This is a genomic window from Planctomonas sp. JC2975, from assembly GCF_012985205.1.
Lineage (GTDB): Bacteria > Actinomycetota > Actinomycetes > Actinomycetales > Microbacteriaceae > Humibacter.
Map to the genome: position 1 here is coordinate 631336 of NZ_JABEKS010000001.1, position 56209 is coordinate 687544.

The window sequence follows — 56209 nt, forward strand, 5'->3', positions numbered from 1 at the left end:
TGCGCTTGAGCTCGAAGAAGCCGTCGTACGACGATGCGGCGACCACACCATCCCAGAGTGTGAGCGCCTTCTCGCCACGCGGAGTCGGCGAGATGACCGGACCGAAGAAGGCTGCGCCGTTCACCGCGATGACCGGCGTGCCGACATCTTGCCCGACTCTCTCGATGCCGTCGGCGTGGCTGGCACGCAGCTGGGCGTCGTACTGGTCGGAGTCCGCGTACTGCGCGTAGTCCGCCGGCAGACCGACCTCGGCGAGCGCCTCGGCGACGACGGCCTCGGCGTCCTTGCGGTGGCCAGGATGGATGCGCGTCCCCAGTGCGTCGTACAACGGTTTGACAGCCTGTTGTCCCTCCAGCTCCCCCACCGCCGTGACGAGGCGGGCGTAGCGGAGCGTGCGCGGCAGCATCCGGCGGTACGAATCCGACACGTCCTTGTCCTCGTTGAGCACGAAGAGGCTCATGATGTGCCAGGTCACGTTCAGGTCGCGGTGCGGGGCGACCTCGTCCACCCAGCGGGAGGTCATCCAGGCCCATGGGCAGGAGGGGTCGAACCAGAAGTCAACGTCGGTCATGACGTCCATCTAAGCGATGACGCCCCGGATCCGCGGACGCCGCATCCGTCCAGCCGGTGACGCGGCCGACGCGGTCAGCCGATCTGGGCGACCGCCCTGGCGATCACCAGTGCGAGCATCACGAATCCGGCGAACGACTCGAGCGCCATCAATGCCTTGGCCCTGGTGGACAACGGCATCGTGTCGGTCGGGCTGAACGCCATCGAGTTGGTGAGCGAGAAATAGAGGTAGTCGACGAAGGCCGGCACCCAGTCGCTGTCGATCGACGACCCCGCGCGCACCTCCACGACGTTGTCGTGATCCTCGTCCTGCGGAAACCGGAAGTCCGCGCGCTTGAGTTCCGCGCGCTTGACCGTGGTCCGTGCAACGGGACCACCGCGGTCGATGCACCAGTAGAGCAGGGCGAAGGCGATGACGTTGGTGACCCACACTTGAAGCGACGCCAGGAGGAGAGAGCCGCCTTCGTTCGACTTGTGCACCAGTTGAACGATGAGCAGCACGAGCGTGAGCTGGTTGGCGACCAGGATGATCAGGGCCAGCGCCACCTCCGACAGGCGTGAGAACCGGGTCTCCTTCGTGTAACGGCGGGGGTTCAGCACGATCAGCGGAATCAGCAGCACCAGCCCGATCCCCACGACGACGTACCGCTGGATGGCGAACAGGTTGCTGGGCAAGAACGTGTACAACGCCAGTGCGATCAGGATGGCGACGACCACGGGCCACCGGTGCTCCGGCCGCGCCGTGCGCTCACCCCGTTCGACCACGAACGAAGTCTAGGAGGACGCGTGCGTCGCGCGATTAGGCTTGACGATCGGGCATCGTCCACGATACGAGCCCGACATCGGGCCGGCCGCAACAGCCGCACGGAAGGATCTCGGCGCTTCTGCGCCGATCGACATCAGGAGAGACATGCCAGGAGAGAACCTCACGCGCATCGAGGCGGCCGAACGCCGCGCCATCGTCGACACGCACACCTATGACGTTGTGCTCGACCTCACGGTCGGTGACGAGACCTTCCTCAGCACCACGACAGTGACGTTCGCGGCGACCGAGGGCGCGTCGACGTTCATCGATGCGATCACTGCGTCGGTGGAGTCCGTCGTACTCAACGGGAAGTCGCTCGACGTGGCGGCCGTGAGCGACGGGGTGCGCATCCAGCTGTCGAACCTCGAGGCCGAGAACGAGCTGATCGTCGTGTCGCACCCCCGCTACACGAACACCGGCGAGGGCCTGCACAGGTTCGTCGACCCGGTGGACGGCGAGGTGTACCTCTACACCCAGTTCGAGGTTCCGGAGTCGCGGCGCATGTTCGCGGTGTTCGAGCAGCCCGACCTCAAGGCCAGGTTCACGTTCACGGTGACCACGCCCGCGAAGTGGGCCGTCGTCAGCAACTCGCCCGTGGCATCCGTCGAGGAGTCCGGGGATGCCAAGACCACCGTCTTCGAGGAGACCCCGGTCATCTCCTCGTACATCACGGCTCTCATCGCGGGCCCGTACACAAGCTGGCACTCCGAGCTGACCAGCAGCGACGGGCGCACCATTCCGCTCGGCGTCTACTCACGTGCATCGCTGGCCGAGTTCATGGATGCCGACTACATCTTCGACAAGACCCGCGAGGGCTTCGCGTTCTACGAGGACCGGTTCGACGTCCCTTACCCGTTCGCGAAGTACGACCAGCTCTTCGTGCCCGAGTTCAATGCGGGCGCCATGGAGAATGCCGGCGCGATCACGTTCACCGAGACGTACGTCTTCCGGTCGAAGGTGACGGATGCCATCAAGGAGCGCCGAGTCGTCACGATCCTGCACGAGCTCGCGCACATGTGGTTCGGCGACCTCGTGACCATGAAGTGGTGGAACGACCTCTGGCTCAACGAGTCGTTCGCGGAGTACGCGTCGACGCTCGCCACCGCAGAGGCGACCGAGTGGTCCGAGGCCTGGACGACCTTCGCCGCCATGGAGAAGAGCTGGGCGTACCGGCAGGATCAGCTGCCGTCGACCCACCCGATCGTCGCGACCATCAACGACCTCGAGGACGTTCAGGTCAATTTCGACGGCATCACCTACGCGAAGGGCGCCTCGGTGCTCAAGCAGTTGGTGGCCTGGGTCGGCCAGGACGACTTCCTCTCCGGCGTCTCCAACTACTTCAAGAAGCACGCGCACTCGAACACCGAGCTGCGCGACCTCCTCGTCGAGCTCGAGTCGACAAGCGGCCGCGACCTCACGTCGTGGTCGAAGCTGTGGCTCGAAACCGCGGGTGTGAACACGCTCCGACCCGCGATCCAGACGGATGCCGACGGCATCGTCACCGAGTTCGCCATACTGCAGAGCGCGCACCCCGACTACCCGACGCTGCGTCCGCACCGCCTAGCGATCGGTCTGTACAACCTGCGAGGAGCGGGAACGGATCAGCAGCGGCTGGTGCGCGACGGACGTCTCGAGCTGGACGTGGACGGCGAGCGCACCGAGGTGCCGGAGCTCGTCGGCAAGAAGCGTCCCGACCTGATCCTGATCAACGACGACGACCTCGCGTACGCGAAGATCCGCCTGGACGACGCCTCGCTCGCGCTCGCCATCGAGCACCTCTCCGACATCGAGTCGCCGCTCGCCCGCTCGCTCGTCTGGGGGTCCGTGTGGGATGCCACGCGCGACGCAGAGACTCCGGCGAGCGACTACGTGCGCCTGGTGCTCGGCAACATCGGCTCGGAGACCGAGTCCACCACGCTGCGTACCACCCTCAACCAATTGGTTCTGAGTGTGCACTCGTACGTCGCACCCGAGCGGAGCGCGGCATCCGGTGAAGAAGCGGCGGATGCCCTGTGGCAGCTCGCCTCGTCCGCCGCAGCCGGCAGCGACGCACAGTTCCAGTTCGTGAAGTTCTTCGCGGCGCTGGCCTCGACGCCTGACCAGCTGTCGAAGGTCGCTGGGCTCCGGGACGGATCCGTCGTGCTCGACGATCTCGCGATCGACACCGACCTGGCGTGGGAGCTTCTCACCTCCCTCGTCGCCGGAGGCGCGGCGGGTGCCGCCGAGATCGACGCCGCGCTGGCCGCCGACAACACCGCGAACGGTGCTCAGGCCGCTGCGCAGGCACGAGCCGCCATCCCGACGGCGGAAGGCAAGGCCGCAGCGTGGGCGAGCGTCTTCGACTCGGACGACCTGCCGAACACGATCGTGCGGATGACGGGAGTCGGCTTCGATCGCGTGCACGACACGTCGCTCCTCGAGCCGTACGTGGCTCGATACTTCGAGGCACTGCAGTCGGTGTGGGCCTCCCGCACCTACAAGATCGCCGAGTACCTCGTGGAGGGCATGTATCCGTATCCCCTGGCGAACCGGGAGCTCGCGGACGCGACCCGTGCGTGGCTGGACGCGAACGCGGAGCCGGCAGCGCTCCGTCGCCTGGTGACGGAGAACCTCGCATCCGTCGAACGCGCACTGGCCGCGCAGGAGCGTGACGCGCAGAGCTGATCCGACGGACCGCGAGCTCCCTGAGCGAAGCGGAGCCGGGTCGAAGGATCGCATGATTCCTTCGACCCGGCTCGCTCACTCAGGGAGCTCGATGCGTGTTCGCCGTGTACGACCATCGGTTGATGGCACGAATCGCCGCTGAGACGGACCCCACTCATCCTCTGGGTGGATGCCCGCCCGACGCCTTGTCCAGAAGACTGGGACCATGATCGAAATCGAAGGCCTCAGCAAGAGGTACGGGCCCAAGCTGGCCGTCGACGATGTGAGCTTCACGGTGCGTCCCGGCATCGTCACCGGATTCCTCGGACCCAACGGCGCGGGCAAGTCCACGACCATGCGCATGATCATGGGCCTGGACCGTCCGACCACAGGGCGGGCCCTCGTGGCCGGTAAGCCGTATGCGCAGCACCGGGCGCCGCTGCATGAGGTCGGCGCGCTGCTGGAGGCGAAGGCCGTGCACACCGGCCGCTCCGCTTACAACCACCTGCTCGCCCTCGCGGCGACCCATGGTATCCCGAAGTCCCGCGTGCGCGATGTGATCGCCATGACCGGGCTGGACTCCGTGGCGAACAAGCGCGTCGGCGGATTCTCGCTCGGCATGGGCCAGCGCCTCGGCATCGCCGCTGCGCTGCTCGGCGACCCGCACACGCTCATCCTCGACGAGCCGGTCAACGGCCTCGACCCCGAGGGCGTGCGGTGGGTGCGCGAGTTCTGCCGCTACCTCGCATCCGAAGGCCGCACCGTCTTCATCTCGTCGCACCTGATGAGCGAGATGGCGCAGACGGCCGACCACCTCATCGTGCTCGGGCGTGGACGCGTGCTCGCCGATGCGCCGATCGCCGACGTGATCGCCGGCGCCGCGCGCCGTGTCGTGCGCGTGCGCACCCCGCAGGTCTCCGCGCTGACAGCGGCACTCGCCGGCCCGGACATCACCGTCACCTCGTTCGACGACGGGGCGCTGGAGGTCACCGGTCTCAACGCTGCGCAGATCGGCGACGCCGCAGCGGCGTCCGGCGTCCCGCTCCACGAACTCACACCCATCGACGCCTCTCTCGAAGAGGCGTACCTCGAACTCACGCAGGACGAGGTCGAATACCACTCGGAGATGACCCGATGACCGCCGCGATCGGCACCCTGAACACGCCAGCTCCCGCCGCGAGCCCCCTGGACGGGATCCGCCTGCGCTTCGGCGGCGTCCTGCGATCCGAATGGATCAAGCTGCGCAGCCTCCGCTCGACGGTGTGGTGCCTCGGCATCGTCATCGTGCTCGCGGTCGGCGTGGCCGGAGCATCCGCCGCGCTCCTCCATCTCGAGAACCCGTCGACGATGAGTTCGGACATCGCCAACGGATACCTCGTCTCAGCGGCGACCGTCGGTCTCGCCTTCACCCAGCTCGCGGTCGCCGTGCTCGGAGTGCTCGTGATCAGCGGCGAGTATGCGACGGGAATGATCCGTTCGACGTACACCGCCGACCCGCGCCGTCTCGGCGCGTACTTCGGCAAGTTCATCGTGCTCGCGGTCGTCGTCTTCGTCGTCGGCATCGTCACGGAGGGCGTCTCGGCCATCCTGGCAACGGTGATCTTCCACGCTCGCGGCCTCGAGGCCGACCTGACGGCGCCGAGCGTCCTGCTCCCGCTGCTGGGCGGCGCCCTCTACCTGACGCTGATCGCCGTGCTCGCCTTCGCGATCGGATCCGTGCTGCGCAGCTCGGCGGGCGGAATCGCGACCATCCTCGGCATGCTGCTGGTGCTGCCGGTCGTCGCCGGCCTCATCGCCGGCCTCACCCAGGCGAAGTGGGTGGCGAACGTCGCATCATTCCTGCCTGCCAGCGCAGGCGACACGCTCTACGCGTACACACCGCCGAACTCCACGCACGTTGAGGTGTCCAACGGGATCATCTCGCTGGAAGCCTGGCAGGGCGGGCTCGTGCTGCTGGCGTGGGTCGTCGTCGTCACCATCCTGGGAGCGATCCTCACCAAGCGTCGCGACGTGTAGAGACGATCAATCGGCCAGGGGGCTGCCGGGTGCGACACCACCCGGCAACGGATGCCCGCGGGCGGCGAGTAGGGCGCCGACCGCGGGCATCCGTATTGTCGCTTCCGGCCGTCTCTCGGCAGAGCTCCGAAGCCACGCTCCGGCCCCGAAAACCGACACCTGACCGTCGTTCAGAATGCCTCAGGCCCGCTCAGTACACTCGGACACGATGATTTTCACCTCGCTGCTGCCCACCGCGAACGACGTCACGAACCCGACCTTCTGGACCAGAGTGCTCGCCAGTCTCACGGACTGGGGATGGAGACTGCTGCAGGTCGCGGTCATCGTCGTGATCTCGTTCTTGATCGCTTGGCTCCTCCGCTTCGTGATCCGACGGGTCGTGCGACGCATCGTCTCAGGGGTGAAGAACAAGCAGAACGTCGACGACACTCAGGCGCTCACGGCGTCTCCCATCGCCGCCGTCCGCGTCGTACAGCGCACCCGCACCCTGGGAACCGTCCTCAGCAACATCGTCAACGTGGTCGTGGCGATCGTCGCGATCATCCTCAGCGTCAACGCTCTGAATCCGAACATTCTCGGCTCGTTCGCGCTGCTCACCGCCGCACTCGGCGCCGGTCTCGGCTTCGGCGCGCAGAACATCGTCAAGGACGTCCTGAACGGCCTGTTCATGGTCATGGAGGATCAGCTCGGCGTGGGCGATGTCGTCGACCTCGGTCCCGCGACGGGCATCGTCGAGGTGGTCGGCATCCGGGTGACGCAGATCCGCGACGTCAACGGCACGCTGTGGTTCGTGCGCAATGGCGAGATCCTTCGCGTCGGCAACATGTCCCAGGGCTGGGCACGGGTCATCACGGATCTCGCCGTGCCGTACGACAGCGACGTGGACGCGATCGAAGACCGCATGGTGAAGGTCGCAACGGAACTCGCGACGTCTCCACGGTGGCGGTCCCGCATCGTCGAGAAGCCGGAGCTGTGGGGCATCGAGTCCATCACTCCGGATGCCGTCGTGCTGCGCGTCGTGCTGAAGACCCGCACCACGGCGAAGGATGATGTCGCCCGCGAACTTCGCAAGCGCCTCAAGGACGCGCTCGACGAGATGGGCGTCAAGCTCCCGTCGCTGACCAACGTCGTGCTCACGGGATTCGACGGGGCAGCGAGCATCTCCGGAGCGCATCCACCGCGGACGCGCCCTAATCCGGTCGTGACCACCGAGGAACCGAAACCGAAGCGGCGACGCGGCAAGGCGGCCGGCCAGGCGTCGGCTTCGACCACGACAACGGCTCGGACAGCCGCGACGCGCGGCGGGGCTGAAGGGGCAGCGGAGCCGCAGCCATCCGAGTCGCAGACATCGGAACGGACCGCGACGGCCCGGCATCCGCAGGCCATCACCAGGCCGCAGCCGGCGCAAGGACACGACCCCGGCCCAGCGCCCCGCAATCCATCCCCCGGCGAACGCGGCCTGGAGAACGACCACCACGACGAAGGGCGACCGTGAGCCTGACGAACACCCCTGATGAGACGCCCGTCGGCTCGACAAACGACCAGAGCCCGCTGTCCGAGACATCCCACGGGGCCCCTGCAACGACCGGCGCACCGCTGACGCTGCGCATGTCCGCCGGCGGCGAGTCCGTCCAAGGCAACTTCTACGAGCAGGTCGGCGGACACGATGCGTTCCGCCGCCTGGTCGAGGCGTTCTACCGCGAAGTCGCCGAGGACGAGGTGCTGCGGCCGATGTATCCGGAACAGGACCTCGGTCCGGCTTCCGACCGTCTTCTCATGTTCCTCGAGCAGTACTGGGGCGGCCCGACGACGTACGGCGAGCTGCGCGGACATCCACGACTGCGCATGCGGCACGCCCCGTTCAAGGTGAACCCCGAGGCCCGCGACCGCTGGCTCGCGCACATGCGGTCCGCGCTCGACGGGCTCGCACTTCCACCGCTGCAGGACGCGACGCTCTGGTCGTACCTGGAGCGCGCGGCCCACGCGATGGTGAACACGTTCGAGGACTGAGGTCACCAGGACGGTCCGGTAGCGGCGATACTTGGTCATACGCCCAACTCGAGGCCGACGGGCACCCGACCCGACCGGCCAGGCGACCGAGCAGTGACGCAATCCGATCAAAGGAGACACCGGATGCCCCCCACCACCCCCGCGCCCGCTTCCCATCCCGGGGACAGGGCCGATGGCCCATCGCCCGCGACCGCGGAGGTCGACGCGATCATCGTGGGCGCAGGACTCGCCGGCCTCGTGACGGCCTCCGAGCTGCTCGAGCGCGGCAAGCGCGTGCTCGTACTCGAGCAGGAACCGCCGCAGTCGCTCGGCGGGCAGGCCTTCTGGTCCTTCGGCGGTCTCTTCCTCATCGACTCGCCCGAGCAGCGGCGCATGGGAGTGCACGACTCCCTCGAGCTGGCGAGACAGGACTGGTTCGGCACCGCGGGCTTCGATCGCGAGGAAGACGCCTGGCCCCGCAAGTGGGCAGAGGCCTACCTGGAGTTCGCCGCGGGCGAGAAGCGGGAATGGCTGCGTTCCAAGGGCGTGAAACTCTTCCCCGTGGTCGGATGGGCCGAGCGCGGCAGCGGAACCGCCGGCGGCCACGGCAACTCCGTTCCACGCTTCCACATCACCTGGGGAACCGGCCCTGGCATCCTGAAGCCGTTCATCGACCGCGTGCACCGGGGCGTCAACGAGGGCGTCGCGACGATCGCGCACCGCCGCCGGGTCGACGAACTCGTCGTCGAGGACGGCCGCGTCGTCGGCGTGCGCGGCAGCGTGCTGAAGCCGGACGATGTCGAGCGCGGCGTCGCGAGCAACCGGGAGGTGGTCGGCGAGTTCGAGTACCGCGCACCAGCAGTCGTCGTGACCTCCGGCGGTATCGGCGGCAATCACGATCTGGTCCGCGAGAACTGGCCGGCGCGCCTTGGCATTCCCCCGGAGCGGATGCTCGCCGGTGTCCCTGCGCACGTCGACGGTCGCATGATCCCGATCGCACAAGAAGCCGGTGCACGCGTCATCAATGCGGACCGTATGTGGCATTACACCGAGGGGATCCAGAACTGGAATCCCGTGTGGCAGAACCACGGCATCCGCATCCTGCCCGGGCCGTCATCTCTGTGGTTCGACGCAGAGGGCAACCGGCTGCCTGCCCCGCTCTTCCCAGGGTTCGACACGCTCGGCACGCTGGAGCACATTCAGCAGACCGGCCACGACTACACGTGGTTCGTGCTGACGCAGAAGATCCTCGAGAAGGAGTTCACGCTCTCGGGCAGCGAGCAGAATCCCGATCTCACCGGCAAGGACCTGCGTCTGCTGCTGCAGCGCGTGCGCTCGGGAGCACCGGGTCCCGTCGAGGCGTTCAAGCAGCACGGAGCAGATTTCGTGGTCGCGTCCTCCCTGCCGGAGCTCTTCACAGGCATGCACGCCATCGCCGACGCGCCGTTCGACGAGAAGGCCATCGAACGCGCCGTGCTCGAGCACGACCGCGAGCTCGACAACGGCTTCTCGAAGGATGCGCAGCTCACCGCGATCACCTCGGCCAGGCGCTACCGCGGAGACAAGCTGATCCGGGTGGCCTCGCCGCACAAGTTCCTCGATCCCAAGGCCGGACCGCTCATCGCCGTGAAGCTGCACATCCTCACCCGCAAGACGCTGGGTGGCATCGAGACCGACCTGCAAGGTCGCGCACAGAACGCACAGGGCACGTCCGTGCCCGGCCTGTACGCCGCCGGCGAGGTGAGCGGCTTCGGCGGCGGCGGTGTCCACGGCTACCGGTCGCTGGAGGGCACGTTCCTCGGCGGATGCCTGTTCTCCGGCAGACAGGCCGCTCGCGGCGTGCTCACCGACCTCGGTTGAACGCGGCGCGGGGCGCCGAGAGCGGCGTCCCGCGTCAGCCGCGCAGCGACCACGCGGGACGCTTCACCAGCACGTGCCCCCTGCGCAGCGTCAGACGCGTCCAGGGCCCCGTCTCGTACACGCCGACCCGCTCGTCGCGGTCGACGAGGAATCCGAGCGAATGGGCCGCGAATGCGGCTCCGGCCGCGACGTATTCCAGCGACGGTATGGGTCTGCCCCACACCTCGCCGCGCACGCGCTGCACGATCTGCTCCCCGGCCTGCGCCGGTATCGCCTCCGCGACGTCGGCGATGCCCTCGGCGGCCGTGTCGAACAGCACCGCTCCCGAGGTCTCGCCGACGCGGCGCCATCCTCCCCTCGGCGGGGTGATGCCCGTCCACGTCACCGTGCTGACCTCCAGCGGAAGGCGGATCGAGAGCGGCTCGCTCTCCCCCTCGCCGTCCACGTTCTCGTCCGGCTGCGCGGCGTTCGCGGCCTGGACCAGGCGGTTGAGCAGCGACCTGGTGGGCACGACGGCATCGAATGCCGCCTCGCGGGTCGTTGCGAACGTGCGCAGGCCGAGCACCGTCGGGATGTGGTCGAGGAGGCTGCGCGGATACAGGATCGCGGTGTACACGGCGAGCACGCCGGACCCGGCGATCATCCGAATCGAACCGTCCTCGACCCTGCCGGCGCGGCCCAGGTACACCTGGAGGTCCTTGACGGTGAGGGTGTCGGTGAGGGAGAAGAACTGACTCATGTCCTGTCTAAACTAACGGAATGCGACAGGTCGCACGGTCGCATCGCGGCCGCCGGCGGCCGCCGAACCTCAGACGCGAGAGGCACCATGACACAACCCCTCGACGGCCTGCTCACCGCCCTCGAACTCACCGACACCGGTGCCCGCACCGACGAGGACATCTTCACCGGGCCGAGCCAATGGATGCCGCACGGGCGCGTGTTCGGCGGTCAGGTCCTCGCCCAATCCGTCGTCGCAGCGATGCGCACGACGCCGTCGGAGCGCCCCATACACTCGATGCACGGATACTTCCTGCGCCCGGGCGATGTGAACCAGCCGATCACGTTCTCGGTTGATCGCATCCACGACGGCCGTTCGTTCTCGACGCGGCGCACGCAGGCGTATCAGAACGGCTTGCCCATCCTGTCCATGATCGCGTCGTTCCAGGTGCCGGACGAGGGGATCGACCACCAAGTCGACATGCCGACGGACATCCCCGGACCCGAGGAAATCCCGAGCGACTCCGACCTGCTCGCCGACGTCGACCATCCGGTCAGCCGCCACTGGCGGGACGACCGCCCCTTCGACCTCCGGCACGTGACCAGTCCCGTGTACCTCACGGTCGAGGGCGAGCACGTCGCCCACCAGGCGGTCTGGTTCAAGGCGCTCGGGAAGCTGCCCGACGACCCCGACCTGCACCGTGCTGCACTGGCGTATGCGAGCGACTACTCCATCCTCGAACCCGTGCTGCGCAGACATGGCGTGACCTGGTCGACTCCTGGGCTGAAGATCGCAAGCCTCGACCATGCCATGTGGTGGCACCGGTTCAGCCGCGTCGACGAATGGCTGCTCTACGTGCAGGAGTCCCCGAGCGCCACGAGCGGGCGAGGGCTCTCGCTCGGCCGCATCTACAACCGGGACGGAATGCTTGTGGCCAACGTGGCCCAGGAGGGCATGGTCCGCCTCCCCCGCGGTTAGCCACCGCGCGCGATCGAGCGCAGCACCCCGCCGGTCTGAAGATGCTTCCACCGTCGACTCAGCTTCGACCAAAGTATTCCGGCCATCGTGGATATGTGCGCGTGCTCGATCCGCACGCGCGAGAGGAACGCATCGTGACGCACCAGCCCAGCACCTCATCCACCGTCACCCGACGTGCGGCCCTCGTCGGCGGAGCGGCGCTGAGCGCTGCGACGCTCGCGGCCTGCACCGACCAGGGCGGTGGGGCCAGCACGGGCGGGAACGAAACGGTATCCGGTTCCACCACGATCAAGCTCGCCGACGTTCCCGTCGGCGGAGCCGTGTCCGCGAAGATCGGCGATCAGCCCGTTCTCGTGTCCCAGCCGACCAAGGGGTCCGTCGCGGCCTTCTCCGCAATCTGCACGCACGCCGGCTGCGTGGTCCAACCGGGCAACGGAGAGCTGGACTGCCCGTGCCACGGATCGCGGTTCAACCAGACGACGGGCGCCGTCATCCAGGGGCCGGCAGCGCAGCCGCTCGCCAAGCTGACGGCATCCGTCGACGGCGCGATCATCACCGTGAAGGGCTGACCGGCTGGTCGACTGGCCGCAGACCTCCCACGGGCACGGCGTGTCGTCAGCGTCGTGCGCCCGTCTGGCGACGGCCGACGCCTTACCGCTGACCATCCGCTCTGCCGCAGCGTGTTCGTACGCGGGGAGTCAGGTCCTGGCCTTCGAACCGCTTTGCCGCGCTACCGGATGCTCAGCGGCGATGGAACTCGATCGGTGCTTCCTCGAAAGGCGCCCAGGCGGCACGCTCGCGTTCGTTGATGCGACGCGGGCGACCGGATGCCGCATCCACCAGCACGAGCGTCGTCGCGGCCCTGGCGTACAGAGTGGCCGGCTCCATGCCGACCGGTGACCGCACCTCGTAGCAGAGCTCGAGGCTGGCGCCACCCATTCGACCGACCCACAGCTGCACGTCGATCGGTTGCCGCAGGTACGGGATGGGCGCGAGGTATTCGATCTCCTGACGCGCGATGAGGCTCAGCGTGTCCGCGCCCGGGCGTCCGTCCAACACGGCCGTGCTCGCGCTGAGCGCCTCGCCGGAGTCGACATCGCCGGGTACGGCTGGTCGCGCGTCATCGCCGCTCGACCACAGCGCGATGATGCGCGCCTCCTCGAGGAGTCGCAGCATCTCGGCGTTGTTGACGTGGCCGTAGGCATCCAGGTCGCTCCAGCGGAGCCGGATCGGAACGTTCAGTCGCATGAAGTCACTCGCAGGTAGTCGGACCGATCCCTCGACGAATGCGAGTCAGCTCGCATAACGCTCGCCTCAGTCGCGCGTGTTCGGGATCGACCCATCGGCCCAACTCCATCGGCTCGGCGATCCGAGCTCGCTCGCATCACTCCCGCCTCAGTCACGGGTGAGCTTGCGGTAGGCGGAGCGGTGGGGCTTCGCTGCGTCGGGGCCGAGGCGCTGCACCTTGTTCTCCTCGTACGCCTCGAAGTTGCCCTCGAACCAGTACCAGTCGGCCGGGTTCTCGTCTGTGCCCTCGTATGCCAGGATGTGCGTCGCGATTCGGTCGAGGAACCACCGGTCGTGTGTGATGACCACGGCGCAGCCGGGGAACTCGAGCAGCGCGTTCTCCAGGCTGGACAGGGTCTCGACGTCGAGATCGTTCGTCGGCTCGTCGAGGAGCAACAGATTGCCGCCCTGCTTCAGGGTCAGCGCCAGGTTCAGGCGGTTCCGCTCACCACCGGAGAGCACGCCTGCCTTCTTCTGCTGGTCGGGACCCTTGAACCCGAACGTCGACACGTAGGCCCGGCTCGGGACCTCGGTCTTTCCGACCTGGATGTAGTCGAGCCCGTCGGACACGACCTCCCACAGTGTCTTGTTCGGGTCGATGCCGCCGCGCGACTGGTCGACATACGAGATCTCCACGGTCTCGCCGACCTTGAGCTCTCCACCATCCAGCGGTTCCAGTCCGACAATCGTCTTGAACAGGGTGGTCTTGCCGACGCCGTTCGGACCGATGACGCCGACGATGCCGTTGCGCGGCAGCGTGAAGCTGAGGCCGTCGATGAGCTTGCGGTCGCCGAATCCCTTCTGCAGGCTCTTCGCGTCGATCACGATCTGGCCAAGGCGCGGCCCCGGCGGAATCTGGATCTCCTCGAAGTCGAGCTTGCGCGTGCGCTCCGCCTCGGCAGCCATCTCCTCGTACCGGGCGAGGCGCGCCTTGGACTTCGCCTGACGGCCCTTCGCGTTGCTGCGGACCCACTCGAGCTCCTCGCTGAGGCGCTTCGACAGCTTCGCGTCCTTCTTGCCCTGCACCTGGAGACGCTCGCGCTTCTTCTCGAGGTAGGTCGAGTAGTTGCCTTCGTACGGATACAGGTGGCCACGGTCGACCTCGGCGATCCACTCTGCAACGTGGTCGAGGAAGTACCTGTCGTGCGTCACCGCGAGCACGGCGCCGTGATACTGCTTCAAGTGCTGCTCGAGCCAGAGCACGCTCTCCGCGTCGAGGTGGTTCGTCGGCTCGTCGAGCAGAAGCAGGTCGGGCTTCTGAAGGAGGAGCTTGCACAGCGCCACGCGGCGCTTCTCTCCACCCGACAACACCGACACGGGGGTGTCCGACGGCGGGCAGCGCAAGGCGTCCATCGCCTGCTCGAGCTGCGAGTCGAGGTCCCATGCGTCAGCCGCGTCGATCTGCTCCTGCAGCGTGCCCATCTCGGCCAGGAGCGCGTCGAAGTCGGCGTCCGGATCCGCCATCGCGGCCGAGATCTCGTTGAACCTGTCGACCTTGGCCTTGATCTCACCGACGCCCTGCTGAACGTTCTCGAGCACGGTCTTGCCTTCGTCGAGCTCGGGCTCCTGCATCAGGATGCCGACGCTGTATCCGGGGCTGAGCTTCGCCTCGCCGTTCGACGGCTGGTCCAGCCCTGCCATGATCTTCAGGATCGTGGACTTACCGGCACCGTTCGGGCCGACCACACCGATCTTCGCTCCCGGCAGGAACGCCATGGTGACGTCGTCGAGGATGAGCTTGTCACCCACCGCCTTTCGGGCGCGGACCATCGAGTAGATATATTCGGCCATGCGCTCCAGTCTATGGGCGCGAGCGACCCCGCTTCGCCGCGCGGATGCCGGGCTCCGGGAGCCGACACGGGCCGTCCACCGACCACGGCGGAAGGAGAAGCGGCAGCACGGCTACTGAATCGGAACGGTGTCGCCGATAAGGCACTTGCCCGTCGAAAGCGCGGGCGCGACGACGCTGTGATAGCCCCCGATGTCCGTGCCGAATTGCCCGATGAGGCACCCGCCGTTGATGAGCACGGAGAACTGAACCGACCCGGGCGCCAGGTTGACCGTCGTCTTGTCGGCAGTCATCTGCATGTCCGACTTGGCGAACCCGGCCGCGGCGAGCGCATCGACGAATTGCTGGGCGCTCGGGTTCTGGTTCCCGGCGATCGTACGGTTGTTGACGTAGTCGAAGAAGTCCAGGTTCTTCGTGGCAGAGGCCTTCGGATCCAGGGTCGGCAGAACGTCGGGGACCCCCGACTTCGTTGCCGTGGGGCTGGGTGTCCCGGTCGTCGATGCGGTGGCCGGGTTCTCCGACGGCGCCGTGCATCCTGCGAGGACGGCAACGAGCGCGGCGGCGACCGCCATACCCATGACGCCCGTCCGCACGAAACGCGGGCCCCCGTGAACGACCACGGATCGACTCCTTTTCTGCGCTCTCGTGAGTCGCCACGATGGCGCCAGAGCAGTCTAGGGTGCGCAGTCTTCGGCTTCCCTTGCAGTCAGCCGTGATTGCGGATACCGCGACGCCGTATCCGTCAGCCAAGGGGCCCCGCGGCCGAGACCGCGGTCGACACCACTCAGAACGGCGGCTCGACGGATGCGAACACGAGGTCGTCCGAATCCTCGGGGTCGACGAGCTGGTCATCCTCCGGAACGGCGAGGGCATCGGCCCCTGCTCCGGTATCACTGACCGAGGCGCCCGGTCCGCCTCCCGAGGCTCCTGGCAGCGCCCAGCCGTCGGCATCCACGAGCGGCGCGTCGCCGGACGCCTCGGACGTCGCAGATGCCGCGGTCTCTGCCAGCGACAGCGACCGCTCGCCGCCCGCCGGCTGCGGCCTCGAGAACGTGGTCGTTCCGAACAGGAGGTCGTGCCCGATCGACTCGGCGATCAGGTCGACGGCGGTCCCGTGGCGTCCGTCGCGTTCCCAGTCGGACACACGCAGGCGCCCATGGACGACCACGCGATCACCCTTGGCGACGGACTCCGCGGCGTTCTCGGCGAGACGTCGGAACGCGACCACCGTGTACCAGTTGGTCTCGCCGTTCTCCCATGAACCTCCCTCGCGGTTGTACTTGCGCTGGGTGGAGCCGAGCCGGAACGTCAAACGTGCCAGCCCGTTGCCCACGGATGTGAGCGACGGAATCGTTCCCACGAGTCCCGTCGCGGTGATGGTGTCGGGCATCAGCCATACCTCCTTGTGCTTGGTGTTCGGCGCCTGCGTGCGGCGAACCTGCAGACACTGTGACGAATCGGATCCCAACGCATCGGACGCCGCCACTGATCAGTGGACTGTTCATCCAGGGGCGGCATGTGGAGGACGAGTGCGTCGTGCGAACGGGCGATGCGACACCTGCGGCCGCCACGGGCGCTGGGGCGTTTCACTACGATTCACGGCATGACATACGTTGCCGCCGACGACCGATACGACTCGATGATCTACCGCCGCACCGGACGCAGCGGGCTCGACCTGCCCGCTGTTTCTCTGGGCTTCTGGCACAACTTCGGGGACGGGCGGCCTATCGACACGCAGCGTGCGATCGTCCGTCGCGCGTTCGACCTCGGCGTCACGCACTTCGACCTGGCGAACAACTACGGGCCTCCCGCGGGCTCTGCCGAGCGAAACGTCGGCCGCATCCTTGCTGAGGACTTCCGTCAATACCGGGACGAGTTGATCGTCTCGACGAAGGCGGGCTATCACATGCACTCCGGCCCCTACGGGGAGTGGGGCTCGCGCAAGTACATGCTGTCGTCGCTCGACGCGTCGCTGGGCCGCCTCGGCCTCGACTATGTCGACATCTACTACTCGCACCGCCCGGACCCGAACACTCCGATCGAAGAGACCATGGGCGCGCTCGCGACAGCGGTGCGTCAGGGCAAGGCGCTCTACGTCGGTGTCTCGAACTACAGTCCGGAGCAGACTCGGGCTGCTGCCGCGGCCCTGGCGACGGAGGGTGTGCCGCTCCTCATCCATCAGCCGAGCTACTCGATGTTCAACCGGCACGTGGAAGACGGCCTGCTCACGACCCTCGACGAGCTGGGCATCGGCTCGATCGTGTTCTCCCCGCTGCAGCAGGGACTGCTCACGGACCGCTACCTCGGGGGATCCGTCCCCAGCGACTCACGCGCGGCGACGAGCGTCTTCCTGCACGCCGAGAACATCACTCAGGACTATCTCGACAAGGCCCGTGCGCTCAACGAGATCGCCTCCCAGCGGGGTCAGTCGCTTGCGCAACTCGCGCTGACCTGGGTGCTGCGGCATCCGCAGGTCACCAGCGCCCTGATCGGGGCCTCCAACGTGGCGCAGCTCGAGCAGAACATCGCAGCAGTGCACGCCGCGCCGCTCTCCGCGGACGAGCTCGCCGCCATCGAGCCGCTCGCGGTCGACGGCACCGGCCGGGCCTGATCCGTCTGGTCGGGCCGCTCGACTCGATGCGAGCGGTCCGACCATTTTGCGCAGGTGCGCCGGCTCGGGTGAGTCCGGCACGCCTCCGCGGGGTTCGCGCCTTTCGTGGCTAATCTCCGCTGTATGCAGTGGTGGACTGACTTCTGGGGATGGCTCACGTCGGGGGACGCGCAGCCGGTGGTTTTCGCCGCCGTCGTGCTCCTCGTCGCCATCATCGTCTCTGGGCTGTTGTCGGCGTGGATCGCGCGTGGTGCGATCCACGGCCTGCTCTCGCGTGAGGAACGCGAGCAGAAGGCCGCAGCCGTCGCAGCCCTCGTGGATGCCGCAGTGGAGGCATCCGTCTGGAATTCGCTCACGCCTGGCGAGCAAGTGCTCTCCGATCGCTCCGTCGGGCAGGCAGACATCCTCGTGCGGCTGCTGCCCGTGAAGGGCGCGGCGGTCGCGGCCGACTGGGCATCGCACCAGCTCGTGGACCTGAAGCGCAACTCCGCGACCTATGGCTACAGCCTGGAGCCGGCGATCGTGGAATTCCGCGACCGCCTCGTGGAGTGGCAGAACAAGCCGCGTCGTTCGCGTCGGCTCTTCCTCGAGGACCTCGAGCGGTGGCGCTTCGACCGTTCGACGTCCGACGAGTCCGCCTACGCGGACCAGGATGCGTGGGTCGCCCAGCGCCATCACGAACGTCACGCGTCGCAGACGGACACCCAGCCGGTGCCCGCCGCAACGGACCGCGCGAGCACTCCGGCAGCATCCGGCTCCGTTGCGAGCGCCACTGCGCCATCGGCGAGCGAGACCAACGATCCCGCCTTCACCGATGACACCGCGGCGCTCGACGACTACAGCGCCGTCGGCTCGTACGCGCAGCGCACGTCGACGAGCCTGCAGGGAGACTGATCGCCCGACCGCGATCGAGGGCGAGGGGGCCGACGCCGAGCGTCGACCCCCTCGCCATGTCCGCCGGAAGCGCCGGAGCGAGATCGGTCTACGCGCGCCACCAGGTGTCGAACGACGTCGCGGGAACGCGGCGCTTGTGCTCCGTCGCGCGGTACTTCGCCTCGATCGCTTCGGCGACCTCGTCCGAGACGTCGAACCCTTCGAGGTACGCGTCGATGTCGCGGTAGCTGATGCCGAGGTTGTCCTCGTCGGTCTGGCCGGGGGTGTCGTCGAGCAGATCGGCCGTCGGCGACTTCTCGTAGAGCCGGGCCGGAGCGCCGAGGTACTCGAGCAGCTGCCTGCCCTGGCTCTTGGTCAGTCCGGTGATCGGGGTGAGATCCACTCCGCCGTCCCCGTATTTGGTGAAGAAGCCCGTCACCGCTTCGGCCGCGTGGTCGGTGCCGACGACGAGGAGTTGACGCTGTCCGGCGAGAGCGTATTGGGCGACCATGCGCATCCGCGCCTTGACGTTGCCTTTCGTGAAGTCGCGGATCGGCTCCCCCAGCGCGTCCCCGAACTCATCGGCGACGCCGTCCACGCCACCCTGCACGTTGAACGCGACGACCCGCTGCGGACGGATGAAGTCGAGCGCGAGCTGCGCGTCCGCCTCATCGGCCTGCACCACATACGGCAGCCTGACGGCGATGAACTCCGCGTCGACTCCCTCGGCCAGAAGGCGTTCCGTTGCGAGCTGGCAGAGCCGGCCGGTGAGCGACGAATCCTGTCCTCCGCTGATGCCCAGCACGAATCCGCGGGCGTGGGATGCCACGGCGTAGTCCACGAGGAAGGCGACGCGCGCCTCCACCTCGGCCGCCGGGTCGATGCTCGGTTCGACGTGCAGTTCGCGGATGATCTCCGCCTGAAGTTCGCGCATGAGTTGAACCCTATGCCCGGCGTGTTTCCGGTGTGCAACGCGCGAGCGCACCTCCATGGGACCGCGTTCGAGGCAGCCAAGATCTCGTTCGTGGTCGGTCGGAGGTCGGAGCGCGAGTCCCGCGTCACCGGTGCGCCCGTTGCTCCGTCCATTCGCTGCGCAGCATGGCGTAGACACCGGTGTCTTCCCACTTGCCCTTCACGAGCATGTTCTGCACGAAGTGCGCCTCTTCACGCATCCCGAGGCGACCGCAGACCCGTACGGACGCCGTGTTCTCCGGCGTGAGTTCCGCGACCACCCGGTGGGCCTCCACCGTGTCGAAGGCGAACCCGAGCATGGTTTCCGCTGCCTCCGTGGCATATCCGTGTCCGTGGTTGTCCGGATGGAACACCCAGCCGATCTCGGCCGTCTCGTGCTCGATGCTGGTGACCGCGAAGTAGATCTCACCGAGCAAACGCCGACTCTCGCGCTCTTCGACCGCGAGCTGGAGGAAGTCCTCATCCTCTGCAAGACGCGTCCTGGTCGACCAGTCCGCGATCTTCTCGGCGACTTCGTCGCGTGTGCGCGGCTCGTACAGGAGGTAACGGCACACGTCGTCGCGCGATTCGTGCGAGTGGACGGCATCCACGTCGCGCACGGTCATCATGCGGAGCGTCAGGCGTTCGGTCTGCAGAGGGCGGTCGAACTCGACAGGGATCACCCCTGTACTCCATCACAGGATGATGTCGCACGGTGAAGTCACCCGGTGAAACCGCATGGTGAAACCCGCACGGTCACGGCCACCCACGAAAGGTCACACGTAGAAGCCGTCGCGCAGGTTGATGCCGTACTCGACCCACGCCTTCAGGGCGGCGAGCATGCCGGTCCATCCCTCGCAGTTGCCGAAGGCGCTCTTCGCGCCGGACTGCGTGGGCCGCCAGGCGGACTCGGTGATCGTGACGAGAGTGCGGGTGCCGTCATCGACGGGTTCGAACTCGAACGTCGTCGTCGTGCGGCCCTGCGGATCCACCGTCTCGGAGCCGCCCCAGGCGATCACGATGCGCCTCGGCGGGTCCGCTTCGAGCACCTCCACCGGGAACGCGCCGGGGAAGTCGCTGAAGTCCCACGTCACGGTGGTACCGGCCTCGAGCCTGCCCCGTGCTCCTCCTGTCGTGAAGTAGTGGGAGAGCTGCTCCGGATCGGCGACGGCCTCGTACGTCTGAGCCACGGGCCTTCGAACGTATCCGGAGACCAGGAAGCGGAGTTCCTCCAGAGGACCGGTCGTCACTTCGAGCGTGGGTCGAGGGGCGGCCTGTGCACCAGCACGATCGTCCGCCGATTCTGTCGTCTGTCCATTCTCGCTCATGTGATAGTTTTACAACATGTCATCGTCGGACGGCAACCCCCCAGTCGCGCCTCCGGCTGACCACGAGCGCGCGGACGCCGACGACGCCGTTTTCAAGGCCTTGGCCTCGCCGACTCGACGGCGGATGCTTGACGTGCTGAAGGCATCCGATCGCTCGACAGGTGAATTGTGCGCGGCATTCCCGGAACTCGACCGCACCACGGTGCTGCAGCACCTCCGAGTGCTCGAGCGGGCCGAACTCGTGACGGGACGGAGGGTGGGCCGCGAACGCCGTCTCGCACTCGCCCCGCTCCCCATCAAACGACTGCACGACCGCTGGATCGGCGAGTATGCACGAGCCGCCGTCGATCTCCTCGATCGACTCGACTCGAACTCCTGACGAACGCCGCGATCTTCTCGTCGGGAGCGTGTGCCGCGGCGTGCACCGCTCGACTACGCGTCGGGCGTCCGTCGATCGGACCCGGCCTTCACGAAGACGAGCCGCACGTCGAGACGCACGTCTTCGGGCACCATCTTCAGCACGTTCCACCTCAGGCCGAACTCGCTGCGATGAAGCAGGGCCTCGCCCTCCAGCCGGAAGAGCTCGGGCCCGTCGAGCCCGCCCGTGGCGTTCAGAGCCACCTCGCGCGTCACACCGAGCGCCGTGAGACGGCCTCGAATCTCGGCGCTCGAGCCGTGCACGACGAGGTCATCGAGTTCGAACTCGGCGCTCGGATGCCGCTTCACGGCGAGCAGACCCGCGGTCCGCAGGTGCATGGTCATCGTCGGAATGCGCGTCGCCACCGACGTGGTGTCGACAGTGACCTTGGCCGCCACCTGACCATCCGGCTCGACCAGCACTCGTCCGGCGAGCTTCTCGAATCGGCCGTGCGCCGGCATCGATCCGCCGAGGACGGCCGAGGTGAATTCCACGGTCGACTCCGCGGCGTCAAGCAGCCACTCCCCCGCGGCTGCTGGGGTGAGGGTGGCTGCCGGCAGAACGGCGGTCGACTCGCCCGGCCGCCGAGGAACGGCCGGTCCTTGCTCGGAGCCCTCGGTCGGCGGCTCAGTCGATAGCGTGGTTCGCGTGGTCATGGCGTCGTCTCCTGTCACATCATCCGGATTCCGGGTGTCATTCCCTACGACACGCCTCAACGAAGGAATGTGACTGATGACCGACACGGAATGGCTCGCCGAAGGATTCGAGCGCAACCGCCCACGGCTGAGGGCCGTCGCCTACCGGGTGCTGGGCTCTGCCGCCGATGCCGACGACGCGCTCCAGGAAGCGTGGCTCCGGCTGAGCAGAGCCGACGCTGACGGCGTGGACAACCTCTCCGCCTGGCTCACCACGATCGTCGCCCGCGTCAGCCTCAACCTGCTGCGTGCGCGACGGACACGGCGTGAGGATCCGCTCGACGACGGCGTGCCGGATCCGATGGTGTCTTCGCTCGGCACGACAGCGCTGGGTCACGCATCACCGGAGGACGAGATGGTGCTCGCAGACTCGGTCGGACTGGCCCTCCAGCTCGTGCTCGACACGCTCACGCCCGCTGAACGTCTCGCGTTCGTGCTGCACGACATGTTCGAGGTGCCGTTCGACGACATCGCCACGATGCTGGAACGCAGCCCCGCCGCGACGCGGCAACTGGCGAGCCGAGCCAGGCAGCGCATCCGCGGGGCCGACCGCTCGTCGCTCGCGAGCGATCTCGGACGTCAACGCGAGGTCGTCGACGCCTTCTTCGCTGCATCGCGGGCCGGACGCTTCGACGACCTGCTCGGCATCCTCTCCCCCGACGTGGTGCTGCGGTCGGACGGCGGATCCGTCCTTCCCGAGGCGACGGTGCGCAGAACCGGGCGCGAACAGGTGGCAGCGCACGCACGCCAGTTCCACCGATCGGATGCCGTGCTCGTCCCCGTCCTCGTGAACGGCACCGCCGGCATGGTCGTCTCGCTGCACGGTCACGCCGCCGCCGTGATGGCGATCACGTTCTCCGGCGACACCATCACCGGGATCGATATCCTGGCCGATCCGGAGCGGGTCGCGCGTCTCGGGCTCGACGCCGTCCTGAACTGATTCACCGGGACGGAACCGACGTCGGGGGTGCACCGCCCATTGATGCGTCACCCTCAGACGACCATCATTGACACGGACCAAGGGCAGGCACGGTGCACCGCGATGAGGTCGCCGATGCGCACGTCCGGGCCCGCTCCATCGATGAAGGGACTGCGATGAACTCTGCCAAGACCCCCCTCGAACATTTCGTCGCCGCCGTCGACGCCGAGAAGCTGGGCGTGTACGGGGTGCGCATCCGGGTCGGCGATCACGTTGCATCGCATCGCTGGCGCAGCGACGATCGGGAGAACCTCTACTCGGTCTCGAAGGGCGTCTGCGCGCTTGCGACAGGCATGGCCATCGACGAAGGACTCATCTCCCTTGATCTGCGAGTGCCGGAGGCGTTCCCCGAGCTGCAGCTCGGGGACGGCGTCGACCAGGTGACTCTGCGGCATCTTCTCACCATGTCGAGCGGCATCGACTTCCTCTGGTTCGGTCACGAAGCGGTCCCGTGGCCCGACCTGGCGGCCGAGATGCTCTCGCGCTCCACCGGCGGCAGACGGTTCCAGTACTCCGACGTGAGCACGTACGTGGCCATGCGGATGCTCGCGACAGTCGTCGGGGACGTCCGCGACTGGCTCCTTCCCCGCCTCTTCGATCCGCTGGAGATCGACAATCCGCAATGGCATCGATGCCCGCTCGGATACATCATCGGAGGCACCGGACTCGAGCTGCGCACCGACGAGCTGGCGCGAATCGGAGAGGTGCTGCTCGATCGCGGCAACTATCGGGGACGCTCGCTCGTGTCTCCCGAGTGGGTGGACTCGATGCACTCGTCGTGGGTCGAGACCGGACGTCCGACACCGATGGAACGGTACGGAATCGCAACGTGGGCAGGTCCCGGCGACGCCTGGCGTCTTGAGGGACGCTACGGTCAGTTCGTCGTCGTGAACGGGGACGCAGTCGTGACCATCACCGGACACGAGGAATCCCTCGAGGACCGACTGTCGGAACTCGCGGTGGAGGTCACCGGCTGATTCCCGCCGCCGGCGGCGCATGCGATCATCGCCCTCGACATGCGCTGCGCCGACTGGTCGAGGCGGCCCTGATCCGCATTCGAGCGCGAGTGAGGAGTCGCTGAATCAGGTGCGGTACGCCTGCAGGAAGAGCGCCTCGGCGACGGCGAGATTCTCGATCTCGGTCGGATCAACACTTTCGTTCGGCGCGTGGATCAGGGCGAGTGGCTCCTCGACGCCCATGAGGATGATCTCGGCTTTCGGGTAGGTGTCGGCGAAGACGTTGCAGAGGGGAATCGATCCGCCCTGTCCCAGCATCGACGGTTCGACCCCGTACGCCGATCGCATCGCATCCGTGAACCCTCGATATGCGGGGCCATCGGTGGCGGCCTTGAACGGTTCTCCGACGGCCTCCGTCTCGACCTCGACCTTCACGTTCCAGGGAACATGCGCCCTGAGGTGGGCGACGAGCGCATCACGCGCGTCGTGCGCGCTCATGCCGGGCGGCACACGCAGATTCAGCCGGGCAGCAGCACGGGCCACGATCGATGCCGTCGATCCGACCACCGGCGGGCAGTCGATACCGAGAATCGTCACGGCGGGCCGTGCCCATAACTCGTCGGCGACATCGCCGTCACCGAGCAGGTCGACCCCATCGAGCATTCCGGCGTCGGCTCGGAAGTGTTCGGGGGCGTACTGCTCGCCGGACCAGGTCTCGTCGCGGCTCAGTCCGTCGATGGTCGTGGATCCATCCGCGTTCCGCAGTGAGGCCAGAGCAGCGACGAGTGCGGCGAGCGCATCGGGCGCCGGCCCGCCGAACATCCCCGAGTGGATCTCCGATGCAAGCGCCTCGACTCGCACGACGACATTGACGAGCCCGCGCAGAGTCACCGTGGTCGCCGGGCGACCGACGGCGGCGTTCCCGGTGTCGCACACCAGGATCGTGTCGGCCCGCAGGGTTTCGGGGTTCGCCTCGACGAACCGTTCCAGGCCCCCCGTGCCCTGCTCTTCGCTTCCCTCCACCACGAGCTTGAGGTTCACCGGAATGTCGTCGCCGAGGGCCCGCAGCGCGAGCAGGTGCATGAGGATGTTGCCCTTGCAGTCCGCGGCGCCGCGTCCCGCCCATCTACCGCCGACATCCGTCAGCTCGAACGGCGGCGTCCCCCACGCGGATTCCTCGAGCGGAGGTTGCACGTCGTAGTGGGCATAGAGCAGCACCGTTGGCGCTCCGGAGCCCGGACCCGGTCGGCTGCCGATGACCGCCTGGCTGCCGTCCGGCGTCATCGCGAGCCGTGCGTCGTCGAAGCCGAGCGCCGCGAACCGGTCGCGAACCCACTCGGCGGCCTTCGCGCACTCCTCCGGCGGAAACTGGCGGGGATCGGCGACGGACCGGAACGAGACGAGTTCCGCGAGTTCGCCGCGAGCGGCGGGCATCATCGAATGGATGCTGTCCCGGATGCCGTCGCTCACGACCCGACCTTCACGGTGTTGAGGGAGTCGACGAACTTCTGGAACTGATCGGCCTCCTTAGGGCAGTAGGTCTGGATGATGAGCAGCTGTCCCTTCAGCAGTTGCGACTGGACGAGCGCCGGTCGCGTGCCGGGACCGCCTGCCCCGTTGGCCAGGCCTTCGAGAAGCGTCGCCCTGGCCAGCGCCGCGTTCGGGTCGGCACACGTCGCGCCCCCGTCGTTGCCGAGCACTCGGGCGATCTGCTCGGGCGTCAACCTGAGGGAAATGCCTGCCTTGCCGTAGGCGTCGATCAGCTGTTGTGCCTTCTCGACCCCCTTGGACTCCTGCCGTGCATTGACGAAGAAGATGGTCGCGATCACGGCCAGGACGACCAACACGACGATGACGACGGTGGCGATGACGGATCGTTCCCGCTTTGGCTGGGTTTCAAGATGGGTGCTCATCATTCACCTGCTGCCTGATCAGCGGGTTGCTTCCAGGAAGGCTTGCGGAAGCGGTAGAAGAGGAATGGCACGAGGAGCCCGAGCCCGAGCGCCCCGCCTCCGACGATCAGCAGGTAGACCCAGGGACTACCCTCACCGAACTGCGACGGCGGGACGAACCCGACCAGCAGTGCGGCGAGCGAGGCCGCGAAACCCACCCCGCAGAGGGTGACGAGGATCGGCGCACGGAAGCCGCGTGGATGATCGGGCTGACGCCGTCGTAGACGCACGGCTGCAACGAACATGAGCAGGTACATGATCAGGTACACCTGCGTCGTGATGACGGAGAAGATCCAGTAGGTACTGGACACGTCGGGAATGAGCGCGTAGCCCAACGCGATGATCGACGTGATGATGCCCTGCGTCACCAGCAGGTTCTGCTGGACCCCGTTCTTGTTGAGCTTCTGCAGGAACGGCGGCAGGTAGCCCTGCTCCCGCGAGATGAGAAGCAGGCCCTTCGACGGGCCGGCGAGCCAGGTGAGCATGCCGCCGAGTGATGCCGCGACGAGCATGATCCCCACTATCGGGGTGAGCCAACTGATGTTGAAGGTGCCGAATATCGTCTCGAACGCCTGCATGATGCCGGCCGTCAGGGAGATCTGGTCGGCGGGAACGACCCAGCTGATCGCGAGCGCAGGGAGGATGAAGATCAGCAGCACAAGCCCCATCGCGAGGAAGATCGCCTTCGGAAATTCCTTCCCCGGGTTCTTCAGCGACGACACGTGCACCGCGTTCATCTCCATTCCGCTGTAGGAGAGGAAGTTGTTCACGATCAGCACGAGGCTCGACAGGCCCGCCCACGCCGGCAGGAGATGATCCGCGGTCATCGGCGCCGCCGACGGGTGGCCCTGTCCGAGGAACAGCGCTCCGAGGAAGATGAGCACGGCTCCCGGGATGAGAGTCCCGATGATCAGGCCCCAGCTCGCGAGCCCCGCGACACCTTTCGTTCCGCGCGACGAGACGAAAACACCAGCCCAGTAGCAGACCATGATCACCAGCGCCGTCCATGCGCCGTTCGACGCCAGCTCCGGGTTGATGACGTAGGCGAGGGTCGACGCGACGAAGCCGAGGAGGGTGGGGTAGTAGAAGATCGTCATCGCGAACTGACACCAGATCGCGAGGAACCCCATGGGCTTCGAGATGCCCTCGGATACCCACTTGTAGACGCCGCCCTTCCAGCCCGACGCGAGTTCCGCCGCCACGAGCGAGGTGGGCAGGAGGAAGACGATCGCCGGTACCAGGTAGAGGAAGACCGCGGCCAGTCCGTACACGGCCATCGTCGGAGCCGCCCGAAGGCTCGCGACCGAACTGGTGGTCATCAGCGCCAGCGCGACCCACGAGATCCAGGCCCGCGCCGGAACCGCTGCCACCCGCGCACGGACCGCGCCACGTCCTGCGCTCGACGATTCAGCGGCACTCATCGCGGCCTCCGCGCCACGTAAGCGAATACCCCATCGGACGTCCCCCTCCGCGATCGGCGAAGCGCAGGAATCACGAGAATGTCCTGCAGCTTCCCCTGTGACCATTGCCGCGTGAACCGCAGCCCCCCAGCGCTGACAGTAGGCACCACCGACTTCCGGGCGGACTGGACCTGGACGAATCATCCATACCGGGCGAAGCACGTGCGCCCACCGCGCCGGTCTGCCTGACCGCGGACACGTGTCCGGGGACCTCTACGCGGTCAGGCAGCATTCGCTGATCGTCGGACACTCCCCCGTCCATGGTGGACGTGGCTCGATCCGGACGCGAGAATGTCGCCCGAAGACCACGGTGCGCTGGCGGCGACACGCCGGATTCCGCAGAAGGGTCGGCCGGACGAACGGCGACGTCAAAGGGGATGCCGATGACCCAGAATCCAGCGACCGAGAAGGTCGCCTCTTCACGCGGAGCGACGGCCGTGCTGGTGGCCACCTGCATCTCGACCCTCGTCGTGAACGCGAACACGTCAGCAGTCAGCATCCTCCTGCCGGCCATCAGCCGGGACACCGGTACGTCCGTCGACACGTTGCAATGGGCGGTCACCGGATACTCCTTGATGGGCGCGGCGATCATTGTCACCTCAGGGGCGGTCGGAGACGTGTTCGGTCGTAAGCGGATCTTCCAACTCGGGTTGCTCCTCTTCATCGCCTCCTGTGTGTTCATCGCGCTGTCCAGCTCCGGTATCGCGGTGATCGTGGGAAGGATCATCCAGGGCGCAGCCGGAGCGACGATCCTCGCGTGCGGGCTCAGCCTCCTGACCGTGGCCAACCAGGGTCAGGCTCAGCTGCGCGCGGTCTCGTTATGGGGCGCGGCGGCCGCGGTGGGCGCCGCGGTCGGCCCGCTGGTGGGCGGCGTGCTGGTCGACTTCACTGGCTGGCAGGGACTCTTCTGGGTGGACGCTGTCGTCGCGCTGATCTGCGTGCTGATCACCGCCCGAGGAGTCAGCGAGTCGCGAGACGAGCAGCGGCCGAAATCGATCGACTATCTCGGTGCTGTGCTGGTCGCGCTCACGCTCGCTCCGATCATCCTGGCAACGAGCCTGGGAGGCCAGTGGGGCTGGATCTCTGTGCCCACGATCGTCTGCATCGTCGTGGCCGTGGGCAGTGCCGTCGCGTTCGTCATCGTCGAGAAGCGCGTCAAGGTGCCCTTGCTGGATCTCGCGCTGCTGCGCAACGTCGTCCTGGTCGTTTCCACTGTTGCGATCCTGATCGGGTCGGGAACGATCAACGGTCTGATGTATCTGCTCAGCCTCTACTTCCAGAACAAGGATGCCCTCGGCATGACTCCCTTCCAAGCAGGGCTTGCGATGCTTCCTGCCACGGTGGGCCTCGTGATCATCGCCCCGCTGGTTCCGAGGTTCGCCTCCAGAATCGGAGGACGCCGCGTCGTCGCGATCGGGTTCCTTGTGACGGCCGTCGGATTCGGCGTGATCGGGTTCGTCCAAGCGTCGTGGACCTACGCGGCCTTCGTGCTTCCTTTGATCGCGATCGCTGTCGGCATGGGCCTGTCCAACGGCCCCTCTTCGTCCGCATCCACGGCTTGCGTTCCCGAGCACCAGGTGGGATCCGCGTCCGGCGTCTCGAACATGGCTCGGTACATAGGCGCTGCAGTGGCAACCGCCGCGGTGGCGACCATCAACTCGTCCGTCATCGCGTCGGAGACCGGCGCTGGTCAGAAGATGTCGCACGCGCTGGCGTCCGGCCTTGCCGCCGCCGCATGGGTCATGGCCGGCCTCAGCCTGGCCGGTGTCGTGATGGCCGTGCTCATGAGACGCCATCGGATGGCAGTCGGAACGCTCCAGGATGTCGCCGCTGCCGCTGCCGCCGGCTCCCACACACTTGCCACGACTGCTTCAGGATCCGGCTCGGCCCGGTAGCACGACCGGCGGGTCCGAGAGTGACCCGCCGGCGCCAGCCTGAACGCGCGCCTCACTCGACGATGGTCAGTCCGCGATCGCTGTTGTTGAGCCGGTGCCCGCCATCCGCGGTCACCGTGACGATGTCCTCGATGCGCACACCGAATCGGCCCGCTAGGTAGATCCCCGGTTCGATGGAGAAGCACATCCCCGGAACGAGCGGCCTCTGCTCGCCCTCGACCATATAGGGAGGCTCATGGGTCGTCATCCCGATGCCATGGCCGGTGCGATGGATGAATTCGTCGCCGTAACCCGCCTCCGAGATCACCCGACGAGCGACGCGGTCGATCTCCTGACACGCCACGCCCGGCCGCACTGTTTCGAACGCAGCCTGCTGAGCCGCCCGGACGATGTCGTGCACCTCGCGCATCTGATCCGTTGGATCGCCCGCGCACACGGTACGAGTCGTATCGGATCCGTACCCGTGCTTCAGTCCGCCGAAGTCGAGGACGATCATGTCGCCGGCGAGGATCGCGCGATCGCCGGCTTCGTGGTGCGGATTGGCGCCGTTGGGGCCCGAGCCCACCACGGTGAAGTCCACCTGCTCGTGCCCGAATTCGCGCAGCAGCCGAGCGAGATCGGCGGCGACGTCTGTCTCCTTGCGTCCCGCGAAACGGACCTTGACGATCTCCCCGAAGGCGGCATCCGCCGCTGCACCCGCAGCCTCCAGCCTGGCCAGTTCGTTGTCATCCTTCACCGCACGCAACATGGGCAACCGGTCGGTGACCGACACATACCGGGTCTCGGGCAGTCGGTGCTGCAGCCCGAGCAGGTGCATCGCCCACGCCGAGTCGGATATCGCATACTCACCATCCACCGAAAGCAGCGGAGTGGCCGCCTCGTAGGGATCGACGCCATCGCGCCAGTCAGACATCGCGACGGCCCCGGCGCCGACCGCCGACTCGGCATCCGGACGCTCCAGAACCGGCACCAGCAGCTGCGGTTCCGCATCCACGCGAAGCACAAGCAGGGTGAGCCGCTCCGTTATCGCGGTGGGCTGATAGCCCGTGAGCCAGAGCAAGTCCGGCCCCGGGGTTATCAGAAGCCCATCGAGCCCGTCCGCCGCGGCGGCCTGCGCCGACCGCTCCATGCGTAGGCGGAAATCATCCAGAGTGAAGGGAGCCGATTCAGCTTCCATGACGCCTCCTCAGCGGTCACCAGGATCGACCTCATTCCACCTCGCCATGGATCGGCGGCGCAAGGTGGATCACCGGGCGCGCCACGATAGGGCGGGGCATGGGTCCGCGTACCCGCTGGGTCAGATCCTTGTTGCGCTGCTGCTGGTCGGGATAATCGAGTGTGCGTTTGGACCGGATTCATATCGAGGACTACGACCCAGCGTGGCCGTCTCTCTTCCACGAACAGCAGCAGGCACTCGCGGACGCTCTTTGCGAAGTTCTGGTGCGGCCGATCGAGCACATCGGCAGTACCTCGGTGCCAGGCCTTCCTGCCAAACCGATCATCGACATGCTCGCTGTCGTTCGCCGGTACGAAGACGTCCGCCCCGTTCTGCCGATCCTCTCCGACGCCGGATGGCGGCTCGCTCCTGAACCGGGCGACGAGGGCGCACGCAAGTACTCGCTGTGCTTTCCGAGCATCGAGCGGCGCACGCACCATCTTCACGTCGTCGAACCCGCGTGGGGGTGGCGCGACCTCTTGTTGTATCGCGACTACCTGCGCGCGCATCCGCAGGCGGTCGCCGAATACGCCATCCTGAAGCGCCGGCTTGCGGCGCTCGACGACGAGGACCGCCCGAAGTACAGGGCAGCCAAGGCGCCCTTCATCAAAAAGACCCTTGAGGCCGCGAAGGAATGGCAGCCTCTCGCACCGACGACGACGTATGAGTGAGCTAGCTCGGGTGGGTTCGGGTCGACGGTTCGGGTCGACCACCGAGAACGCGCGCGATCGTTCAGCTGGTGCCCCGGCAGGAATCGAACCTGCGACCAAGAGATTAGAAGTTCAGCAATCTCGCTCGGTCTCACCAATCCTGATTTAGTCCTTTGATCAGGGATTTTAAATGACACTTGATTTCGTTGAATCACATTGAATGCGCTTGAATGTTCGGGGTAAGTTCGGGGTTTGAGAAAATTAGAGGGCACTCACGCCCGCTCACAGCACGAGAGGCGGCAGCGGGTCCGGCGCCGGAGGCGGTCCATCGGCCAAGATGGCGTCGACCATCTGAATGGCTCGTTCAGTGAGGTCATCCCCGGGGTAGAACTCTTCGTAAAGCGCCTCGGCCTCGGCCCGAGTTGGGATGCCGCAGAGGCCGAGCAGCAGTCGTATGTCTCTGGTGTCGCGTCCTGGGCGGTTGGCGCGCAGTTTCATTGCCAGGAGTGCTTCCTTGGAAGCAACCTCGATGACGATGCCGTCGTGGTCGTGAATGGCTTCCCATTCGACGGCCCGTCCGAGCGATGGCAGGGCATCTGCACCGTTGACTTCGAAGTTCGGCCAGCTCGGATCCCAGTCGTGCTTGAGAGCAACCTTGGCCGCCGCCGCCGCGACCGCAACGTCACTTCCGGGCCGGACGTGCAATGTGTCGAGGTCCCGAGTGGTGCCTCGATCGAAGTACCGCAGGGCCAGCGCCGCGCCGCCGACGAGCCGGATGCCCGCGACTTCCCCGGCACTACGAAGCTCCGCGATGAGGTCGCGCAGACCCGCGATGATGTCATCCCTGTCCAGGGCGGTCGCCATCCTCAGACGCTCGCGAAGGTGTCATGCCAGACGAGGACCCCACGCTTGGCAAACTCTGCTGGCACCTCGGAAGCGGGCGGCACAGGGTCAGCAGAATCAATCTCGAGCCCGCGGGGCTCCCGTACGAACCGGCTCGGTGCGTTGACCCAATCCGGCGACGGCAGCTTCTCTTCGTCCAACCGCCACGCCACCAGAGCAGCAAGCGCCGCGTCCCACACGGGATCCGTAGTCGTCTCCGGCTCGGCGAGACCGAGCACACCGCGAACAAGGCCTCGCTCGGCGAGTAGGTCGTCGTTCAGCTGGATGAGCGAGCGCAGGGCGCGGTCCTTATCCCCGGCACGGAGCCGGTCACGGATCTCCGCCGCAACTGTCGCGGCGTCATCCCGACGAGTCGGCGCCGAGTAGAGCCGATGACCCGCACCGGCAAGCAGACGATCGACCGTGGCGAACTCGGCTTCGCGTCCACGCTCTGACCGCGAAACAGTGGCCTGGTCAATGCGCACCCGCTTGGCTAGCTGCTCCTGGGTGAGCCGTCGGCTTTTACGGGCAGCGCGAACCAGAGTCGATGCAACCGCAGCCATGACCAAGTCTCCATTCAATATGACTTCTGCGACATATTGTACGTCAATGGTCCGCGAATGGGCGAGCTCTGCGGTCACTGCTGCGAAAACACCGAGCCGGGGAGACCGTGCGCGGATGGAAGGTTAGAGCCGGCCTGGCGACGCGGTTCGACCCTTTGCTCTCTGGATTGCAGGCGGCCTACGCCGGTGGTTGCGTCTTTCTGCAGGTGCTGTGCCGGTTTATGATCACCTCGTGGTTTTCGTGATGGATGTCAGACAGGGCTAGCTCCCGCGTGTCGTTGTGGCGCGCGGGCGATGCATGCTGCCCTGCCCACCTCCTCATGAAAGTTCTCGATGTCTGTCCTTCTCGGGCGACGCGCAGGTGACGCGTCGCTGACTTCTTCCCTCGTCTTCGTCTCCATCGCCAGTGGCCTGTTCCTGCCGCTCTCGTTGGTGTTCTTCACCGAAGTCACCACCATTCCGTTGAGCGTGGTCGGCGTCATCGTCGGGGTGTCCGGCCTCACATCGGTTCCGGTTCCCGCCGTGGCCGGGCGTCTCGCCGATCGGTATGGCGCGACGCGACTCGTCATGCTCTCTCAGGCGATTCAGGCCCTCGCCTTCGTCGGGTATGTCTTCGCCCGGGAGCCGTTGAGCGTCTTCGTCGTAACCGCACTGATGTCGATGGGTGGCCGGCTGTTCTGGTCCACGATCTTCGTGGCGGTCGCCGATCACGCCGGCGCGGAGGGTCGCCAACAGCATTGGTTCGCCGTCACGAACATTGCACGCACGGCGGGGATCGCTGCGGGGGGACTCATCACCGGCATCGCACTCACCGTTCCCGGCACGGCCGTCTACATCGTGCTCGCGGCCGTGGCGGCGGGGTGCCTCGGGGCATCCGCAGTGCTCATGCTGCCCGTTAGGGCACGCCCGTCGTCGACGCGGCCCTCGACGCCGGGGTCGCCACCATCCCTGTCCCGATCCAAAGGCGGCATGCTACGTGATGCCCGGTTTTTCGGCCTTCTCATCACCAACACGGTGTTCGCCATGTCGACGCTGCTCCTCGGTCTCACAATTCCGGTGGTCGTGCGCAACGCGCTCAGCGGCCCGGGATGGCTGAGCTCGTTCCTGCTCGTGGGCAACGCGCTCCTGGTTTCGAGCCTCGGCATCGCGGGTGCGCGGTACGCGGTGCGGCGTCGACCCTTCAGCGTGCTCAAAGTGGCTGCAGTCTGCTGGGCTGTCGGATGCACCCTCCTGGCGGTGGCAGCGTCCACAACTCTCCCCGTCGCAATGGCCTTGCTCACCGCCACCATCGTCGCATTCAGCTTCGCGGAGATCCTGCACGCCCCAACATCGGTCGCCATAGTGAGCTCGATGGCCCCCATGAGCCGCCGCGGGAATTACCTGGCCATGTGGCAGTACTCGTTCATGGCGGCCGAAATCATCGGTCCTGTGCTGTTCGCCACTCTCTTCGCCGTGCAGCACGCGGCACCATTCGTCGTCGTCCTCGCGCTGAACCTGACCACAGTCCCCGCGCTCTTACTCGTGCAGCGACCATCCAGGTCGAACCAGCGCACCATCCTCGATGGCAACCAAGCAGAGGCCGACTCGTAACAGGTGGCCGTTCCGCGGCATACCCCTCGGGCAACCCGCCGCGTTTCCCAACCGCTCGCTCCGAGCCATCCAATGTGTCAATGACGGATCCCGCTGCGGGCGGCAGCCGGCCGCGAGTCCGTCATCGCCCAACGCGAGGCACGGTTGCGGATCCCGCTGCGCACGTCTTTCCTGAACACACGGTGAGTGGCATTCTCTCCGCATGGACGCGTCGATCATCGTGCACGCTTCGTGCGCAACACCAAGCCCATGTCAAGACACGTCCGCGCAACCGGACCTGGGCTGGCTGATCATTCCTGGACTGCTGATCGTGCTGGTCGTCGTCGGGCTGATTGTCTACTTCGGCATCAAGGGCAACCGAGGGCGGTAGGTCCAGACACCAAGCCCGCAGCGGGATCCGCTTCCGCGCCCGAACGGCATCAGCACGGCGCTGATGCGTCACTACGGGATCCTGCTGCGGGCGGCAGCCGACCGCGAGTCCGTCATCGCCCAATGCGAGACACGGTTGCGGATCCACCTGCGTGCGCGCCGTTGCTCGAGTTCTGGCACGCAGCCGACCGCCGGGACTCTGCGCGTTGGGGTAGCGGTCGGAGGCGCGCACGGTCCGATGCGTGTTTGCCATTCATGTTTCCGGTCGCCCTTCTGCGGCTTTTCTGTCCGGGGCGCTGCTGAGTTGTTGATGACCCGTGGGCCGATGCGTTGTGCGCATCGGCCCACGAGTCGTGGTCGGTCGTCTAGTAGACGCTGCGCGCCGCAGTCAGGATGACGCCTGCGACCTGGAGTGGGTGTGAGACCAGGGACAGGTGTGAGGCGTTGATCTTGGTGATGGTGGCGTGTGCTCGTGTCGCCATGGCGAGTTGGGTGGCGGCGGGGAGCACTTTGTCTGCGGTACCGATGACTGCCCAGGAGGGGATGGTCTTCCAAGCGGGAGCGGTGGATGGCTCCCCGAGCGCGTTCAGGGTGATGGGAAGTTGTCCTGCTTCGAGTACGTTGCGCGCGGCGGCGGGCACGTCTTGGGCGAAGTCGGCGGCGAACGTGGACGGTTTCAGGTACACATCGGCGTCGTTCTGCGGGGCGCCGGGGTAGGTGTTGACGTCGAACACGGTGGTCGGGTCGGGCACGTTGAGCGCCGACGTGGATTTCCCGATGATGGTCTGCAGGCTCTCGGCCTGGTCGGGAATGAACGCGTCGACGTAGACGAGGGCGCGCACGTTGGGTGCGGTTGTCGCGGCGTCGGTGACGACGGCTCCTCCGTAGGAGTGGCCGACCAGGACGACGGGCCCGGTGGTGCGTTGGGCAAGGAAGGAATCCAATTCGGCGCTGTCGCCGGAGAGGCTTCGCAGGTCGTTCGGCGCCACGAGGACGGGGTATCCGGCCTGTTGCAGGATGGCGGTCACCCCGGCCCAGCTGGAGGAGTCGGCCCATGCCCCGTGCACGAGCACGATGGTGGGTTTCGCGGTGCTGGCGGCCGGGGCCGCTGAGGCCATGTTCGGGGCGAGCATGAGGACGGTTGCGAGGAGAAGGGCGGCCGCTGCGGCGAGGAGTCGGCGTGTGAGGTTTGCGGTTGTGGTGACCATTAGAGTGTCTGCTCTGCTTCCACGACCGTGTGGAACACGGTCTTGTCGATCCAGTCGATACACGCGGCGGCGATCTCTTCCCAGCCGTGGTCGATGGTGAGGGAGTGCCCGCGGTCGGCGAACTCGATGAGGTCGGTTTCCGCACTGGAGTGCCGGTACTGCTTGAGGGTGGATTTCGTGATCGCCTCAGGCACGGTGTGGTCTTTGCCGCCCATGACCAGCAGAAGTGGACCTCGGCTGTCGTTGCTGGTGTCGACCTCGTCGGGTGAGTTCTTCGCGAAGTTCGCGCCGGCGGCCTCGAAGAGTGGCTGTCCGGGTGAGGGGATGTTCCATTTCTCCCAGAGCGTGTTCGATTCGTCTTCGTCAAGTGCGTTGCCGAAGCTGTAGCGGAACTCACGGGCGTCGAGGGAGACGGCACGGTGTTTGTTCGCGGGGTTCTTGAACACCGGCAACGTCGACTTCAACGACGACAGCGGCAGTGGCAGCACGCCCTTGATCTGGGCGGCGTCGATCGCGATCGCGGCGCTTCCGTGGTTCTCGCCGAGCAGTTTCTCGGCGATCATCCCGCCGAAGGAGTGCCCGATGATGATCGGCTCGTCCTCGAGTGCGGCCAGCTGTTGGATGCAGAAGTCGGCGACTTCCTCGATGCCGACGCCGGCCATGGCGTCCGGGTTGGATCGTGCCTGGTTGATGTCTGTTGGTTCTCCCGGCCAAAGCAGGGCTCGGGCGTCGTATCCGCGAGCGGTGAAGTAGTCGATCCATGGTTGCCAGGATGATGCGGCGAGCCAGAGCCCGTGGATGAACACCACGGACCGTTTCGTGTTTTCCATGAGGTTTCCTCTCCTTAGAAGGACACCATCAGGATCGGTCGGAGAGGTTCCGGGACGCTTGCGTCAGCCGACTCAACGGAACGCGGTGCAGTCGGATGACTTATGCCGGTTGCAGACGGGCAGCAAGCTGTGCTCGGGAGGAGACCCCGAGCTTAGGGAAGATTCGGTAGAGGTGGGAGCCGACGGTTCGGGGTGAGAGGAACAGTCGTGCACCGATCTCCCGGTTGGAAAGGCCTTGAGCGGCCAGCCGTGCGATCTGGAGCTCCTGCGCGGAGAGCGTTTCGACTCCGGCGGCGGGCGTGTCGGTGAGGCGTTCGCCTGCCGCACGGAGCTCGTTGCGGGCTTGTTCGCTCCAGTAGTCGGCGCCGATCGAGGTCAGTGTGGCGGCCGCGGAGCGCAGCATGCCCCGGGATTCGGCGACCCGGCGTTGCCTGCGCAGCCAGGACCCGAACGCGAGCTCCAGTCGTGCCCTCGCCAGTGACCATCGGATCGGCACGTCGGCCAATGCCTTCCGATAGACGGCCTCGGCGCGGCTGTCCGGTTCGAGGACGGCGTGGGCGTAGTCGAGGTGAACGTGCAGCGTCGGCGAGGGCGTGATTGCCGCCTCAGCGTCGAGCACCTGGATCAGGTTTCGGATGTCGTCATGTCTGCCGGAGCGCACGGCGGCTTCTGCGAGGTAGGCGACGGCGTGGAATCGTTCTGTCGGGTGGTAGGCGATGTCGTGTTCGTCGAAGACCCGCAGAAGCAGGTCCAGCGCGTCGGAAGGACGACCGTCGGTGAGCGCGGCGAACCCTCTGGCGATCAGCACACACGCCAGGAGGTCGCTGAGCCGACGCCCGTTGGCTTCCAGCTCGGCGCGGGCTGCGATCGCTTCGGACTCTTCATGGTTGCCGCGCAGCGCTTCGACGATCGCTTTCAGACTGTGGGTGCCGGTGTCCCAGACGGGCTGCCCGGACTCTTGGGCCAGCAGCAGTCCTTCGGCGCTGCAGGTGACGGCCTGGTCCCAGTTGCCCAGTTCGATGTGATTCAGGATCTGCATGGTGACGGCGTGCGAGAGCATCGCGAGCCGCCCTTGTTCCCTCAGCCGTGATTCGGCGCGGGAGAGGAAGTCGATGACCGCTTCCGGATCGCTGACGGCGTGGGCGGCCATTCCGTACAGTCGCAGCTGGTTCGCGTCGGTCAGGGTTTCCAGCACGACGGCGTCGTAGAGCCGTTTCGCGGTTGTCGCGCTGTGCAGCGGGTCGGCGACAGCGAGGACGGCCGTGTACCGTGGGTCGGTTTCGGCGTGGCTGAGCCGTTGTGTCACTTCGACGACGTGATGCCGGGCTCTGTCGCCGGGCTCAGCCCACCAGCACCGTAATGCGGCGCCCATCAACAGGTTCAGGGCGAGGTCGGTATCTGCGCTGGCGGCCGCGTCCGCGGCGAGTTCGGCGAGTTCGAAGATCCGGGCGCCGTCTCCGGGCACACCGTCGTTGAAGATCTCGCTGAGCCATTCCATCCGGCCGCGGTCCAAGGGCGTCAGTGGGAGGACGGATGCGGCGGACACGAGCCGGTCCACGAGGTCGGCGCGGCCGAGACTGAAGGCGTGCTCGGCGGCCAGCAGAAGCCGGCGGCCCTTCACTTGCGGGTTCTGGGTGAGTTCAGCCGATCGTTCTAGTGCTGCGATGGCGGCGGGAGCGGATCCGCGTCGCAAAGATTCCGTGTGGGCGTGCTCTAGGTCGTCGGCGATGCTGTCGTCCGGGCCGACGACCGAGTACGCACGATGCCACACCTGACGGTAAGGCTCGTCGTCGAGGACCTCGGCCAACGCGCGGTGGGCGTTCTGCACCCGGGCCGCGGGCTCGCGTTGCACGATCCCGGATCGCACCAACGGGTGCCGGAACCGGATCTGAGATTCGTCGTAACGGATCAGTCCCGCCCTCTGTGCCGGGTCCAGGACGCTGATATCCAGCGTCCTGGAGGCCAGCCGAGACGCAGCGGCGAGGATCTCGGGAGTGCGGGTCTCGGAGTCGATGGCCGCCACCAGCAAGGAGTCGCGGGTGCGGTCAGGCAGATCCTGGAGTCGGTAGACGAAGGACTGCTCCAACCGGTCGTTCAGCGGCACACCACCGGGCCTTCGGGGGCGGTCGCCGACGCGCTGCGTGGCCCACATTGCGGGGAGTTCGACCAATGCGAGCGGGATGCCGGCGGCTTCGTCGAGCACGTGCTGCCGGTCCGTGGCTGAAAGCTGCGGCCCGGTGCGGTCCAGGAGGGTGCCGGCTTGTTCCTCGTTGAGCGGGTCCGCTGCAAGGACGGTGACACCGGGCTGCTGAGGGAAGGTGGACTCTCCTGGTCGGGTCGCCAGGACGAGAGCGATCCGTTCCCGGCCGACACGTCGGGCGAGGAATCCGATGACGTCCTGGCTGGGCCGGTCCAGCCAATGCGCGTCATCGATGACCAGCAGGACCGGCCGGTTAGCGGCTTCGTCGGAGAGCGCACTGAGCGTGGCCAGGGCGATCAGGAACGGTTCGGACCCGGCTGCGTCCTCCATGCCGAACGCCGCCCGGAGAGCGGCGCGTTGACCGGCGGGAATGGTGGCGGTGCGTTCCATCACCGGCCGCAGCACGCTGTGAAGTGCCGCGTACGGCAGTTGGGCTTCCGCCTGCACACCGGAAGCGGTCAGGACCCGCCAACCGGCGCCCTCGGCGCTTTCCTGCTGCGCCTGGGCGAGCACCGCATCAAGCAGGCTCGACTTGCCGGCGCCGGCGTCACCGACCACCACAACACAGCTACCATCGCCGTGGCGGGCGCGGTCGACCGCATCCTGCAAGGTTTGTAGGTGCGGGGCGCGACCGATCAGCTGGGGGGTGTCACCGTTTCTCACGTCCGCCTTCCGTCAAGCTGACTATGCCTCATTGTCCTCTGCCGGTTCCTGTCGCGGTGGTGTCGGACAGTTCCCGGATCTCACGTTCCGCGGCTTCCGCCCACGGCGCGGCGCCGATTCGGGACAACTCGTCGGCAGCGGCCAGGAGCGTGGTGCGGGCGTGGACTGTTCGACCTTGCCGGTGCAGCCATCGCCCGTGCAGGAGCTGGATGCGGGCGCGCACCCAGGGCCAGTCGGTCAGGTCCGTGTCGGCGACGGCAGCGAAGAGGGGGGCGAGGTCCTCATCGGGAGTCAGCATGATGCGGGCGCACATCAACTGCATGTGCAGCAGGGGTGAGGGGACCGTGTCGGCGAGGTGGGCAAGATCGTCGATGACCGGCCGGATCTCCTCGGTTCGGCCTGATCGGGTGGCCGCCTCGGCCAGGAAGATGATGCCGTCGTAGCGTTCGCGTCGGTGGTAGGTGGGGCTGGTGGGATCGAAGAGCGCACGGAGAACGTGGAAGGCGTCTTCGACGGCACCGGTGGTGAGCCACGCAATTCCCTGTGCCACCGCGACACAGGCCAGGAGATCGCTGAGCCGTTGCCGGCGCGCGTCTCCTTCGACACGGCCGGCGAGTTGGAGAGCGCCTGCGGCATCCCCGGTGATGGCACGGGATCGGGCTTCGCAGATCAGAGTGCCCGCGTTCCAGATCGGCTGCCCGGTCTCCTCCGCCAGGCGTGCACCTTCCTCGGCTGCCTCTGCAGCGCCGGTGAGGTCTCCGAGTTCTTGCCGGATCACGACGGACATGCTCAACACGTGCGCCAACGGGCTGAGCCGTCCTTCTCGCCGCATCCGCAGGATCGCTTCGCGCAGATATCGGTTGGCGCGGGCCTCGTCTCCGACCGCGTGCGCTGCCATGCCCAGCAGTCGCAGGTCTTCCGCAGAGACAGCCTCGGTATCTGGTCTCTTTTCCAGCAGGTCGATCACGGTGCGGCACATCTGCACGGGTTCGGTGACCGCGATGGTGGCCACGTATCGGGGATCGGCGTGCTCCACCCCCAACCTGTCGACTGCTGCCAGGACAAGGTCGCGGGAGGTGGCCCCGGTGTCAGCCCACCAGCAGCGCAACCCGGCACTGTGCAGCAGGTCCAATGCCAGATCGAGGTCTCCCGCACGCCCGGCGTTCTCGGCAAGGATGCACAGTTCGGTAACCCGTCGACTGTCGCTGGGCGCGCCTTCGCCGAGGTTCTCTTTCAACCACTCGAGCCGGGCGAGACCCAACGCGTCGAGATCGGTCCGTTCGGCGGCGGCCAACTGCCGGTGCACGAGATCGACCCGGCCGATCTCGTACGAGCACCCGGCAGCTCTCAACAGCCGGCGACCTTTGAGGCCGGATCCGGTAGTCAGCCGCGCTGCCCTCTCCAGAAACATGATCGCCACTTCCAGACCACCACGCTGGAGCGCCGCGTCAGCGCTGGCTTCCAACTCGTCCGCAAGCTGATCGTCGGGTCCGACGATCGCCAACGCGTGATGCCATCGCGCTCGGTGCACATCGCCGACGACCTCGGCGATCGCCGCGTGTGCCGCCATCCGACGGCCAGGAGGCTCCTGTTGCAGGAGGCCCGAGCGCAGCAGCGGATGCCGAAAATCGACCCGCCCGCCGACCACTGTCACCAGGCGTGCATCGATCGCCGACGAGAGTGTCCGTGTGGTCACCGGGAGATGGCGGAAGGCGCCGGCGGCCGCAAGGATCTCCTCAACCTCAACGCCGTCGTTGGTGGCGGCGATCAGCAGCACATCGCGAGCCTCGGCCGGAAGCGAGCCGACCCGGGTCGCGAACGCGGCCTCGAGACGGACGGTCAGCGGTGACTCGTCCCAGTCCTCGACCGCGGTGCCGTCCCTGACCATGCCGGGCAATTCCTCCAAAGCCAACGGGTTCCCGCGAGCCTGCTCCTGGATCGCCGCCTTCTGCGTCGGGGTGAGATCATCGGCGGATCTGGCCAGGATCGCCTCAGCTGCGGCATCGTCCACGCCGACGAGTTCCAGCGTCGGCAATACCGAGGAGAAGAGGTCGCCCCGATACCCGGTGCGCGCTCCGATCATCAGGACCACGTTGCCGCCCTTCAACCGGCGGGCGGTGGCGGCGAGCACCTGTTGAGTGGAAGGGTCGGCCCAGTGCGCATCATCGGCCACCAGAAGCACCGGCCGTGATGCGCTCACCTGGTGGAGCAGCTCGAGAACGGCCCGCGCGATCAGATGCCGGTCCGGTTGAGTGATGCCGCCCAGCCCCAGAGCGGTGCCGAGCGCTTCTTCTTGCACGGCGTCAAGCCCGCCCAGGTGACCGGTGATCGGAGCCAGAAGCTCTTGCAGAGTCACGAAGGGCAGCGCCTGCTCGGTCTCCACACTCGCCGAGCGCAGCACAAGATGCCCGCGAACGATTGCTTCCCGTATCACGCCCTCCAACAAGGAAGATTTCCCCACACCGGGCTCACCGACGACGGTCAGGACCCGGCCGGCTCCTGGATCGTGCTCCAGCATCTGCAGCAGTCGCCGTGCCTCCGCGTCTCGACCGATCAGTGCGACGGGAGTATCCGTGTTCACGAGGACGCCAGCCATGTTCCCGCCGTCTCGACGACCAGCACCGTCTTGCCCGGAAGCCGGCCGTGCCGGGCACCGCTCTCATAGGCTGCGCGTCCTTCCGCGAGCGGGAACGTCGCCGCGATTGGGATACTCAGCTGTTGCGTCTTCGCCAGGTTCGCCAACTCGTCCATCTGACCCCGGTTGGCTTCCACGACGAAGAACTGGCCGCGGATGCCGTACCGGTTCAGCAGCTCGCCATCCGGTGGAGCGTTCAAACACACCAACACGCCGCCCGTTCGCACCGCAGCGTAGGTTGCTTCAGTCGGCGCGCCGTTCGCGGCGTACAGCGCCAGGTCGTAACCATCCCCATCAGCCGTCACCGGCGTGCTCGTGTAGTCGATCACGTGCTCAGCGCCCATGAGTTGCAGGTATTCGCGGTCCTGCTCCCGTGCGACGGCGGTCACGTGCGCGCCACGCAGACGGGCCAATTGCACGGCGAAGATGCCCACCGCTCCTGCGGCACCCTGCACCAGCACTCGCTGACCTTCGAGGATTCCCCCGTGATCGACCAACGCCTGCAACGCGGTCAACGCCGCCAACGGCAACGCGGCCGCATGGATCGGATCGACCTCCAGCGGCCGCAACGCGACGTTCTCCTGCGGGACGACGGCATACTCCGCTGACGCACCATCGCGATCGAACGGGATCAGGCCGAACACCGGATCCCCGACCCTGACCGTGTCCACCTGGGGGCCCGACTCCACCACCCGGCCGGCGACCTCATGGGCCGGGATGACCGGTGTGCGCGGCTGCCCGTCCCGGAACCAGGTCGCATCCCACACCAGTTCAGTGAATGTGATCCCGGCCGCCTGCACCCGCAGCAGAACCTCTCCGGGCCCTGGCATGGGAACCGGAGCCTGTTCATAGGTGAGGACCTCTGCTTCTCCCCGGTGATGTGCGCGCAGCGCATGCATGCTCGTTTGCATTTCTCCTGCCCTCCTGGCCGTCTCAGCGACCGAATCGATGTGCGCGCGGAAACCTCCGTCGTCACCTGCGTGTTGGTCGTTTCCTACCCCAGCACCGCCACCACGACCGTGATCGCGGAGGAGGGGTCGTGTGCAGGTCGCGCGCGGATCATGACCTGCTCAGATCGTGGGACGCATGCCGCCATCGATGACGAACTCCGACCCGGTCACGTTCGAAAAGCGGGGACTCGCCAAAACCAACACCACGTCAGCGACCTCGTCCGGCCGGCTGAAACGTCCCGTTGGGATCGCCTTCTCCGTCTCCTGCCGCACCGCCTGGGCGGTGACCCCACTCGCCGCCGAAACCTGCTTCGCGAACCCCAACCACAAGTCGGTGGCGACCGGCCCTGGGCTGACCGCGTTCACTCGCACGCCGCGACCGGCAAGTTCCTTCGACAGCGACTTCGTAAAGCTGAGCACCCCGGCCTTCGCGGTGCTGTAGTCCATGACCATCGGATCCGGCAACAAAGCGTTCTCCGACGCGATGTTCACGATCGCGGACCCCTCGACCAGTCTGTGCTGCAAGCGGTGCGTGACCCGCACCGTCGTCATCAGGTTCAGCGTCCACGATCTCGCCCAGTCATCCGCACTGATACTGCTGAACCCGCCCGGCCGTGCCGGCGCCGAGCCCACGTTATTCACTAACACATCCAGATCGCCGGTCACGAACGAATCCAGGCCAGCCACCCCTTCCTCGTCGGTCAGGTCCGCGCTGAAGTAGTGGAACGAGGGCGCCTCGGCCGATAGGCGCTCTACCTGCGGGGTGGTTCCCCGTGCCACCCCGAACACTTCAGCGCCCTCGTCCACCAACGCCCTGGCCACCGCGAACCCGATGCCCTGGCTCGCCCCCGTCACCAGCACCGTCCGTCCACTCAAATCCAGATCCATGCTCCGACCGTACGAAGCACTCAAGGCACGCCGCTTCAGTCAAACGACTGCGCATTGTCGCCACCGCCAGCGCCATGTTTCACAAGGGGGTCCCCCACCGCGCACGCCCGCCCGAGTGATGAGCGGGTGACAGTCGTTGAGCGAAATGCCCGTTTACCCCGCGCGATGGGGTGCCCGGAGAAGGTAAGTCAACTGCAACGCGTCTGTCGTGGCTGCGAGAAGCCCGGGCGATCGGTCGACGGAAGCGTTTCTCGAAACAAGGACCAACGAAGGAACGAATGAAGGAGACAAAGAGGAGAGAAGGCTGAAGGGCAAGAGAAGAACAGATGACACAAGGATCCAAAGAGATCGACGAAAGAGGCAATAGCTAATGCACGCAGGCACTTTCAGTGGGTCCCTGTCATTGCCCCGGCAATGACAGGGGTTGCGCGTAAAACCTCCTTGCATGGGAAATCGGGGGATCTCAGACAGGACGAAACGTCGCTCTAGCTCGTACGAACGGCAGCGGCAACAGCACGACGCAGCAGCGGTCCGGCACATTGCTGAGCAGGAGCGTGTGGCCGCACAGCGGCACGCCGCCGACGCGTTGACCGTGTTGGAGGGCAGATGGGGCACGCGCGCCGACGCCCTCGACCGACTCGGTCACCTCGGCCGCGCCATCGGCCGACTCCAACGTGAGCAGGACATCCTCCGTGGCGAGCGTGACGAGTTGATCGCACACCTGCGGCAGGTCGGCGAAAGCTGGAACTCCCTTGCCTCGCGGAGCGGGCTGAGCCGGCAAGCCCTCAGCCAACGCGTCGATCCCGATGTGAAGCCGAGCAGCCGATGAGTAGTGGATTCGCTGCCCGATGCCGACCGGGTGCGTCTACAGCTGACGGCGATGCATGCTGGTGTCGAATCGGATTCATGCACAGAGCCGCCGTGGCGCTCGAATGTGGTCACGACGCGCACGCACGAACGGGAGGCAGCTGTGGCTCGGCCTAGGACCCCCGTCGGCGCTCATGGTGCCATCAACCTCAAACAGGTCGAGGGCGGTAAATGGCGCGCTCGCACTCTGTTCCGGTTCGAGGACGGGAATCGACGGCAGGTGGAGCGCTTCGCGGTGAGCCGGGCGAAAGCGGAGAACGCCCTCAAACAAGCGCTCACCGTCATCAGCGCGCCGGCAACCTCCGGGAGCATTACGCGCACGACTACCGTCGCGACCCTGGCGGATGCGTATCTCGCGCAAAAGCGATCCTTGAATCGAGCACCCCGCACGCTGCAGACCTACGAGTACAACATCGCGCAGCACGTGAAGCCAGGCATAGGCCATCTGACCATCGGTGAAGCCTCCACCAAACGCATCCAGGCGTTCATCGACGCCGTCGCGCGCGGCCACGGCTCGGGCTCCGCGAAGGGCTGCCGCAGTGTGCTCTCCGGCATGTTCGCGCTGGCGATTCGCAACGACGCCATCAGGATCAACCCCGTGAGCGGCGTCGCCGGGATCGAGAAGACACGGTCGCGCACCAGCACAGCACTCCCCCTCGATGAGCTGCCCACGTTCCTCGAGCGGATCCAGAACGATGAGCAATTGCGGCGACTGGATGTCGCCGATCTGGTGGGGTTCATGGCGGGAACCGGATGCCGAATCGGGGAGGCCCTCGCCCTACGTGCCAGAGACGTCGACCTCGCGCGGAAGACCGTCACATTGGGTCCGTCCGTCACAAGGATCCCCGGCGCCGGCCTCACGATTCACGAAGCAGGAAAGACCGAGACGTCCAACCGCACCATCGTCGTCCCAGACGCCACTGTCGCCCTTCTAGCGCCACGACTCGCTCTGACCAACTCGGAGGACGAGGTCGTCTTCCAGAGCCTTCTGGGCAAGCTGCGCGACCCGGCAAATACCGAGGCCGCCTGGCGCAGCAACCGCGGTCGGCTCGGCTATCCGGACTTCAAACTGCACGGACTCCGCAAGACAGTCGCGACCGCGCTCGACGCTGCCGGCCTCTCGGCCCGAGACATCGCCGAATACCTCGGTCACAAGCGTCCGTCGATGACGCAGGACGTCTACATGTCCCGCACCACGCAGTCCGCGAAAGCCGCAGCAGCACTCGATTCAAAGTTCGGGGTAAGTTCGGGGTCGGCGACCTAAAACGCCCGAGATCCTTGAGTTGGTGCCCCCGGCAGGAATCGAACCTGCGACCAAGAGATTAGAAGGCTCCTGCTCTATCCGCTGAGCTACGGGGGCGTGCGCAGTCTCTGAGAGACGCGCCGGGCGGGTTCCAGGCTACCGTAGGGCGGCGCTCGACCCGGCGTCATGCGGGTTCGGAGGCCGGTGGCATCCGTGGCGTCGGAGAGCGGCCCTTGCGAACTCAGCGTGTCGCCGAGGCGTCGATCTGCACCGGATATCCCGCCCGCAGCACCGCGAGCGTCGCGGGCGGTGTGATGGCCGCTGCGGTTCCACGACTCGGTCGACGTGACCTGCCGGCGTAACCGGTCGGGGTCCATTCGACGAGCGCGTCGCCGAGCACAAGGCGCGGTGCCCCGTCATCGAGAACGAACGCGCCATCGGGAACATCCGTCCACGACACCGCGTGCACGCGCCGTCGATGCGACCGCGGTTGCAGCCGTTCGGCGTGCAGACGGTCGTTGACGCCCGCCGCGGTCGGCCGCTGGCCGCCCAGCGAATCGTGCCAGGCATCCACGTAGTCGACGTATGCGCCGTGCCGGCACTCCGCGCATGGTCTGTGACCGGCCGCGAACGCGACCGCCTCATCGTGGAAGAAGAGGAACGTGTAGTGGTGAGGCTTCCATTGCTCCTGCCAACGCCTGCGGAACTCGAGGGCGCACACGATCCACAGCTTGCCCGAATGGAAGCGCACGATCTCGTGCCCCTCGTGGATCCGACCCTTGTTGCCTGTCCAGGCACCGCGCAACGGGCTGGCGATGATGTCGCCCATCGGAGTCACTCGGTTGCGTTCAGGCACGTCTCCTCCTCGATCGCGCGTGCGGTGAAGCAGTCATCCGGATGTCGCACACCGCGTCATCCGCGCAACTGCAGCACCGCTCAGATCGCCTTCGCCGCAGCGACGAGCACCTGTGCGAGCGTGGGCACGCCGACCGCGCGGAACACCTCATCGCCCTTGGAATCCAGCACGACGACCGTCGGCGTCGCGTGGATCCCCGCGGCCCGTGCACGCTCCTCGAAACGCACGACATCGAACTCCGTGACCGTGGCATCCGGAACGAGCCGTTCCGCCTCGGCGAGCACGCCTCGCGTCTGCAAGCACGGTTCGCAGAATGCGGACGTGAACAGCTGCAACTCCACAGTCGGAGTCTAGGGGCGTGTCCGACGATTAGGGCTGGCCGTCGTGCGCTCGGCCGGACGGCGAGCGGCCGATGCCCCAGTCCATCGCATCGGCACCGTCGGGGGCCGTCGATAGACTTCAGCCCATGCCAGCTGCGAACGACGCCCTCGTGTGGATCGACTGCGAGATGACCGGACTCGACCTGGAGGTCGACGAACTGGTCGAGATCGCCGTGGTGGTCACCGACTTCGAACTCGTGCCACTCGATCCGGGCATCGACATCATCATCAAGCCCGACCAGAGCGCCCTGGACAACATGGGCGACTTCGTGCGCCAGATGCACACTACGAGCGGACTGATCGAGGAGATCCCGAACGGCAAGAGCCTCGCCGAGGCGGAGTACGAGGTGATGGAGTACATCCTCCAGTTCGTACCGAACGAGCAGAAAGCCCCGCTGGCAGGCAACACCATCGGCACGGACCGCATGTTCCTCGCCAAGTACATGCCCCGGCTGGACGGCCACCTCCACTACCGCAACGTCGACGTGTCGTCGATCAAGGAACTGGCCCGCCGCTGGTTCCCGCGCGTGTACTTCAACGCGCCGGAGAAGAACGGCGGACACCGCGCACTGGCGGACATCCGCGAATCCATCCGCGAGCTCGACTACTACCGTCGCGCGGTCTTCACGTCGGCGCCCGGACCGACTTCGGACGACTGCCAGAAGATCGCCGCCGAGGTCGTCGAGCTGTGGGATCCGCGCATGTCGATTGAAGCCTCCAGCATGTAATAGAATCGTCTGGTTGCCCGGCGACGGGCGGCATGGTGGGTATAGCTCAGCTGGTAGAGCGCCTGGTTGTGGTCCAGGAGGTCGCGGGTTCAAGCCCCGTTACTCACCCCAAGGAAAGCCTCGGCGGCCGAGCTTGCTCGACTGCCGAGGCCGACGCAGAGGCCCAGGCGCGTTGCGCCGATCACCTCACCAAGAGCACCTTCTTCAGGTGCACGATCGCTCCCCCGGGAACCGTCTGTTCGCGTACTCGGACATAGCCGAGCCTCTCGTACAGAGCGATATTCGAGGTCATCTTCACGTTCGTGAAGAGGCGGATGCTGTCGCACGCCGAGTCGCCGGCGAGCTCCTCCGCGTGCGCCAGCAGCCGCCGCCCTAGTCCCTCGCCCTGGCGCCGGGGCGCCACGGCGACGTTGACCACGACGAGCCCTTCCTCGTCGACGTCCGTCTCGATCAGGCCGACGAGTTCGCCCTCGTCCCGGAGAAGGTCGATTCGGTGCTCGAGGACCGCACGCGAGTAGTCGACGTTCATGGGCAGCGGTTGATATCCCAGCTCCGGCACCCACTTCGCGTACGCCTCGTTCACGAACTCGGTGATCGCCTCGGCGTCACCGACGTCCCCTCGGTGCAGGGTGAAGCTGCTTCCGGCGTCCGTCGATCGATCGGTCATCGTCCCACCGTTCCATGGCCCAGGCGATCCTGTCGAGCCTCCGTCGCTTCCGTCGGATTTCGGCAAGCGGGAGCGGATGTCGCTGCCTCGTTCGCATCGATTGCGCCCGTTTTCGCAAGAACTCGACAGATCACAGACATTTCATAAGTACCTCTTGTGTCGGTGGTGCGAGCGGACGTACTGTCGCCTCGCTCACGGCGGGTGCGAAGGGTTGCGCCGTCCAGGTCGCCGGATGCAGCACACCTGACGAGAGGAAGTCGACGATGACCCCCACCCCGCACCGACGCGCTTCGGCGCGCGCCGTTCGGCCCGCCGCCGCGCCGCACAGGAGGGGACGTCTCCGCCTTGCGGTAACGCTCACCGCGACCGTGACCCTTGCGGCGGGCCTCGTGACGGGACTCGGAGCACCCGCGTTCGCAGCACACGGTGCCGCATCCCCTGTGCCGACACGTGCCGGGCTCGATCCCAGCCTGGTCACCGGCCGGGGTGCCACCGTCGGCTTCGTCGAGCAGGAGGCCGAGAAGGCCGTGACGAACGGTACGGTGATCGGTCCGTCCACGGCCGCGTACACACTGCCGGCCGAGGCATCCGGACGCTCCGCCGTCTCGTTGAAGCCCGGGCAGTACGTGCAGTTCACGCTGCCTGCGGCAACCGACGCGATCACCGTGCGATACAGCATCCCCGATGCACCGAACGGGGGCGGTATCACTGCACCGCTCGAGGTGACCGGCAACGGCTACGAGAGGACCATGACGCTCACATCGCAGTACTCGTGGCTCTACAACGCGTACCCGTTTTCGAACGATCCGACGCTGACCACCTCGATCGAGCCGGATTGGTGGACCGTGGAGTGCGGCTGCGCCCCCGGTTCGACGACCACGTTCCCCGCACCGTTCCGCCCGAACCACTTCTACGACGAACAGCGGATGCTGCTCGGACGCACATTGCCCGCCGGGAGCATCCTGCGCCTCACCGCTCCCACCGCGTCGAACGCCTCGGCGACCGTGATCGATCTGCTGGACACGCAGCGCGTCGGACCGGCCAGGGCGCCGCACGGCAGGATGGTCGATGTGCTGGCCTTCGGCGCTGATCCGTCGGGACGGCACGACTCTGCCGACGCGTTCGACAGAGCGATCGCCGCCGCCACGAAGGCTCACCTGCCGGTCTATGTGCCGCGCGGCACCTTCCAGGTGAACCGCCACATCGTGGTCGACAACGTCACGATCGAGGGCGCGGGCAGCTGGTACACGATCATCAAGGGCCATCAGGTGAGCCTCGCGACACCCGCTCCTGACGGATCCGTACATACGGGCGTCGGCTTCTACGGCAAGGATGCCTCCGCGGGCGGCAGCCGCAATGTCCACCTTTCCGGCTTCGCGATCGAGGGGGATGTCCGCGAGCGCATCGACACCGACCAGGTGAACGGCATCGGCGGGGCGTTCGACGACTCCACGTTCGACGGCCTGTACATCCAGCACACCAAGGTGGGCATCTGGCTCGACGGGCCGATGAACGACGTATCGATCACGAACTCGCAGATCGTGGACCAGATCGCGGACGGCATCAACTTCCACGGTGGCGTCACCGACTCGGTCGTGCGGAACAACTTCATCCGCAACACCGGCGACGACGCGCTGGCGATGTGGTCCGAGAAGGTCGAGGACGCGCACGATGTTTTCGACCACAACACCGTGCAGACGCCTGTGCTCGCCAACGGCATCGCGCTCTACGGCGGTTCGGATGACACCGTCGCGAACAACCTGATCGCGGATCCGATCCGAGAGGGCAGCGGTATCCAGGTGGGATCACGGTTCGGTGCCGAGCCGTTCACCGGCACGATCACGATCGCCGACAACACGACAGTGCGGGCCGGCACGTTCGAGCTGAACTGGAACATCGGCCTCGGCGCCATCTGGTTCTACGCTCTGGAGCGGAACATCGACGCGGACATCGAGGTGACGGGCGACTCGTTCCTCGACAACACCTACAACGCGATCATGCTGGTCACCGACTTCCCGGTGAAGGACCAGTTCTCGATCACGAACGTGCACTTCTCGAACATCAAGGTGGACGGCACAGGTACGTCCGTGCTGAGCGCCCGCACCGCGGGTTCCGCATCGTTCCAGAACGTCCAGGCCCGCAACGTGGGCGCCGTCGGCATCAACAACTGCGGGGCGTTCGACTTCACTCCGTCGGGCAGTGAGTTCGCAGTCCAGGACCTGGGCGGCAACACCTCGAGCGGCACCAACACCACCGGCCCGTGGATGGCGCCGTGGGAGCTGCCGAACACGATCACCTGCGACGACCGTCCGGCGGTGGTTCCGCCGCCTGCACCGTCGGTTTGGTGACGCTCTGACCGAAGGTCACCGGTGGGCCGGTCGCGCACTCGCGGCCGGCCCACCGGTGCAGTGCAACGGAGCCGTCGACCGACCTTCTCAGCCTGGTCAGGCGGCAGTGGTTCGCAGGCGTGCGGCGTCCGCGTCCCAAGCGAGCATCAGCCCGGCGAGGGCGACCAGGTCGTGCAGAGACTCGAGCTGCTCGTGGTCCAGTTGTCTGGGCTCCGAACCCGCGACGCAGAGCGCAGCGATCACCCTGCCGCCCCGCGATCGTACGGGGAGTCCGATGCAGAACGAGGGCGTCGTCACGTCCTCGGACTGGGACCATGCACTCGATCGCGGATCTGCGGAGCCGTCTTCCACCAGCACCGGCTCGCCGCTGGCGGCGACCGCACGGCAGAGCCAGTCCAGATCGCCGGATACGTCTCCCGTGCGCGACACGACACGCACCGCCTCGCCCTGGACGAGACCCAGCGCCGACGACTCGGCACGGCACGTGCGCGCCGCGATCGCGGTGATCCTGTCGAAGGATCCGGTGAGCGAGAGCTCGGGCACCGCTTCGGCCGGAACCGCGCGGTGACGGCTGCTCTCGGTCAGCATCAGCTGACGCAGGGCGGCAACAAGCTCGCGGCCGGTCGGCCGCTCCCGGGGATCTCGCGCGGTCATCGCCGCGAGGAGCATCCGCCACTGCTCGGGAAGTTCCTGAGGAATCGCGGGATCGGTCGACAGGCGGGCGATCGCCGACTGCACAGGTCCGCCGGGGAACGCGAGCGTGCGTGTGTGGCATTCCAGGAGAACGAGTCCCAGCGAATACACATCGCTGGCACCGCCGAGGTCATCGCCGCGAGCCTGCTCGGGGCTCAGATAAGCCGCCGTTCCGGTGGTGACGCCGTCGACGGTTGCACGTTCCATGCCCGACGTGAGTGCGATGCCGAAGTCGGTCAGTTGAGCTCTGGCGCGTCCGCCGTTCTCGCCGTCGGCGACGATGAGAACGTTGCCCGGCTTGAGGTCCCGGTGGATGACCCCGTGCCCGTGCACGTACTCGAGCGCCTCAGCGAGGTCGTATCCAACCTCGGCGATGTGTCTCGGCGAGATCGCGCCGTGGTCGATCCAGGTGCGCAGATCGCTGCCCTCGACGCGTTCCAGTACGAGGTAGCGGTGCTGGGCACCCTGCGGGTCCGGTGCGATGCCCGCATCGATCAGGGTCACGACCCCGTGGTGGCTCAACCCGGCGAGAACATCGATCTCGCCTTGCTGGCGTGCGGAATCCTCGCCCGAGATCTCGTGCTTGAAGACCTTGACCGCCACCTCGCGGCCGAGATGCTCGTCCACGGCTGCGTAGACGATCGACGTGCCGCCCTCGCCGAGGGTTCCGGTGATCGTGTATCGCGACGGAGGCCGACCACCGGCAGCAACGGCCGGCACTCCGGTGAGTCCGTCACCGGTCGGAGGCGTGGTGATGGGCGGCGAGGTGATGGGTGCTCCGGTGACCGACGCCACGCTCAGGTGCGGCATGCCGTAGGAGGGAGCGCTGATCGGCGGCGGTGCCGCGACGGGCGCGAACCCGCCTCCGCTCGGAGTTGCGTTGGAAGGGTCAGACATCGGTCCTCGTGTCGGGCTGGTCCGGAGATGCTCCGGAGTCGGTCCGGCAGGCCCCCCACCGGTCGAACGAGTGTACCCGGCCGACCTTTCCGGCACGAACGGAATGACCGAGCGACGCGTCTGGATGCGAAAAGCGGTCGGGATCGGCGCACCGGAATCCGTGCCATCGCCTCACGCACTACGGCTCATGGCACGCTGGTCAGGTGATGAGCATGGATGCCGACGCGTTCGAGCGGCTCGTCGTCGACGAGCTGGACGCCCTGCCAGATGACATGGTCGACGGGATCGAGAACGTGGTGTTCTTGGTGCAGGATCGCCCGTCCGACGGGTCGCTCGACCTGCTCGGCGAGTACGACGGCGTCGCTCTGACGGAGCGGGATCGGTACGGATTCGGCGAGATGCCGGATCGCATCGTCCTGTACCGGGAGCCCCTGCTGGCCATCTGCGACGACGAGCGACAGCTGCGCGACGAGGTGCACATCACGCTCGTGCACGAGATTGCGCATTATTACGGCATCGACGACGAGGAACTGCACGAGCTCGGCTGGGCGTGACCTCCGCCACGTCCGGCCCGAACGGACTCAGCGCGACGGATCGTCTTCGGGGTCGCTCTCGTAAGGGTCGCTGTCCGGTGCGTCGAAGGAGTACCGCACGTGCACCGTGCCCTGGACCTCACGGCTGTCGACCGCCTTGTACTGGAACTGCGACTCCACCCCGTCGATCGCGGCGAATGCGCTCACCGTCTGGTCGTACTCGCCACGCACGAGGTAACGACGCTCGGCCGTGCCTGCCAGCGGTCCGTCGACATACTCGACGATGTACTCGGTTGCAGAATCACTCATGCCCTAACGCTACCGTGCGGCGGCCGCCGCTCCCCCGGAACGGCGCGGAACCCGGGGCTGGAGACGATCCGTCGTCTCGACCGCGAGATCCGCCAGCCGGTCGGAGCGTTCACGGTCCACGAGCCGCGCCCACTGCTGTTGCCAGACATCCCAGTGCGCGTCGAACCCACCGGCGTCGCGCGTCAGCGCCCGCTCCTTGCGCACGGCGTCGTCGGCGCTCAGCCACACCCGCACGTCGGCGAGCGGAGCGGATGCCCTGGTCAGGCATCCGCAGCCCTCGACGATCAGCGGATGCCCCGCCACCACCACGTGCCACTCCGCCGGTGCAGCCTCGGCCCAGTCCCACCTCTGCCAGCGGCCGGTGCCTCGCGAGCGGAGCGGCTCGAGCAGTTCGGTCACGAGGCTGTGGGATGCGGCGTCGAGGCCGGCCCATCCGGGATAGACGTCGTCCATGCGGACGAGTTCCGCGCTGTGGTCCGGCCAGGCCGCCAGCACCGCGTCGGCGAACGTGGACTTGCCGGATCCACTCGGCCCGTCGATGAGCACCACGGGGGCCGCCGCGGCGGAACGGGCCATCCTGACGACCAGCTCTGCGCTGGAGCGGTAGCTCTGGAACGCCGGATCCGGGTTCCGATCGAATGCTGCGATCTGCGCTTCATCACGAGACGACAAAGTGCCAGCTCCCCGTGCCCACCGCTGCGACCGCAGCGATCACGGCGATCACGACACCGATCGCCACCATCGCCACCTCGGCTCGACCGAAGTGCGATGCGCGCGCCCACGTGCGCGGACGGTCTCCGCCGAATCCCTTGGCCTCCATCGCCGTCGCGAGCTTGCTCCCCCTGCGCAACGACAGCACGAGCAGCGCGAACGATTGCGAGCCGAGCCGGCGCATCCCGCCGACCGGTCCCCCGCCGTCGCCGATGCCGCGCGCGCGACGTGCCCTGGCAAGCGCGCGCCAGTCGTCGATGAACAGACCGACGAGCCGCAACGCGGCGAGAGCACCGAGCACGAACCTGGCGGGAAGATGCACGAGCTGGGCGAGACCGTCTGCCAGTTCGGTGGGGTCGCTCGTGGCGAACAGAATGACGCCGGGGATGCCGATCGCGAGCACGCGCAAGGCGATCGCTCCGGCGAGGAACAGCGATCCCTCCGTGACGGTGATCGGACCGAGTCCCCACAGCACGGCCCCCGAGTCCGCACCGTACAAGGCGGTGGCGACAGCAGCCGCGATCGAGGCGATCCACACCGGCGCCGTGCGCATCCAGAACTGCCGGGCGCCCACCCCGGCGAACGGAAGCAGCATGGCCTCCAGCACGAGCGCGACACCGGCCGACACCCAGTCGATCGTGAGCACCAGGGTGAGGGAGATGACGAGCGCCGCGGCCAGCTTCGCGACGGGATTCACGCGGGCGATCCGGCTGGCGTGCAGATCAAGGGTGAGGACGATGCTCATCTCGGCTCCCCCGTCGCGTCCCGAAGAGGGTTCGTCAGCTCGTTCGCGTCTCGCGCCGACAGTGCGAGCACGTCATCCGCCAGTACGCGCACGAACGCATCATCGTGCGTGACGGCGACCACCGCGCTGCCCTCCTCGACCAGCTCGTCGAGCAGGCTCGCGAGTTCGCGCCAGGTGCGGGCATCCTGTCCGAAGGTCGGCTCGTCGAGCACGAGCAGATCGGGACGCGTGGCGATGGCCGTCGCCACCGACAGCCGTCGCTTCTCGCCGCCGGAGAGCGTGAACGGGTTCGCCTCGGCGAGACGCGCCAGGCGCAGCCGACCGAGCAGGTCGTCGATGCGCCGCGTGATCTCGGCGCGGCCGACGCCCGCTGCCCGCGGGCCGACCGCGAGTTCCTCCCGCACGCTCCCGCGGACGAACTGATGCTCCGGGTCCTGGAAGACCGTGCCGATGCGCGTGACCAGCTGGCGCGACCGCCACTTCACGGGCTCGGTTCGCAGTCCGCGGCACAGCGCAGGCGAGGCCTCCAGCACTCCGCTCACGGGCCGCAGCAAACCGGCGGCGGTGAGCGCGAGCGTCGACTTGCCTGCACCGTTCGGTCCGACGACGGCGAGAGCCCGACCTCGCGCGACCTCGAAGTCGATTCCGGATGCCGCCACCTGCGCCGTCCGCGTGCCGAAGGGTGTGCGGCCGACTGCGAGGTCGCGACCGGCGAGGAGCCGTTCGCCGGCGGAGGTGGTCGGCCGCGCGCGATCCGGAGTGATGCCGGGCACCCACACGCCTGCGGCATCGAGCGCGGATGCCTCGCGACGCAGCACGTCGTCTGGGCGACCGTCCGCGAGGATGCCGCCAGCAGCATCCAGCACCACGACGCGGTCCACGAGGTCGGCCCATACCGCCACTCGATGCTCGACGACGATCAGGGTCGCGCCGGAGTCTTCGGCGAGGCGCGCTACGGCATCCCGCACCTCGGCGACGCCCCGCGGGTCGAGGTTGGCCGTCGGCTCATCGAGGAGCAGCAGCCCCGGACGCATCGCGATCGCGCCGGCCAGTGCGAGCCGCTGCTTCTGCCCGCCGGAAAGCGCGGAGGTCGGTGCATCAAGCGGCAGGCCCAGCCCGACCGCATCGAGCGCGTGGCGCACGCGCGGCCAGATCTGCTCCCGCGGAACGGCAGCGTTCTCGCAGCCGAAGGCGACGTCGTCGCCGACCCGGGCCATGACGACCTGGGAGTCCGGATCCTGCAGCACGAGTCCGACGCGGTCGCGCGCCGCGGCGGGCGCCAGACCGTCGACCGTCAGCTCTCCGGCGGGTTCGCCCTCATCGTCCCCGCCGAGCACGCCGGCGAGGGCGTGCAGGAGCGTCGACTTGCCCGCGCCGCTGGCACCGAGCAGCAGCACCCGTTCGCCCTCTGCGATCTCGAGGTCGAGGTCGCGGACCGCCCAGCGGGATCGGCCGGCGTGCCGCCATCCCCATCCCCTGGCGCGTACCCGCGATCCGCGGCGGATCTCGTGTGTGTCGGACATTCAGACGGTGCTTTCCGCCCGCCCGCTCTGCGCTGAACGTTCGGCGGCGTCGCCTGCATCGCCGGCGGGATCCCCGTCATCCACGATTCGCGCGCGCCGTCCTGCGGCGAACCGGTTCAGAGCACCCGTCGCAGCGAGGCCGCGCACCACCAGCCAGCCGAGGACGCCGGCGATGAGGGCACCGGAGAGCACAGCCGTGTCGAAGTACAGCCACTTCTGGGCGGCATCCAGCGCTGCCAGCGAGGTGAACGTCGTGTCGAGCACGCCGGTCGACGCTCCCGCCAGTGCCCCA

54 protein-coding genes and 2 tRNA genes (2 of these 56 running past the window's edge) are annotated in these 56209 nt (G+C 67.0%); 22 read left to right on the forward strand and 34 right to left on the reverse strand.

Annotation, left to right across the window (positions count from 1 at the left end):
- Positions 1-571 carry the 5' portion of a DsbA family protein gene (locus HII28_RS03015; protein WP_170024055.1) on the reverse strand. Its footprint begins 29 nt before the window's first position, so the window shows 571 of its 600 coding nt (coding positions 1-571); the start codon lies at positions 569-571; its stop codon lies off the left edge, out of view.
- A 74-nt stretch (positions 572-645) separates the two neighbouring features.
- Entirely contained in the window at positions 646-1335 is a 690-nt protein-coding gene (locus HII28_RS03020) for a DUF1345 domain-containing protein (protein WP_170024056.1), read from the reverse strand.
- Between the two features lie 145 nt (positions 1336-1480).
- On the opposite strand from HII28_RS03020, the gene pepN reads away from it, so the two are divergent.
- From pepN to HII28_RS03050, 6 genes are all read left to right on the forward strand, one after another.
- Positions 1481-4039, forward strand: a complete 2559-nt coding sequence (gene pepN, locus HII28_RS03025) for an aminopeptidase N (RefSeq protein ID WP_170024057.1) — start codon at positions 1481-1483, stop codon at positions 4037-4039.
- A gap of 205 nt (positions 4040-4244) precedes the next feature.
- A complete protein-coding gene (locus tag HII28_RS03030) occupies positions 4245-5156 on the forward strand; it encodes an ATP-binding cassette domain-containing protein (RefSeq protein WP_170024058.1) in 912 nt (303 codons plus the stop codon).
- Positions 5153-6034 carry an ABC transporter permease subunit gene (locus tag HII28_RS03035; protein ID WP_170024059.1) on the forward strand — a complete coding sequence of 294 codons (882 nt, stop codon included), beginning with the start codon at positions 5153-5155 and terminating at the stop codon, positions 6032-6034. The genes HII28_RS03030 and HII28_RS03035 overlap by 4 nt, the downstream gene beginning before the upstream one ends.
- Before the next feature lie 208 nt (positions 6035-6242).
- On the forward strand, positions 6243-7529 hold the full coding sequence (locus HII28_RS03040; RefSeq protein ID WP_170024060.1) for a mechanosensitive ion channel domain-containing protein: 1287 nt from the start codon (positions 6243-6245) through the stop codon (positions 7527-7529).
- A 113-nt stretch (positions 7530-7642) separates the two neighbouring features.
- Positions 7643-8044, forward strand: coding sequence for a globin (locus tag HII28_RS03045; RefSeq protein WP_170025927.1), 402 nt, complete (start codon positions 7643-7645; stop codon positions 8042-8044).
- A 123-nt stretch (positions 8045-8167) separates the two neighbouring features.
- A complete protein-coding gene (locus HII28_RS03050) occupies positions 8168-9883 on the forward strand; it encodes an FAD-binding dehydrogenase (protein ID WP_170024061.1) in 1716 nt (571 codons plus the stop codon).
- Between the two features lie 34 nt (positions 9884-9917).
- Here HII28_RS03050 and HII28_RS03055 read toward each other — a convergent pair whose 3' ends face one another.
- Positions 9918-10622, reverse strand: a complete 705-nt coding sequence (locus tag HII28_RS03055) for a hypothetical protein (protein ID WP_170024062.1) — start codon at positions 10620-10622, stop codon at positions 9918-9920.
- Positions 10623-10709: 87 nt separating this feature from the next.
- Here HII28_RS03055 and HII28_RS03060 point away from each other — a divergent pair, with 87 nt between their 5' ends.
- Together HII28_RS03060 and HII28_RS03065 are read left to right on the forward strand one after the other, a co-directional pair.
- Entirely contained in the window at positions 10710-11579 is an 870-nt protein-coding gene (locus HII28_RS03060; protein ID WP_170024063.1) for an acyl-CoA thioesterase II, read from the forward strand.
- A 134-nt stretch (positions 11580-11713) separates the two neighbouring features.
- On the forward strand, positions 11714-12148 hold the full coding sequence (locus tag HII28_RS03065; RefSeq protein ID WP_346769159.1) for a Rieske (2Fe-2S) protein: 435 nt from the start codon (positions 11714-11716) through the stop codon (positions 12146-12148).
- Between the two features lie 172 nt (positions 12149-12320).
- On the opposite strand, the gene HII28_RS03070 is transcribed toward HII28_RS03065, so the two are convergent.
- The 4 genes from HII28_RS03070 to HII28_RS03085 form a co-directional block, all read right to left on the reverse strand.
- Positions 12321-12827 (reverse strand): thioesterase family protein, encoded by a 507-nt coding sequence (locus HII28_RS03070; protein ID WP_170024065.1) that lies wholly within the window; start codon positions 12825-12827, stop codon positions 12321-12323.
- 147 nt (positions 12828-12974) lie between these two features.
- Positions 12975-14657: an energy-dependent translational throttle protein EttA gene (ettA, locus tag HII28_RS03075; protein WP_170024066.1), complete on the reverse strand. Its 1683-nt coding sequence runs from the start codon at positions 14655-14657 to the stop codon at positions 12975-12977.
- A 111-nt stretch (positions 14658-14768) separates the two neighbouring features.
- Positions 14769-15275 carry a hypothetical protein gene (locus tag HII28_RS03080; RefSeq protein WP_170024067.1) on the reverse strand — a complete coding sequence of 169 codons (507 nt, stop codon included), beginning with the start codon at positions 15273-15275 and terminating at the stop codon, positions 14769-14771.
- Positions 15276-15439: 164 nt separating this feature from the next.
- Entirely contained in the window at positions 15440-16045 is a 606-nt protein-coding gene (locus HII28_RS03085) for a single-stranded DNA-binding protein (RefSeq protein WP_170024068.1), read from the reverse strand.
- A 213-nt stretch (positions 16046-16258) separates the two neighbouring features.
- On the opposite strand from HII28_RS03085, the gene HII28_RS03090 reads away from it, so the two are divergent.
- Both HII28_RS03090 and HII28_RS03095 read left to right on the forward strand, forming a co-directional pair.
- Entirely contained in the window at positions 16259-17266 is a 1008-nt protein-coding gene (locus HII28_RS03090) for an aldo/keto reductase (protein ID WP_170024069.1), read from the forward strand.
- Positions 17267-17389: 123 nt separating this feature from the next.
- Entirely contained in the window at positions 17390-18160 is a 771-nt protein-coding gene (locus tag HII28_RS03095) for a hypothetical protein (protein WP_205864548.1), read from the forward strand.
- Between the two features lie 88 nt (positions 18161-18248).
- Here the strand turns inward: HII28_RS03095 and nadE are convergent, their stop codons facing one another.
- From nadE to HII28_RS03110, 3 genes are all read right to left on the reverse strand, one after another.
- Entirely contained in the window at positions 18249-19073 is an 825-nt protein-coding gene (gene nadE / locus HII28_RS03100; protein ID WP_170024070.1) for an ammonia-dependent NAD(+) synthetase, read from the reverse strand.
- A gap of 124 nt (positions 19074-19197) precedes the next feature.
- Positions 19198-19773 carry a GNAT family protein gene (locus HII28_RS03105; RefSeq protein ID WP_346769160.1) on the reverse strand — a complete coding sequence of 192 codons (576 nt, stop codon included), beginning with the start codon at positions 19771-19773 and terminating at the stop codon, positions 19198-19200.
- Positions 19774-19866: 93 nt separating this feature from the next.
- A complete protein-coding gene (locus HII28_RS03110) occupies positions 19867-20418 on the reverse strand; it encodes an SRPBCC family protein (protein ID WP_170024071.1) in 552 nt (183 codons plus the stop codon).
- Positions 20419-20434: 16 nt separating this feature from the next.
- Between HII28_RS03110 and HII28_RS03115 the strand changes: the two genes are divergently transcribed.
- Positions 20435-20797, forward strand: coding sequence for a metalloregulator ArsR/SmtB family transcription factor (locus HII28_RS03115; RefSeq protein WP_170024072.1), 363 nt, complete (start codon positions 20435-20437; stop codon positions 20795-20797).
- 53 nt (positions 20798-20850) lie between these two features.
- On the opposite strand, the gene HII28_RS03120 is transcribed toward HII28_RS03115, so the two are convergent.
- A complete protein-coding gene (locus tag HII28_RS03120; RefSeq protein ID WP_170024073.1) occupies positions 20851-21492 on the reverse strand; it encodes a YceI family protein in 642 nt (213 codons plus the stop codon).
- Between the two features lie 76 nt (positions 21493-21568).
- On the opposite strand from HII28_RS03120, the gene HII28_RS03125 reads away from it, so the two are divergent.
- Entirely contained in the window at positions 21569-22471 is a 903-nt protein-coding gene (locus HII28_RS03125; RefSeq protein ID WP_170024074.1) for a sigma-70 family RNA polymerase sigma factor, read from the forward strand.
- Between the two features lie 155 nt (positions 22472-22626).
- A complete protein-coding gene (locus HII28_RS03130) occupies positions 22627-23487 on the forward strand; it encodes a serine hydrolase (RefSeq protein WP_170024075.1) in 861 nt (286 codons plus the stop codon).
- 105 nt (positions 23488-23592) lie between these two features.
- On the opposite strand, the gene HII28_RS03135 is transcribed toward HII28_RS03130, so the two are convergent.
- From HII28_RS03135 to HII28_RS03145, 3 genes are read right to left on the reverse strand one after another with little or no spacing between them, the layout of a single operon-like run.
- Positions 23593-24936 carry a dipeptidase gene (locus tag HII28_RS03135; protein ID WP_346769161.1) on the reverse strand — a complete coding sequence of 448 codons (1344 nt, stop codon included), beginning with the start codon at positions 24934-24936 and terminating at the stop codon, positions 23593-23595.
- Entirely contained in the window at positions 24933-25382 is a 450-nt protein-coding gene (locus HII28_RS03140; protein ID WP_240977215.1) for a hypothetical protein, read from the reverse strand. Before HII28_RS03140 ends, HII28_RS03135 begins: the two co-directional genes overlap by 4 nt.
- Positions 25379-26839 carry an APC family permease gene (locus HII28_RS03145; RefSeq protein WP_170024076.1) on the reverse strand — a complete coding sequence of 487 codons (1461 nt, stop codon included), beginning with the start codon at positions 26837-26839 and terminating at the stop codon, positions 25379-25381. Before HII28_RS03145 ends, HII28_RS03140 begins: the two co-directional genes overlap by 4 nt.
- A 422-nt stretch (positions 26840-27261) precedes the next feature.
- Between HII28_RS03145 and HII28_RS03150 the strand changes: the two genes are divergently transcribed.
- Positions 27262-28773, forward strand: a complete 1512-nt coding sequence (locus HII28_RS03150; RefSeq protein ID WP_170024077.1) for an MFS transporter — start codon at positions 27262-27264, stop codon at positions 28771-28773.
- A gap of 52 nt (positions 28774-28825) precedes the next feature.
- On the opposite strand, the gene HII28_RS03155 is transcribed toward HII28_RS03150, so the two are convergent.
- Complete coding sequence (locus HII28_RS03155; protein WP_170024078.1) at positions 28826-29950, reverse strand: aminopeptidase P family protein; 1125 nt, start codon at positions 29948-29950, stop codon at positions 28826-28828.
- Positions 29951-30117: 167 nt separating this feature from the next.
- Here HII28_RS03155 and HII28_RS03160 point away from each other — a divergent pair, with 167 nt between their 5' ends.
- The gene (locus HII28_RS03160; protein WP_205864549.1) at positions 30118-30660 is read left to right on the forward strand and encodes a GrpB family protein; all 543 of its coding nucleotides are present in this window, start codon (positions 30118-30120) and stop codon (positions 30658-30660) included.
- 261 nt (positions 30661-30921) lie between these two features.
- Here HII28_RS03160 and HII28_RS03165 read toward each other — a convergent pair whose 3' ends face one another.
- Entirely contained in the window at positions 30922-31503 is a 582-nt protein-coding gene (locus HII28_RS03165; protein ID WP_170024080.1) for a hypothetical protein, read from the reverse strand.
- A 2-nt stretch (positions 31504-31505) separates the two neighbouring features.
- Positions 31506-32162, reverse strand: a complete 657-nt coding sequence (locus HII28_RS03170) for a helix-turn-helix transcriptional regulator (protein ID WP_170024081.1) — start codon at positions 32160-32162, stop codon at positions 31506-31508.
- A gap of 255 nt (positions 32163-32417) precedes the next feature.
- Here HII28_RS03170 and HII28_RS03175 point away from each other — a divergent pair, with 255 nt between their 5' ends.
- Both HII28_RS03175 and HII28_RS03180 read left to right on the forward strand, forming a co-directional pair.
- Positions 32418-33674: an MFS transporter gene (locus tag HII28_RS03175; protein ID WP_170024082.1), complete on the forward strand. Its 1257-nt coding sequence runs from the start codon at positions 32418-32420 to the stop codon at positions 33672-33674.
- 202 nt (positions 33675-33876) lie between these two features.
- The gene (locus HII28_RS03180; RefSeq protein WP_170024083.1) at positions 33877-34044 is read left to right on the forward strand and encodes a hypothetical protein; all 168 of its coding nucleotides are present in this window, start codon (positions 33877-33879) and stop codon (positions 34042-34044) included.
- 364 nt (positions 34045-34408) lie between these two features.
- Here the strand turns inward: HII28_RS03180 and HII28_RS03185 are convergent, their stop codons facing one another.
- The 7 genes from HII28_RS03185 to HII28_RS03215 all read right to left on the reverse strand — a co-directional run bounded on the left by HII28_RS03185 (position 34409) and on the right by HII28_RS03215 (position 44210).
- Entirely contained in the window at positions 34409-35251 is an 843-nt protein-coding gene (locus HII28_RS03185; RefSeq protein WP_240977218.1) for an alpha/beta hydrolase, read from the reverse strand.
- Positions 35251-36081, reverse strand: coding sequence for an alpha/beta hydrolase (locus HII28_RS03190; RefSeq protein ID WP_170024084.1), 831 nt, complete (start codon positions 36079-36081; stop codon positions 35251-35253). Before HII28_RS03190 ends, HII28_RS03185 begins: the two co-directional genes overlap by 1 nt.
- A gap of 100 nt (positions 36082-36181) precedes the next feature.
- Positions 36182-38944: a LuxR family transcriptional regulator gene (locus HII28_RS03195; RefSeq protein WP_170024085.1), complete on the reverse strand. Its 2763-nt coding sequence runs from the start codon at positions 38942-38944 to the stop codon at positions 36182-36184.
- 28 nt (positions 38945-38972) lie between these two features.
- On the reverse strand, positions 38973-41540 hold the full coding sequence (locus tag HII28_RS03200) for an ATP-binding protein (protein WP_170024086.1): 2568 nt from the start codon (positions 41538-41540) through the stop codon (positions 38973-38975).
- Complete coding sequence (locus HII28_RS03205; RefSeq protein WP_170024087.1) at positions 41522-42409, reverse strand: NADP-dependent oxidoreductase; 888 nt, start codon at positions 42407-42409, stop codon at positions 41522-41524. Before HII28_RS03205 ends, HII28_RS03200 begins: the two co-directional genes overlap by 19 nt.
- A gap of 240 nt (positions 42410-42649) precedes the next feature.
- Positions 42650-43417 (reverse strand): SDR family oxidoreductase, encoded by a 768-nt coding sequence (locus tag HII28_RS03210; RefSeq protein ID WP_170024088.1) that lies wholly within the window; start codon positions 43415-43417, stop codon positions 42650-42652.
- Positions 43418-43880: 463 nt separating this feature from the next.
- Positions 43881-44210 (reverse strand): hypothetical protein, encoded by a 330-nt coding sequence (locus HII28_RS03215; RefSeq protein ID WP_170024089.1) that lies wholly within the window; start codon positions 44208-44210, stop codon positions 43881-43883.
- Positions 44211-44387: 177 nt separating this feature from the next.
- Between HII28_RS03215 and HII28_RS03220 the strand changes: the two genes are divergently transcribed.
- The gene (locus HII28_RS03220) at positions 44388-45548 is read left to right on the forward strand and encodes a site-specific integrase (RefSeq protein ID WP_170024090.1); all 1161 of its coding nucleotides are present in this window, start codon (positions 44388-44390) and stop codon (positions 45546-45548) included.
- Between the two features lie 20 nt (positions 45549-45568).
- Here the strand turns inward: HII28_RS03220 and HII28_RS03225 are convergent.
- The 3 genes from HII28_RS03225 to HII28_RS03235 all read right to left on the reverse strand — a co-directional run bounded on the left by HII28_RS03225 (position 45569) and on the right by HII28_RS03235 (position 46724).
- Positions 45569-45644: transfer RNA gene (locus HII28_RS03225), tRNA-Arg, on the reverse strand.
- Between the two features lie 124 nt (positions 45645-45768).
- Positions 45769-46383, reverse strand: coding sequence for a hypothetical protein (locus tag HII28_RS03230; RefSeq protein WP_170024091.1), 615 nt, complete (start codon positions 46381-46383; stop codon positions 45769-45771).
- A gap of 80 nt (positions 46384-46463) precedes the next feature.
- Positions 46464-46724, reverse strand: a complete 261-nt coding sequence (locus HII28_RS03235; protein ID WP_170024092.1) for a thioredoxin family protein — start codon at positions 46722-46724, stop codon at positions 46464-46466.
- 125 nt (positions 46725-46849) lie between these two features.
- On the opposite strand from HII28_RS03235, the gene orn reads away from it, so the two are divergent.
- Positions 46850-47491, forward strand: coding sequence for an oligoribonuclease (orn, locus tag HII28_RS03240; RefSeq protein WP_170024093.1), 642 nt, complete (start codon positions 46850-46852; stop codon positions 47489-47491).
- Between the two features lie 35 nt (positions 47492-47526).
- Positions 47527-47602: transfer RNA gene (locus HII28_RS03245), tRNA-His, on the forward strand.
- 70 nt (positions 47603-47672) lie between these two features.
- Here HII28_RS03245 and HII28_RS03250 read toward each other — a convergent pair.
- Positions 47673-48158, reverse strand: a complete 486-nt coding sequence (locus HII28_RS03250) for a GNAT family N-acetyltransferase (RefSeq protein WP_170024094.1) — start codon at positions 48156-48158, stop codon at positions 47673-47675.
- Positions 48159-48421: 263 nt separating this feature from the next.
- Here HII28_RS03250 and HII28_RS03255 point away from each other — a divergent pair, with 263 nt between their 5' ends.
- Positions 48422-50506: a glycosyl hydrolase family 28-related protein gene (locus HII28_RS03255; RefSeq protein WP_170024095.1), complete on the forward strand. Its 2085-nt coding sequence runs from the start codon at positions 48422-48424 to the stop codon at positions 50504-50506.
- 96 nt (positions 50507-50602) lie between these two features.
- Here the strand turns inward: HII28_RS03255 and HII28_RS03260 are convergent, their stop codons facing one another.
- Positions 50603-52096 carry a protein kinase gene (locus tag HII28_RS03260; RefSeq protein WP_170024096.1) on the reverse strand — a complete coding sequence of 498 codons (1494 nt, stop codon included), beginning with the start codon at positions 52094-52096 and terminating at the stop codon, positions 50603-50605.
- A 206-nt stretch (positions 52097-52302) separates the two neighbouring features.
- Here HII28_RS03260 and HII28_RS03265 point away from each other — a divergent pair, with 206 nt between their 5' ends.
- Positions 52303-52650, forward strand: a complete 348-nt coding sequence (locus HII28_RS03265) for a metallopeptidase family protein (RefSeq protein WP_170025932.1) — start codon at positions 52303-52305, stop codon at positions 52648-52650.
- A 27-nt stretch (positions 52651-52677) separates the two neighbouring features.
- On the opposite strand, the gene HII28_RS03270 is transcribed toward HII28_RS03265, so the two are convergent.
- The 5 genes in view from HII28_RS03270 to HII28_RS03290 are tightly spaced (at most 9 nt apart) and all read right to left on the reverse strand, a layout consistent with a single transcriptional unit that may run on beyond the window.
- Positions 52678-52938: a hypothetical protein gene (locus HII28_RS03270; protein ID WP_170024097.1), complete on the reverse strand. Its 261-nt coding sequence runs from the start codon at positions 52936-52938 to the stop codon at positions 52678-52680.
- 9 nt (positions 52939-52947) lie between these two features.
- On the reverse strand, positions 52948-53610 hold the full coding sequence (locus tag HII28_RS03275; RefSeq protein WP_240977219.1) for an ATP-binding protein: 663 nt from the start codon (positions 53608-53610) through the stop codon (positions 52948-52950).
- A complete protein-coding gene (locus HII28_RS03280; protein ID WP_170024098.1) occupies positions 53597-54394 on the reverse strand; it encodes an energy-coupling factor transporter transmembrane component T in 798 nt (265 codons plus the stop codon). Before HII28_RS03280 ends, HII28_RS03275 begins: the two co-directional genes overlap by 14 nt.
- On the reverse strand, positions 54391-55917 hold the full coding sequence (locus HII28_RS03285; RefSeq protein ID WP_170024099.1) for an ATP-binding cassette domain-containing protein: 1527 nt from the start codon (positions 55915-55917) through the stop codon (positions 54391-54393). The genes HII28_RS03280 and HII28_RS03285 overlap by 4 nt, the downstream gene beginning before the upstream one ends.
- Positions 55918-56209, reverse strand: partial view of an ECF transporter S component gene (locus HII28_RS03290; protein WP_170024100.1) — the 3' end only. The gene runs 401 nt beyond the window's last position; only the last 292 of its 693 coding nucleotides appear in the window; its start codon lies off the right edge, out of view — the gene reads right to left on this strand; it ends in the stop codon at positions 55918-55920.

What these genes read in the sequence shown, in the direction of transcription:
- pepN (WP_170024057.1), top strand. Translation starts at nt 1,481, where the DNA reads ATGCCAGGAGAGAACCTCACGCGCATCGAGGCGGCCGAACGCCGCGCC.
- HII28_RS03030 (WP_170024058.1), top strand. Translation starts at nt 4,245, where the DNA reads ATGATCGAAATCGAAGGCCTCAGCAAGAGGTACGGGCCCAAGCTGGCC.
- HII28_RS03035 (WP_170024059.1), top strand. Translation starts at nt 5,153, where the DNA reads ATGACCGCCGCGATCGGCACCCTGAACACGCCAGCTCCCGCCGCGAGC.
- HII28_RS03040 (WP_170024060.1), top strand. Translation starts at nt 6,243, where the DNA reads ATGATTTTCACCTCGCTGCTGCCCACCGCGAACGACGTCACGAACCCG.
- HII28_RS03045 (WP_170025927.1), top strand. Translation starts at nt 7,643, where the DNA reads ATGTCCGCCGGCGGCGAGTCCGTCCAAGGCAACTTCTACGAGCAGGTC.
- HII28_RS03050 (WP_170024061.1), top strand. Translation starts at nt 8,168, where the DNA reads ATGCCCCCCACCACCCCCGCGCCCGCTTCCCATCCCGGGGACAGGGCC.
- HII28_RS03055 (WP_170024062.1), bottom strand. Translation starts at nt 10,622, where the DNA reads ATGAGTCAGTTCTTCTCCCTCACCGACACCCTCACCGTCAAGGACCTC.
- HII28_RS03060 (WP_170024063.1), top strand. Translation starts at nt 10,710, where the DNA reads ATGACACAACCCCTCGACGGCCTGCTCACCGCCCTCGAACTCACCGAC.
- HII28_RS03070 (WP_170024065.1), bottom strand. Translation starts at nt 12,827, where the DNA reads ATGCGACTGAACGTTCCGATCCGGCTCCGCTGGAGCGACCTGGATGCC.
- ettA (WP_170024066.1), bottom strand. Translation starts at nt 14,657, where the DNA reads ATGGCCGAATATATCTACTCGATGGTCCGCGCCCGAAAGGCGGTGGGT.
- HII28_RS03085 (WP_170024068.1), bottom strand. Translation starts at nt 16,045, where the DNA reads ATGCCCGACACCATCACCGCGACGGGACTCGTGGGAACGATTCCGTCG.
- HII28_RS03090 (WP_170024069.1), top strand. Translation starts at nt 16,259, where the DNA reads ATGACATACGTTGCCGCCGACGACCGATACGACTCGATGATCTACCGC.
- HII28_RS03095 (WP_205864548.1), top strand. Translation starts at nt 17,390, where the DNA reads ATGCAGTGGTGGACTGACTTCTGGGGATGGCTCACGTCGGGGGACGCG.
- nadE (WP_170024070.1), bottom strand. Translation starts at nt 19,073, where the DNA reads ATGCGCGAACTTCAGGCGGAGATCATCCGCGAACTGCACGTCGAACCG.
- HII28_RS03110 (WP_170024071.1), bottom strand. Translation starts at nt 20,418, where the DNA reads ATGAGCGAGAATGGACAGACGACAGAATCGGCGGACGATCGTGCTGGT.
- HII28_RS03115 (WP_170024072.1), top strand. Translation starts at nt 20,435, where the DNA reads ATGTCATCGTCGGACGGCAACCCCCCAGTCGCGCCTCCGGCTGACCAC.
- HII28_RS03120 (WP_170024073.1), bottom strand. Translation starts at nt 21,492, where the DNA reads ATGACCACGCGAACCACGCTATCGACTGAGCCGCCGACCGAGGGCTCC.
- HII28_RS03125 (WP_170024074.1), top strand. Translation starts at nt 21,569, where the DNA reads ATGACCGACACGGAATGGCTCGCCGAAGGATTCGAGCGCAACCGCCCA.
- HII28_RS03130 (WP_170024075.1), top strand. Translation starts at nt 22,627, where the DNA reads ATGAACTCTGCCAAGACCCCCCTCGAACATTTCGTCGCCGCCGTCGAC.
- HII28_RS03140 (WP_240977215.1), bottom strand. Translation starts at nt 25,382, where the DNA reads ATGATGAGCACCCATCTTGAAACCCAGCCAAAGCGGGAACGATCCGTC.
- HII28_RS03145 (WP_170024076.1), bottom strand. Translation starts at nt 26,839, where the DNA reads ATGAGTGCCGCTGAATCGTCGAGCGCAGGACGTGGCGCGGTCCGTGCG.
- HII28_RS03150 (WP_170024077.1), top strand. Translation starts at nt 27,262, where the DNA reads ATGACCCAGAATCCAGCGACCGAGAAGGTCGCCTCTTCACGCGGAGCG.
- HII28_RS03155 (WP_170024078.1), bottom strand. Translation starts at nt 29,950, where the DNA reads ATGGAAGCTGAATCGGCTCCCTTCACTCTGGATGATTTCCGCCTACGC.
- HII28_RS03165 (WP_170024080.1), bottom strand. Translation starts at nt 31,503, where the DNA reads ATGGCGACCGCCCTGGACAGGGATGACATCATCGCGGGTCTGCGCGAC.
- HII28_RS03175 (WP_170024082.1), top strand. Translation starts at nt 32,418, where the DNA reads ATGTCTGTCCTTCTCGGGCGACGCGCAGGTGACGCGTCGCTGACTTCT.
- HII28_RS03180 (WP_170024083.1), top strand. Translation starts at nt 33,877, where the DNA reads ATGGACGCGTCGATCATCGTGCACGCTTCGTGCGCAACACCAAGCCCA.
- HII28_RS03185 (WP_240977218.1), bottom strand. Translation starts at nt 35,251, where the DNA reads ATGGTCACCACAACCGCAAACCTCACACGCCGACTCCTCGCCGCAGCG.
- HII28_RS03190 (WP_170024084.1), bottom strand. Translation starts at nt 36,081, where the DNA reads ATGGAAAACACGAAACGGTCCGTGGTGTTCATCCACGGGCTCTGGCTC.
- HII28_RS03200 (WP_170024086.1), bottom strand. Translation starts at nt 41,540, where the DNA reads ATGGCTGGCGTCCTCGTGAACACGGATACTCCCGTCGCACTGATCGGT.
- HII28_RS03205 (WP_170024087.1), bottom strand. Translation starts at nt 42,409, where the DNA reads ATGCCAGGGCCCGGAGAGGTTCTGCTGCGGGTGCAGGCGGCCGGGATC.
- HII28_RS03210 (WP_170024088.1), bottom strand. Translation starts at nt 43,417, where the DNA reads ATGGATCTGGATTTGAGTGGACGGACGGTGCTGGTGACGGGGGCGAGC.
- orn (WP_170024093.1), top strand. Translation starts at nt 46,850, where the DNA reads ATGCCAGCTGCGAACGACGCCCTCGTGTGGATCGACTGCGAGATGACC.
- HII28_RS03250 (WP_170024094.1), bottom strand. Translation starts at nt 48,158, where the DNA reads ATGACCGATCGATCGACGGACGCCGGAAGCAGCTTCACCCTGCACCGA.
- HII28_RS03255 (WP_170024095.1), top strand. Translation starts at nt 48,422, where the DNA reads ATGACCCCCACCCCGCACCGACGCGCTTCGGCGCGCGCCGTTCGGCCC.
- HII28_RS03260 (WP_170024096.1), bottom strand. Translation starts at nt 52,096, where the DNA reads ATGTCTGACCCTTCCAACGCAACTCCGAGCGGAGGCGGGTTCGCGCCC.
- HII28_RS03265 (WP_170025932.1), top strand. Translation starts at nt 52,303, where the DNA reads ATGAGCATGGATGCCGACGCGTTCGAGCGGCTCGTCGTCGACGAGCTG.
- HII28_RS03270 (WP_170024097.1), bottom strand. Translation starts at nt 52,938, where the DNA reads ATGAGTGATTCTGCAACCGAGTACATCGTCGAGTATGTCGACGGACCG.
- HII28_RS03280 (WP_170024098.1), bottom strand. Translation starts at nt 54,394, where the DNA reads ATGAGCATCGTCCTCACCCTTGATCTGCACGCCAGCCGGATCGCCCGC.
- HII28_RS03285 (WP_170024099.1), bottom strand. Translation starts at nt 55,917, where the DNA reads ATGTCCGACACACACGAGATCCGCCGCGGATCGCGGGTACGCGCCAGG.